The following is a 57671-nucleotide window of genomic DNA, read 5'->3' on the forward strand; positions in this document are numbered from 1 at the left end:
CGCCGACCAAGACGTAGAGGATCATCAGCACGCCGACGATACCGACGACAACTGCCTGCCACTTGAAGTCATGGATGTTCAGCAGCACGGCCACCAGCGAACCGGCGCCGGCCATCTGGGCAATGAGGTAGAACAGCGTCACGAAGAGTGTGGCGATGGACGCGGCCACGCGCACCGGCTTTTGCTTCAGGCGGAAGGACAAAACGTCCGCCATGGTAAAGCGGCCCACGTTACGCATCGGCTCAGCCACGAGCATCAGGGCTACGAGCCAAGCGACGAAGAAGCCGACGGAGTACAAGAATCCGTCGTAGCCGTTCAGCGCCACCGCACCAACGATGCCGAGGAAGGATGCCGCAGAAAGGTAGTCACCGGAAATGGCCAAGCCATTCTGGCGGCCGGAGAACGAGCCACCGCCGGTATAGAAGTCAGACGCCTTCTTCGTAGTCTTGCCGGCGCGCAACACGACGGCCATGGTAACCACGAGGAAGATGCCGAAGATGGAGATATTCAGAATCGGGTTACCGGCAGAAGTTTCTTGTGCAAGGTAAGTGGTAGTCATTTACTTGGCCTCCAACTTCTCGCGAATAGCAACCGATTTAGGCTGAATATTCTTATTGGCGTATTTCACGTAAATCCAGGTAATGATGAACGTGGTCAGGAACTGGGCCAGGCCGAAGACGAGGCCGACGTTCCAGCCGCCATCGCCAAGCTCAATGGCCATAAAATCAGGCGCAAACACGGCGGTGAGCACGTAGACGATGTACCACACGAAAAACGCGACGGTCATGGGAAAGGTGAAGCTACGATAAGCGCTGCGCAGCTCGCCAAACTCTTCGCTATCGCGCATTTCTATGTAGTCGGCTGCCGTAAGCTCACGGCGCTCGACTGGAGCAGTTGTATCACTCATAGAAGGGTTGTCTCCTTGGGTGAGAGAGGTTCTGTACAAACGAGGCGCAATGTGTTGTCCATCACTACCCGCGTTGCTATGTAAGATACAGAACAATCTTTGCAAAGCAGTAAATATTGCCAATATGCCTCACAAAAACTCCCCCCTTTTAGCCCGATAGGTTCCGGTGAACTGGGCTAATATTCTTTGCAAATCACCCCCTCCACCCCAGAGTTAACGTGTTCGCAAATTTTGTTAACCAGACATTAACTAATGAGTAAAGGCGGCGCGAAAGGAACCACCTATCAGCGAGGTGAGTGCCTTAACCAGCACGTACTTCCCACTCAGCCATCCTGCACAGCAAAAGCCACCGACGACGCCGTCGCCGGTGGCCCCTTAACCCGAGGTGTGTTCTTAGCCCTCCGCGCCCGGGAATTCGCGGGGGTCATTAAACATGCGGCCAAAGCCTTCTTGACCTTCCAAGGAGTCAATCGCTGCGATTTCATCCTTGCCCAGCTCCAGCTCCGCGGCGGCCAGGTTCTCCTTGAGCCGCTCGCTGCGGGCAGACTTCGGAATAACGGAAATGCCCTTGGCCATCAGGTACGCCAGCACCACCTGGCCCTCGGTAGCCTCGTGCGCGGCGGCAATCTTTTCAATCTCCGGGTTATTGAGCACCACGCCGCGCGCCAGCGGCGACCACGCCTCGGTCACGATGCCGTGCTTGTGGTGGAATTCGCGCAGCTCCGGCTGGGCGAACCCAGGGTGCAGCTCCACTTGGTTGAGCACCGGGGTAATACCGGTCTTGTCAATGAGATCCTCGAGGACCTCCTCGTAGAAGTTAGCAACACCAATGGAAGCGATCTGGCCCATCCCCTGCAGGCGGGCAATGGATTCAAAGGTCTCCACGTACAGCCCGCCCTGTGGCCACGGCCAGTGGATGAGGTACAGGTCCAAGTAATCCAGCTTCAGCTTCTCCATGGATTCCTGGAAGGCTTGTTCCGCCTTCTGCGCGCCGTGGTGGGAGTGCCAGACCTTGGAGGTGATAAACAGGTCCTCGCGGCTGACATCGCCCGCGTCAATGGCCTGGTGGAGCGCAGTACCCAAGGCCTCTTCGTTCTTGTACAGCGTCGCCGTATCAAAGTGGCGGTAGCCCAGGTCAATGGCTTCGCGGACTACGTGAATGCATTCATCATCATTGAGCTTGTAGGTGCCCAGACCGAGCTGGGGCATCTCGCGGTCATCATTGAAAGAAATAGTTGGCACAGTCATAGTTCCCATTGTGCCCCAGTTTCCCGTCTTATGCGGGCACTTGAAAGAACTAAGGCCCCAGTACAACGAAAAACCGGCTCCCCTTTTTCGGGAGCCGGTTCAACGTTTTTAGCGCAGTTTAGTCGGCGCGGATCAGGTCAATGATAAAGACCAGGGTGCGGCCGGACAGCGGGTGCGCACCGCCGGCGGGGCCGTAGGCCTTTTCCGGCGGGATGATGAGTTGACGGCGACCGCCCACCTTCATTCCCGGGATGCCCTCTTGCCAGCCGGCAATGAGACCGGTCAGAGGGAACTCGATGGACTGGCCACGGTCCCACGAGGAATCGAATTCTTGGTTGGTCTCATATTCGGCACCAACGTAGTGGACCTCCACTACGCCACCAGGCTGGGCTTCAGCGCCATCGCCTACGACGATGTCCTCGATGACGAGGTCGGTCGGCGCCGGGCCAGACTGGGCTTCAATAACAGGTTTATCCATGGGGATTATTCTCCTTGGGAAATCTAGTTTGTTCGTGCGGTCGCAATAAAACCGAACCGAGCTGCACCAATTATAGTGCTCAAGCCCGATTCGGCTGAATTGGGGCGACCAAAAGCGCTATTTAGCGCTCACTGCGAGGGGTAACCTTGCGCAGGGTTTCACCGGTGTAAATCTGGCGAGGACGGTTGATCTTGGTGTTCATCTCCAGCTGCTCGCGGTACTGAGCGATCCAGCCCGGCAGGCGGCCGATGGCGAAGAGGACAGTGAAGAAGTCCGTCGGGAAGCCCATGGCGCGGTAAATGAGGCCGGTGTAGAAGTCCACGTTCGGGTAGAGCTTGCGGGAGACGAAGTAATCGTCATTCAACGCGATCTCTTCCAGCTTCATGGCCAGGTCCAGCATTGGGTCGCCGCCCAGGTGATCGATGATCTCGTGTGCGGTTTCCTTGACGATGGCCGCGCGTGGGTCGTAGTTCTTGTACACGCGGTGGCCGAAGCCCATCAGGCGAACGCCCTTTTCCTTGTTCTTCACGCGGTTCATGAAGTCGGTAGCGTCGCCGCCGTTGTTCTTCTCGATGTCCTCGAGCATCTCCAGCACGGCCTGGTTAGCACCACCGTGCAGCGGGCCGGACAGGGCGTTGATGCCGCCGGCGATGGAGACGAACATGTTGGCCTGTGCGGAACCAATCATGCGGACGGTGGAGGTGGAGCAGTTCTGCTCGTGGTCAGCGTGCAGGATGAGCAGCTTGTCCAGCGCCTTGGAGACAACCGGGTCAACCTCGTACTCCTCGGTGGGGTAACCGAACATCATGCGCAGGAAGTTCTCGCGCGCGTTCAGGTTGTTATCCGGGTACATATATGGCTTGCCCTGGGATGCGCGGTAAGCGTAAGCGGCCAGCATCGGCACCTTAGCCAGCAGGCGAACGGTGGCCTTGTCCAGCTGCTCCTCATCCAGTGGGTCCAGCTGGTCTTGGTAGTAGCTGGAGAGAATGTTCACGGAGGAAGCAAGCACGGCCATCGGGTGGGCATCGCGCGGGAAGATGTTGAACTGCGCCTTAAAGTCCTCGTCCAAGAGGGTGTGGTGGCGGATGGCGCTATTGAACTGCGACAGTTCCTGCTCATCCGGCAGGTGGCCCTTAATCAGCAGGTAGGAAACCTCATTGAAGGTGGCGTTATTTGCCAATTCAGCAATATCGTAGCCACGGTAGCGAAGGATGCCCTCCTCACCGTTAATAAAGGTAATCTTGGACTCGGTGGAGCCGGTGGAGGTGTAGCCGGGGTCGAAGGTAACAAGCCCGGTTTCCTTGCGGAGCTTGGAGATATCGAAGCCGGAATCACCCTCAGTGGACTGCTTGATATCCATCTCGTACTCGTTGCCAGCGTGCTTGAGTACTACCTTGTTTTCTTCAGTAGACACGGAATTTCCTTTCCCTGTTAAAGAGTTCTTTAAGGCACTAACTTAGACAAGTCAGCCTTATACCTATTCACACTCTAGCAAACTTTGTGATTCTGCCAACAAGTTTACAGGCATCAAAATACCTGCCGTACAACCGGAACTGTTCTACACTGGCGGCATGAGTACTCCAGAAATCACCCTGCCAGCAGATCTCTTGCCTTCCGATGGCCGCTTTGGCTGCGGCCCCTCCAAGGTGCGCCCCGCCCAGATCGAGGCCATAGACCCCGCTATCGTGGGCACCTCGCACCGCCAGCCGGCGGTGAAAAACCTCGTGGGATCCGTACGCGAGGGCTTAAGCGATCTGTTCTCGCTTCCTGAAGGCTACGAGATCGTCCTGTCTTTGGGCGGCGCCACCGCTTTTTGGGACGCGGCTACCTTCGGCCTTATCGAGCGCCAGTCGGCCCACCTCACCTTTGGCGAGTTCTCCACCAAGTTTGCCAAGGCAGCCTCCAAGGCCCCGTGGCTCGATGCCCCGGCTCTTACCGAATCCCCCGCCGGCACCGCCCCGGATCCGCGCGAGCTTGCGGCCGATGCCGATGTCGCCGCCTGGGCCCACAATGAAACCTCGACCGGCGCGATGACGGAGGTCGTTCGCCCCCACCCCCACAACGACCAGCAGCTCGTGCTTGTCGATGCCACCTCTGGCGCCGGCGGCCTTCCCCTCAATATTGCAGAGACCGACGTGTACTACTTTTCGCCGCAGAAGTGCTTTGCTTCCGACGGCGGACTCTGGCTCGCCGCGATGTCCCCGGCGGCCTTAGAGCGCATCGAAAAGATCAACAACTCTGACCGCTTCATTCCGGAGTTTTTGAACCTGCAGACCGCGGTGAATAACTCCCGCAAGAACCAGACCTATAACACCCCGGCGATAGCCACCCTGCTCATGCTGGATAACCAGATTCAGTGGATGAATGACAACGGCGGGCTCGACGGCATGGTCAAGCGCACCACCGAGTCCTCCTCCACGCTGTACAACTGGGCCGAATCCCGCCCGGAGGCCACCCCGTTCGTCAGCGACCCGGCGGCGCGCTCGCTGGTCGTGGGCACCATCGATTTCGACGAATCCGTGGATGCCGCACAACTTGCCGCCACCCTGCGCGCCAACGGCATTCTCGATGTCGAGCCGTACCGCAAGCTGGGCCGCAACCAGCTGCGCGTGGGCATGTTCCCGGCGATTGAAACCGAGGACATCGCCAAGCTCACGCAGTGCATCGACTACGTGCTGGATGCCAACTAAGTCATCAACATGCCCCGCCGCCTCGCCTGGCGCGGGGCCTTTTCGCGTTATAGTTGACTGCATCACAGATCCGTCCTTCCGTCGATAGGCAAAGGAGCGCCACACTATGCGCGAGCTGTTTCTCGTTGACAGCGAATCGAGCGAAGACTCATTGGTGCTACGCACCGAAGAAGGCGAAGAGTTTTCCCTTCCCATCACCGATGAGCTGCGTTCCGCCCTCACGCCCGCCGCTAGCAAGCCGGAGCCGCCGAAGCTAGCGCCGATGCCCAAGCCCTCCCACGAAGAGGAAGAAAAGCAGATCCGGCCGGCGGAGATCCAAAACCGCATCCGTGCCGGTGCTTCCACGGCAGAGCTCGCGGAAGAAATGCATGTCGATGAATCGCGCATCGAGCCTTTTGCCTACCCGGTCATGCTGGAGCGCAACCGCATTTCTGAGGTGGCCAAGCAGGCCCACCCGGTGCGCGAAGACGGCCCCGCCAAGCTCACCCTGTGGGAAGTACTGGCGAGCTCCTTTGCCGCCCGCGGCCATTCCCTTTCAGAATCCACGTGGGATGCCTACCGCCATCAGGGCGAGCCGTGGGCGGTGCGCGTGACCTGGAAGGCTGGCCTTTCTGAGAACGAGGCGGAATGGACCTTCAAGCAGTCCATGTCCTCCCCCGCTACGGTCGAGGCCCGCAACTCGGTCGCGGCAGACCTTACGGACCCGGACTTCGTGCAGCCGGTGCGATCGCTGACCTCCCTGGGAAGCGGCCGCTACGACGAAGCCATTGACGGCAACCAGCCCGCCAATGTCACCGATATTTCCGGCTCCAGCGAGGAGGCGGAGGAAGAGGAATTCCTGCAGAATCCTTCCTCCGAGCCCAAGCCCTCGAAGCGCCGCCGCAAGGCCGTGACCCCACACTGGGAGGACGTGCTCTTGGGCGTTCGCTCCAATACCAAGCGCCCGAGGGACTAAACAGTGGACATCTCTCATGCCGTTCTCACGCTGTGGTACATCTCCAAGCCCGGAGCTGAAGAAGTTCTCAAGACCGAGCCCAAGGCGGACCGCGGTTTCGGCCGCAAGTTCCTAGCCCAGCTCAACCCGAAATTCCCGGTCACCCCGATTGGGCAATTCCCCCTGAACCGCTCCGCGCAGACGGATCCGAATGAGTACTACATCGGCGGCTATCCAGGCATTACCGTGGTGCAAACGGTCTGCGAGGGCGATTCCGTCCTGCTCTCCCAACTGCCGCAAGACCTCTTAAACGCGGTCCCCGCCCAGCGGGTCATCGCGCTGGTCAGCAACGCGGACGAGGACTATGCGGGCTTCGCACTGTGGGAAGGCGGCGAGCTCAAGCGCTGCCTGTGCGCCACGCGCGACCGCCTCTACGAGGACACCGGCTTGCCCGAGCCCTTCGAGGCGCCGTTTTGGGCCGGCGAAAAGGACGAATCCCTCGGCGGCATTTCGCTGCCGTTTAGGCCCCACAGCATCATGGAGGCCGCCCAGGAACACTGGTTGGGCATCACCGTGGGGCGGGAAGGCCCAGACCTGGACGTCGTGGGTTATGCCGTGGACGGGCGCCCAGAGCCCAAGATCGATCCGCCGAAGCCAAAGCAACCGGTCAGCGAGTTCGCCGCGCAATCTGCGAACCGGCTGGGTCTAAATGATTATGACGACTACGAGGATCACGATGCCGAGCCGGATTCCACCGGCGATGAGATCCTTTCCACCGCCAAGCACCTCGGCTCGTTGATTAGCAACTGGCTGCGTCAGACGTTCAAGTCACTCAAGGAACGCTGGCGCTCATAAAAGGAAATGGCGGCCGCGGTCGCAACATTAAGGGAATCGGTACCAGGGGCCATCGGTATCCGCGCGCGGATATCAGTGGCCTTCATCGCGTGCTCGGTAAGCCCGGGGCCCTCCGCGCCTACCAGCATGGCCACCTTGTCCTGCCCGTGCATGGCCTCTGCTAGGTGCACCGCCTGGGGGTTGGGGGTTAAGGAAATGAGGGTAAAGGAGGCATCGGCAAGCGCCTGCAAGGAACGCTGCCACGTGGTGAAACCGCCCTCCAAATGGGCAAAGGGCACGCGAAGCACGTGGCCCATGGATACGCGCACCGAGCGGCGATAGAGCGGATCCGCAGCACCCGAGCCGAGCAAGACCGCATCCACGTTCATGCCGGCCGCGTGGCGGAAAATGGCGCCGATATTTTCATGATCCCCCACGCCCTCCAGCACGGCGATGGTGCGGGCCTGCTCCAGGATCTCGCCCACCTCCGGCTCTGGGGCGCGGTCCGCTGCGGCAACCAAACCGCGGTGCATATCGAAGCCCGCGACCTCCGCCAGGGTCTCGCGCGAGACCTCGTAGACGGGGCACTCGGGCTCGCCGTACTCGGCAAAGAAGGCCTCCAGCTTCTGGGGAAAGCCCACCAAGCAACGCATGGGAAACCGCGATTCCATCAGGCGGGCGGCCACCAAGGGGCCTTCTGCAATGACCAAACCCTCGCCGGATTTATCGGATTTATTGAGGTTCCGAATATCATCCAGACGAGGGTCACGGGGATCAGAAATGTGCATGCCTTCCAGGCTAGCCGATGGCCTCCGAAATCGGATCGATGCCAAAGTAAATGACGAACAAGCCAGCAAGCAGCCACATGATCCAGTGCACCTGCTTGGCCTTACCAGCAAAGGTGGACATGAGCGCGAAGGTAATAAAGCCCACGCCAATGCCGTTAGCAATGGAATAGGTAAACGGCATGACCACGATGGTTAAAAAGGCCGGGATGGCCACTTCCATGCGGGTCCACGGGATATCCGTGAGCTGCGCGGCCATCATCACGCCGACGATGACCAGGACGGGCGCGGCGGCCTCGATGGGCACGATCTCATAGAGCGGGGTGAAAACATCGCGGCGATAAACAGCAAGCCGGTCATGATATTGGCCAGGCCGGTGCGCGCGCCATCGGCAATGCCGGCAGAGGAATCCGCAAAAACGGTATTCGAGGATGCCGAGCCCAAGCCACCGGCCACCGCGCCGGCGCCTTCCACGACCAGCGCCTTCTTCATACCCGGCAGGTTGCCGTTGTCATCCACGAGCTTGGCCTGCTTGCCCAGCCCGGTCATGGTGCCCATGGCATCAAAGAAGTTGGTCAGCAGCAGGGTGAAGATGAGCAGGACCGTGGAAATCACGCCAATATTGGCAAAGGCGCCAACCAGGTTCACATCGCCCACGATGGAAAGATCCGGCAGGCCTCCCAGCGCCTCCGGGCTCTCCGGGGCGGCCATGCCCCAGTCCTCGGAGTCCGTGAGCGCCTGAACAATAAAAGCAATCACGGTGTTGAGGATGATGGCAATAAAAAGCCCGCCCGGCACATTGCGGATGACCATAAAGGCACAAACAATAAGGCCGATGACGAAGACCACCGCCGGCCAGGTGGCAATCGAGCCATTAATGCCCAGCCCCACCGGCACGGTGGTCTGTGCGGCATCGGGCACGCGGGTGACGAACCCGCCATCCACGAAACCGATCATGGCGATGAACATGCCAATGCCCACGCCCATCGCGGCCTTCATCGGCTGCGGGATGGCGTCAAATACCGCGGTGCGGAATCCGGACACGGCGAGCAGGACGATGATAAGGCCCTCGATTACCACGAGGCCCATTGCTTCTTGCCAGGTCAGCCCGCTGGTGGCGACCATGCTGACGGCAACGAAGGTATTCATGCCCAGGCCCGCGGCCATGGCGAAGGGGTACTTCGCAATCGCACCGAAGGCAATGGACATCACGCCGGCGACCAGCGCCGTGGCGGCCGCAACCTGCGGCACGCCTAAGGTATAGCCCTCCGCGTCCGGGCTCGTGCCCAGGATCAGCGGGTTGAGCAAAATAATGTATGCCATGGCGAAGAACGAGACCGTTCCCGCGCGTAGCTCGGTTCCGATGGTGGAACCGCGTTCAGAAATGTGGAAATAGCGATCGAGAGTGGCTTTCACGCCGTGCCCTTTCACGTAGAGCGGTATTTTTACGCCCTAAGTGTGCTGCCTTAATCCTCAAAATCAAAATCTTGGTAAATGGGCTTTTCATCATCGAAGGCCGCGGCCGGCGCCTTCTCCTCGCTCACCCGCGTCTGCGAATGCGCACCGCAACCGTAGCGCGCATGTACAACGCGACCATCGGCGGAATACTCGTTGGCGCATACCCCAAAGTTATCCATGAATTGCATATAAAAAGCGCACGTGCGGCACTGCAGGTGCGCCTTGGCCGCCATCTCCGAGGTTGGGCCATATTCTTCTTGCCAGCGATGCTTGGCATCCGCCAGCCCCTTGGCGGAAAGCTCATCTCCATTCAGGCGCTCATCATCGATGGCCGGCGGCATGAGGTCTCCCGGGCCCAAATCCCCCGGCAGCACGCGATCCTCATACGGCACCCACTCCGGGGCCTGCAGCGCCTCCCCGCCCGGCACCAGCGCCACCTCGTTGACGGTGACGTAGCGCGAGCCATCCGCGCACGCGAGCACGGCCTGCCATTCCCATCCTGGGTAGCCCGGCATATCCGCCGCAAAGCGATGGGTGACAACGTTGCGGCCCATTCCGGCGACGCCCCTATGCTTGCCGATGCCCCCTTCCCCCACCTCTTCCAATGCCTCACGCGCAATGCGTACGGCGCGGGAATCGATCAACGGATTTGCTTTTCGCTTACTCACGCCCCTCATTATTCATGATGGCCCGCCAACAGTGGTACATATGGTGCATGTCGTTTCTCCGCCGCGCCGCGCTCATTGCCGTGCCCTGCTGCGCCTTAACAGCCTGCTCTTCTGATGCTTCTGAATCTTCCTCCCCCGAGCACCTATCAGTGGAAGTCCTCGATACCGCGCCGCTGCCAGAGAACTCCTTTACGCAAGGCCTAGAAGAAGACGGAGAGGGCAACCTCCTGCTCGGCACCGGGCAATGGGGCGAATCCAAGCTCATCCGCTTCTCCCCTGAAACCGGCGAGGTCCTCCAAGCCCATGCCCTGGATGACTCGCTTTTTGGGGAAGGCATTACCCAATACGGCGATTCCATCTGGCAATTGACCTGGAAGCGCGGGCAGGCCCTGCGCTATGACGGCGACTTCCAGCGCACTGGGACCGCCACCTATACCGGCGAAGGCTGGGGGCTTTGTGCCAACCAGGACGAGCTCATCATGTCCGATGGCACCTCTACCCTGCGGCACATGGATCCGGAAACCTTTGCGGAGCGCTCCACCACCGAGGTCACCCTCGAGGGCTCGCCCGTAGAGGATCTCAACGAGCTGGAATGCGTGGACGGTGATGTCTATGCCAACGTGTGGCAGACCAACGATATCTACCGCATCGATCCCTCCTCTGGGGAGGTCACCGCGGTGATTTCTACCGATGCCATCGATAAATCGAAATACACCGATCCCGATGATGTCTTAAATGGCATCGCCCATATCAAGGGCACCGATGAATTCTGGCTTACCGGCAAGCGGTGGGATGAGCTCTACCGCGTTCGAGTAAAGTAATGGGCCATGGCAACCCGTAAGGAAGCAAGGAAAAAGTCGCTGCTGCAAATCCTCGCGCTCATCGTGGTCGTGGCGGTCATCGTCGCCTCCGCGGTGATCTTCCAGAGCTGGCGCAATTCGCGGCCAGGCCCTGAGCCGAGCGAGATTGCGATTACCGCCTCCGTGGGGGATAACACCAAGGAGGTCACGCCCTACCTCGTATGCGAGCCGGGAACCGATTGCCCTGAAGGCGATGTCCCCCAGCTAACCGTGGGCGAGGATGACACCTTGCATCTTGAAATCCCCGAGGAGATTTCTAATCACGAATGGAAGGTGCTGTCCATTTATGATGACCCCGCCGCCAATGATGAGACCTCTCACGGTGCGAATGAAACGACCGAGGTAGATATCCCCGGTTCGGTAGATCCCATCGAGGCATCGACTGGCGAGCGCCCCCGGCTCATGGTGGTGGAGGTCTCCTCCCTCATGATTGGCACCGACGACGATGGCGAAGAAACCCCCCTCGCCACCGTGTGGTCCCTATCCACCATGGATAATTAACTATCTAAATCCTTCGCAATCGCGCGGAGGATTTCTGCTACTTGGCGCCCGGTCTTGCGCTCGGGGTAGCGCCCCGAGTTCAGCACCGGCTGCACCTGGGATTCCAGCAGGGTCATGACATCAGAGACCATGCTGCCGAGCTCTTCCGGCTTGCGCGACGGCGTGCGGCGGCGCGGCTTATCCAGCACGCGCACCCGCAGCGCCTGCGGCCCGCGGCGCCCCGCCGCGAAATCGAATTCGATGCGCTGGCCCGGAAAGATTTCTTCTACTCCCTTGGGCAGGACATTCCGGCCGACGTAGACGTCTTCATCGCCCGGGTTGCTAACGAAACCGAAACCTTTCTCGGCGTCATACCACTTCACTTTGCCAATGGGCATAGGTATCCACCTCTTCTCTTGGGTAAAGTCTTAAGTTTAGCTGGAAGTTATACAGAACAGAAGTTCCACGTGTCGTGTGATATAGTTCACAACACCGCAATTACCTGCGGAAATATTACAGACGGAACCACAATAGTCTCAATTCTTTCCCATTTAGTGCCCAGAACGTGACTATTTCGTTATAAACCGCTACGCTGGCCCCCAGTGTCGCCGCAAAGAAGGTTTCCCCGCCCATCCTTTCTTCTAGGCGCAAATCATTTCCACGAAAACGGGCACCACGGAAAGGACTACTTTTATGGGACGCCACTCCGCTAAGACTAACCACTTTGCCGCTAAGTTCACCGCGGGCACCGTTGCCTTGGGCGCAGCCGCCGCCATCATGGCACCGAACGCCGCCGCTGCCCCTGACTCCGACTGGGACCGCCTCGCACAGTGCGAGTCCGGCGGCGACTGGCACATCAACACCGGCAATGGCTACCACGGCGGCCTGCAGTTCAACGCGCAGACCTGGCAGGCATACGGCGGCGGTGAATTCGCCCCTACCGCTAACCAGGCAACCCGCGAGCAGCAGATTGTCATCGCTGAGCGCACCCTGGCTAACCAGGGCTGGGGCGCATGGCCCGCATGCTCGGCCTCCCTCGGCCTGAACTCCGCGCCGACCGAGCGCACCGCTCCTTCCGCACCCGCTGAGGCACCGCAGCCAGTGCAACAGGCAGTAGAAAACAAGTCCGATGAGCTCGCCGTAGACGCCGTCTACAACCTCGTTAAGGACACCGCTAACGCTTATGGCCTGCAGCTGCCGGCGCAGTTCACCGACTTCTACCACGCCAACCGCCACGACTTTGATGCGTTCTACTCCGCAAACCGCAACGTCATCGACCCGGTTGCGCAGCTGGTTGAGAACTTCAGCCGCTAAATAAGCACATAAAAATTCCCCTCGCCGTCCGCGGCAAGGGGAATTTTTTTAGCGGTTGATGCGGGTATAAGGGTGAACGTAGTTCAACTTCTCTGCCGGCATCGGCAGCACCAGATCGTCGCCGTAGGGGCTGGAAGCACCAGCAAAAGGCGCAGAAATTTCCGTAATTGCATGCTCGCGGTGTTCATTGTCCGGCCACGCCGGGGAAACAAAGCCATTCTTTTCATTCGACATAGCTTTATTATTTCAAACCTCGGGCAAAAACGTAACTCAATCGGGCGCTAAAATTGTGATTTATCATGACTCAGTCCTCCCACCTCCCGCATTTTCGCACCTGGCTTAATTCCCTTTCAGAAGAAGAACTGGCCACCATCCTTCGCCACCGCCCCGATGTTTTAGCCCCGCTGCCGCCCTCCATCGCGGCACTGGCCACGCGGCTCCTCTTGCGCACCTCTATCGCCCGAGCGCTAGCGGAGTGTAACGCACAGCAGTTGGCGGTACTGGAGGACATCGCCAAGCGCGGCGGCGAACTTGCAGAGGTAGAAGACCACAACCCCGCCATCACCCGCGAGCTCAAGGAACGCGGCCTCGCCTTCGGCGCGGTGCAAATCCCGCCGGAGGTCATGCCTGCGCTGCCCACCGGCTGGTCGCTGCTTAATCAGCTCGAGGTATCGCCAACAACAATCGATGCCCTTGCTGAAGACGAACGCCACGTCCTTGCCACCTTGGCGCGCTCCAATGGCATCGGTACCACCCGCGAGACCAATCCGTCCCACCCGGTGCCGCGTTTGATTGCCAAGCAGCTCTTACAGCGCGTCGACTCCCAGACCGTTCGCCTGCCGCGCGAGGTGCACCGCGCGATGAAGGGGCACACCGTCCCGCATATTCCCACCGAGCCCTCCGCGCGGCGCGGCGAGCCCACCGCTGACCGCAAGGCCGATGACGCCGGCACCGCCGCGGGCCTGTCCGTGGTGCGCGGCATGCAACAGCTCATTTCTGCCCTGGGTGCCCGGCCGATCGAGCTGCTCAAGGATAAGACCGTCGGCGTGCGCCCCCTTGCCCAGCTCAGCAAGCAGCTGGACATCGCGGAACCAGAACTGCGCCGCCTGATTACGCTTGGCCTATCTGCGCGTCTTATCAACCGCGGCGAACCGTCTGGGTACGAGGGAAACTTCCTCGCGCCGACCGATTCCGCCCAAGAGTGGCTCGATGCAGGATTAGCCGCGCAGTGGCGCGTGCTCCTCGTGGCCTGGGAGCATTCCCCTTGGACCCCGTGGGAATCTGGCCGGGTACTCGCAGCCAGCACCGACCGCCTGCCCAAGTTTCGCCGGCATATCCTCGATGTGTATCTCCACTCCGCGCAGCCGCTATCCGCGGCCGAGTTTCAAGAGGATCTGCATTTTTCCTTTCCCCTTTTTGCAACGCACACCTCCCCAGAGACCATCGAGGAGCTGCACCGCGAGGCCGAATGGATAGGCGCCATCGCGCTCGGGCGAGCTACCAGCGTGCTCATCGATGGCTTCGCTGCGGCCGATGCCTTAACCCCAGACACCATCGATTATTTCCTGATTCAAGCGGATATGACCGTGCTCGTGCCAGGGCCCCTCGAGCCTGCGGCCCACCACACCCTGGAGTCCCTCGCGGACCTAGAATCGCCCGGTTTAGCCAGCGTCTACCGCATCAGCGATGCCTCCATTCGCCGCGGCCTCGACCGCGGGATGACGGGCACAGAGATCCGCGACTTCTTCGCCGCGCATGGCGATGTCCCGCATACGCTGGCGTTCCACATCGAGGACATCGCCAAGCGCCACGGCACCTTGCGCTCTGGGCCTGCCCTGTCCTACCTGCGCAGCGAGGACCCAGCCCTCTTGCAGATCGCCGCGAAGGCCGCCCCGCTGCGCCTGCTAGCCCCCACGGTCGCGATTTCCCAGCTGCGCGTCAGCGAGCTGTTGGAGCGCCTGCGCGAAAACGGCCTCTCCCCCGCTGCCGAGGACGAAAACGGCGCTAGCCTGTCCATCGCGCCCGAGCCCGCGACGCTTCCCACACCCAGCCCCCGCGCCCAAGCCGCTCCGCCGGATATCGCCCGTGCACTGCGCAACCTCACCACTGGGGAGGCTCCAAGCCTGCCCAACCTGGATCTGGTCCACGCCGCCGCACGTACCGCACGCCCCATCACCATTGGCTATGCCGATAAAAATGGCAATACCAAGACCCGCACCGTCACCCCACTGACCGTCGCCGGTGGCCAAATCGATGCCCGCGCCGCCGATGGCTCCACCATCCGGTTTCCCTTGCACCGCATCACCTCCGTTACCCTAGACGCATGAACGGACCACTGATTGTGCAGTCAGACAAGACCGTCTTGCTGGAAGTCGATCATCCAGATTCCGCCGCTGCGCGCACCGCCCTCGCACCGTTCGCGGAGCTGGAACGCGCCCCCGAACACGTACATACCTACCGCATTACTTCCCTGGCGCTATGGAATGCCCGCGCCGCCGGACACGACGCCGAGCAGGTCGTCGATGTCCTCGAAACCTACTCCCGGTTCCCGGTCCCGCAATCGCTGCTTGTCGATGTCGCCGAAACCATGTCGCGCTACGGCCGCGTCCGCCTCCACGCCCACCCCGCCCACGGGCTCATCCTCGAGTCGGAAGAGCCCGCCATCCTTACCGAGCTCTCCCGGGGCAAAGTAGGAAAACTGCTTGGTGCGCGCATCGATGACAACACCATCGCCGTCGCGCCCTCCGAGCGCGGCCGCCTCAAGCAGGAACTCCTCAAAGCCGGCTGGCCCGCCGAAGACCTCGCCGGCTACATCGACGGTGAATCCCACCCCATCGCGCTGAACGAGGATGGCTGGCACCTGCGCAATTACCAGGAATACGCCACCGACGCCTTCTGGTCCGGCGGTTCGGGCGTAGTGGTCTTGCCTTGCGGTGCCGGAAAAACCATCATTGGTGCCGCCGCCATGGCAAAGGCGCAATCTACCACCCTCATCTTGGTCACCAATACCGTTGCCGGCCGCCAATGGCGCGACGAGCTCTTGCGCCGCACGACGCTTTCCGCCAACGACATCGGCGAGTACTCCGGTGAAAAGAAAGAAATCAAGCCGATCACCATCGCCACCTATCAAGTGGTCACCCGAAAAACCAAGGGTGAGTACCGCGCCCTTGAACTCTTCGATTCCCGCGACTGGGGCCTTATTATCTACGACGAGGTCCACCTGCTGCCCGCACCCGTATTCCGCATGACCTCAGACTTGCAATCGCGGCGCCGGCTAGGGCTTACCGCCACCCTCGTGCGCGAGGATGGCCGTGAAGGCGATGTGTTCTCCCTCATCGGCCCGAAGCGTTACGACGCGCCGTGGAAAGAGCTGGAAATGGCCGGCTATATCGCCACCGCGGAGTGCATCGAAGTCCGCGTGGATATGGATCCGGAAGAACGCATGCTCTATGCCACCGCGCAGCCGCGCGACCGCTACCGCATCGCGGCCCAAGCCTCCGCGAAGCTCCGCGCCGTGGACAAGATCCTCGCCTCCCACGATCAGCAGGCGCTAATCATCGGTGGCTACGTGGACCAGCTCCGAGAACTCGGCACGCACCTCGACTGCCCCGTCATCGATGGCTCCACGTCCACTTCCAAGCGCGAAAAACTCTTCCAGCAGTTCCGCGAGGGAAGCTTGCCCACGCTCGTCGTCTCTAAAGTCGCGAACTTTTCCATCGACCTTCCCGAGGCCGCATTGGCTATCCAAGTATCTGGAACCTTTGGGTCCCGCCAAGAAGAAGCGCAACGCTTAGGCCGCCTGCTTCGCCCGAAAGAAACCGAGGCCCTGTTTTATACGCTCGTAACCCGCGATAGCCTCGATGCCGACTATGCCATGCACCGCCAACGCTTCCTCGCCGAGCAAGGATATGCCTACCGGCTGATGGACGCAGTAGACTTGGGTTAATGAAAATCTTTAAGTTCGACGTTGACGAGTCCTTTGCTAAGTCCAATAATGAGCTACTTCGTGATTCCAACCGCCTGCGCGTGTCCGGGCTTATCTTCGGGCTGATTCTCGTAATCGCCGGTGCCGCCGTGTGGTGGAGGTTTTCTTGGGGTATTACCTTGGGATTAGGGCTTATCCTGTTCGGCATTGTCGTGGCGATTGTCGGCGTTGCCGCCGCCAGCAAGGTGGGAACGGCGCAATCTCTCTATGACTCCTATCCGCTGGCTCCCGCCGTCATCGCGGAGGTCAACGAGCGTGACATGGTCCTCATGGCTTTGGTCAATACCAACGTGGATCCTTCCCTGCCCCCGCGTTGGGGCGCGTGCCTGCGCACGGTATCTGCCATCCCCGGCGTTCAGCGCACCGTGGGCACCAAGGTTCCCGTCGCCGCCGTTTCCGGCCAACGTTCTTCATCCGATAAGGAGCATTGGCAGCAGATCTCTCCCATGCCTATTGCATGGGGAACCCCCGATGCTGAAACCGTCACCATCGCCCGCAAGTCCATCCCACAGGACCAATGGCAGCGCCTAGATCGCGCCCGCAAGCGGCTTTCCGATGTCAAAGCAACCCGCTATGACCTGCTCGTCCTCTAGTCAGGACTCTCAAGCACCAGATTGTTTCTGGTGCTTTTTCTTTTTGTGGTCTAAGAATTGCTTCCAGGTGTAGTGCCAGTGTGTGTTGTGGGTGGCCAGTGGTCCTTTCGGGTGGTCTACTTGGTAGGTACGGTGCCAGTGCCTAGGTCCATGTTGTAGTTGACGCGTCGGTCGGTTTTGATGTTGTGGTGGTGTTGGTAAAATTTCACTGGATTACTAATCCATGAAATGCTCTAACTCTTATGGGGCATCCTGTTGTAATGATGACCTTTCAGCCACCGTAGCAATCACGCGGGCAAGTAGCAGAGTTACCTCAAGCCGCTCCTATATAGAGCGATATTGCGGTAGAAGAGCTTACTCTGACGGACCTGACCCCCGACGTGTCCACTGTCCGGGGGTCAGGCCCCTGCTTCGACCATTCCTGTTGAGAAAGGGTACCTAAGTTGGAAGACGATAAAAACGTAGAGAACTTTGTGGACTGCCGTGAAATCCGCACGGTTTTCAAACCAACTTGGGTGAGCTGGTGGTTCCACAAGATTTTTACGTTCCCGCGCGTTGAGTGCGATGGGATCGTAAGCAATTGTCACTGGGGAAGAGACAAAGCGTTAGTGAGGGATGGTGGGACGGTTACGGTTGGATTTAGTTATCGTATTTTCCATGATACGAAAATTAGATGTAAGAGCTCCCCTATCGAGGTTTCCCCTTCACATGCTGAGTTAGAAGCCAAGACAGCCATAATTAACAACTCCCCGATGACTGCCGTGCTCTACTAGCATTCGTCTCGAGCCTATCGATGGTTCGGGCTTTCTCATGCACAGCTTTAATGCGCGCACGGACCTGACCCCCCATAAAAATGAAAACCACACCATCACAATTTTCATTGTGAGCGGATGTGGTGTGTGTACGTATAAGTACACAGATTTGCAACTGGACGGCAAATGGATACATGCAAATCACGTCAAAGACTAAAATGCTGATAGCAATCAGCTTAGATAGCCCTGTTTAGAATATTTAATCTACGAGAGTGTCGCAAATAGTTTTCAATAATTCTAGTCGAATAAGCCAAGCGTGATGGGCAACATGATCACCTTGTAGTCAGAATCCCCTACGGAAGGCCGTTCTTGATACCGCGAAGCGCGTTAGCAAAGCGAAGGACCAAAATCGTCTAAATCAGTCGGAGCTGACCCCCGTTTGGTCCGACCTAACGGAACGACTTAACCGCACGTGGGGTGAACTCAATCGACCAAGCCACACTCGTCCTCTAACTCCTGCAACGAGATTGTGTCCAATTCTCCGCATCGGGCTGCTTCGGCTTCGGCTTCGAGCGCATACACATACTCAAGTTCATCTAGGTAGGAATCTAGGGCCTTGCGAAGATAGAAGGCCCCTGTCCGTCCAGTCCGCGAAGCAAGCGCATCTAGGCGCTCCTTTTGCTTCGCGTTAACGCGCAAACTGATCACTGACTCGCTCATGTAAACACGCTTACAACAAGTTAACGGATTTGTACACCCGTGAGCAGTGTCCGTACATTGCTGTCCCTACCTGGTGCCGTTGACTTCATGGTTGCCTATAGGAACTACCTGGGCGTTTTAGCGGTAGTCGAATTAAGAAATAAGAAAAACCTCGTCCAGTCGCCTTAAAATGACATGCCGTTCGGCGTAGCGACGGCGCAGGCCTGTCAAGAATGCATTGAAGTCCGCTTCCCAGGGCTCCCCTAGCTCCGCCGACTTTTCCCTCATGGTCTGCAGCAGCTCGATGCCCATATCGCGACCAACCCGAGTCGAATCTAAATACGTTGCGACATCGTCGGTCAAGTCCGTTTGAGTGGTGTTTCTACCTTTCGATAGAGCATGCAGTGTGATGGTGTCAGGGGCCAGCACGTGCTCGGTGCTTTAACTGGTTCATGCGACCTCCTTGGTGGTGTCAGCGTCTATGACGTTGGCGGTAATCAATGCTTTGGTCTGTTCCAGGCTGGTTAGTGACATGTAGCGGTTTTGCTGGATCCAGTCATCGTGTTGTTCTGCTAGGACAGCACCAACAAGGCGCACGACAGCGTCACGATTGGGGAAGATGCCTACAACATCCGTACGCCTGCGGATTTCACGATTGAGCCGTTCAGTAGGGTTATTCGACCAGACTTTCTTCCAGACGGATTTCGGGGCGTTGGTAAAAGCTAAGAGCTCGTCGAGGGCTTCTTCCAGGTAGCTGGCAACGTGGGGGAATTTATCTTCACAAAACGCTACGACCTCACGTGCTTGGGACCACACCGATTCCGAGTCTGGTTGCTGGAATATCGTATGAAACATCGCCGATAGGGTTGGCCACTGGGTCTTGGCAACCATCGAAGACAGGTTTTTAGAAAAGTGCGTTCGACACCGCTGCCAGGACGCATTCGGCAACACGTCACTAATCGCATGCTGGATTCCTAGATGCGCGTCACTGGTGACAAGATAGACCTCATTAAGTCCGCGAGCTTTAAGATCCCTAAAGAACCCAGTCCACGACGCCACAGACTCAGATGTAGCAACCTGCATGCCCAATAGCTCACGATAGCCTTCGGCATTAACCCCGGTAGCCACGAGGACGGAAGCTTTGACCACGCGTCCTCCTTCGCGGACTTTCATGGTCAATGCATCACAGGCAACATACAGGTATGGACCGGTATCGAGTGGTCGGGTACGGAAGTCTTCGACCATCTCGTCCAGGTCTTTAGCCATGTCAGATACCTGCGACTTTGAAAGATTATTAATTCCCAAACTGGCGACGAGATCGTTCATCCTGCGTGTGGACACGCCTTTTAAATAGCAGGTAGCTATTACGGTTGTTAGTGCTCGTTCTGCCCGAGTGCGTCGTTGCAATAACCAGTCCGGGAAAAATGACCCGGTACGTAGTTTGGGTACAGCGACATCAATGGTGCCAACGCGAGTATCAAGATCGCGGTGGCGGTAGCCATTGCGGACATTGGTTCGAGACTTAGACGTGGTGGCGTAGTCGGCGCCGCAGATCTGGTCTGCTTGAGTCGATAGGATTTGGTTGATGAATCCTTGAAGCATCTCGCGCATGAGATCTGGGGATGCTTGGGCAAGCAATTCGTCTAAGTAGGTAGTCGGGTCTATAGAATATGGGCTAGCGGCCATCGTGGTTATCCCTTTCGAGGAAGTGTGGTTACGGAATCGAAAGGTACTACGGTGGTCGCCGGCCTCATTCATAAGGGGCCCACCGTCAGTTACAGATACACCACACGCTACTGGACGCAACCACATCGTCGCGAACGAAGGGAAGAGCCTGCTCCGGGAGGCCATCAAGGAACCGTTGCGCCATTGACTGTTCCATTCCCGCCTTTGCGACGGTTCTCCAGGCAAGTCCAGGGTCTTCAAGGCACAAGTGCTGGAACATCGCTAAGTCCCACGGCTTCGCCGCCAACGTGGCTTGTATATGCGTCGCAGAATTCGCCTTGTCGGTGCCCGCAGCATAGAGTTGCTGAGCGGACGACAGTTCTGGATTTGTGTCGAATACACTGCGAGCCACGCGCTCCGAGTGTTCGGGAAAATGCTCCTTAGCAAGTACGGCCCAACGCGAAGCGATATTTCGGACTTCCGCTGGGGCGCACTCACCAACTGCCTTCGCGGACCAATCGAAGGCAAGATCGTAGCGGCCGATATTACAAAGGCCGGCAATAATCTCCTCATAGCGCGACGCCGCACTTCCCTTGAGACCATGGGTACGAAGGACGGCCTCACTAGTTCCTTCTAGTACCGCTAGCCGACGCCCCACGTATCCACTACCTGTTATGTCCATGAGGTTTTTGGACTTGGAGTCCAGCTACTTTGTGGACTCGGAGTCTAGGGACTTTGTGGACGCGGAGTCTCCCCGCTTTTTGGACGGGGAGTCCACGGAGTTTTTGTACTGGTGCTAGCTTGGCTTCTTCCGGCGGCTTGGCCGTGGCCCAGAGAGGTTGGGTTTTAGCTCTGGGGGTTGTCGGTGCCACATGCCGACAACGTGGTTTATGTTGATTTGACCGCCGGGTGGACGCTGATTCAGTTGGATCGGTAGCGGAAATGAAAACAGTTTCTCACCGTCGTGATCAGTAAAAAATTCCACATAGTCATCGGCTACGCTGCTGTAGATGGCTCGATTTTTGAAGCGCAGCCCGACGTAGAGGCCGTGCCCCATAACGCGTACCACCCCGCTTTTGTTGATCCACAGCTTGTCCGGGATAGGCCAGAATGCATTTACACCGGTAGAGCTTGGCATTACGGTTGAGGAATCGGCATGGGGTGTATCTTGCTGGATCGCCTGAGTGTCGTTACTTGGTGCCCTGTCTGAAGCTGCAACTTCAGGCAGGGCATTATCTGTCGCGACCACTGTGTCGGCTGCTAAAGCATCTGCCTGGTTGTCGGGGTGAATCCGGTGATATTGTTTCGCGATTTTTGTCCATAAAACATCTGGGTCAATCGGCTGCGTCGGTGGCTGGGCATGCGAGATAATCTCCCAGGCTTGGGCTGGGGTGATGTGCATCTTGCCCCTGAGAAGTCCTTGGTGGCGACGGCGTGTGTTGTAGAAGTTGCGGTAGTCGACAATCAGCTGTTGGACCTGCGCCAGCGTCGTCGGGGTACGAGCATCCAAAAACCTGGTCATGGTTTGGTGCGATCGCTCGTCTTTGCCTTGCGTCGTGGGAGCAAAGCCCGCACTTGATTGAACTCCCAGGCTGGCGAGCCAGCGTTCGGTTTGCGACAGCCGGCCGCGATGGTAGGTGGCAAAGGCATCACCGTTGTCAGAGAGGACTTCTTGGAAAAGTCCGTAAGCATCAATGGCTCCACTTAGCGTGATGCGGGCATCGGTGCCGTTTTCTGGAGTTCCAAAAGCTTGGGAGCCGACGTCGAAGCGGCTGGCATCGTCGACGACTTGGTAGATAGTCACTTGCGTGTGAGGCACATCGAAGAGTCTGTAGGCAAACGCATCGATCTGCCACAGTTCATTGACTTCGCCCCTGGCAAAGTGCCTGTAGGACTTACGCGGTCGTTTACGTGCATTGATGTCAGCGACGCCAGCCTCGTGCAACCATTGTGCGATTAAAGCTCGTGACGGTGGTTGGTCGTAGCCGAGTTCGTCGAGGAAGAAGTAGAAGATTGACCATGGGCCGCAGTCTTGGCCGCGGGCTCTTAACGTACCGCGAGCTTGCAGGACCTGTTGTCGAATCTTGTCATCGTAGACCCGTCGCGGGTTCAGCGGTGCCGTGCTGTCGGGCACGATGCCAGCCCGCCCGCGTTCGGCGATACGTGCTTTGATGTTGTAGTACGTCTGCTTCGATACGCCGATGTTCTTGCAGAACTGCTGGACCGTGATGCCCTCACGGATGGGGTCGAAATCCGCTATCTTCTTGCGGAGAGTAATGGGAATTGCCATCCCCACATTGTCAAGAAGCCAGAGTCCAAAAAGTAGTTAGACATCCTGTCCATAAACCTCCTGGACTCCGCGTCAAAAAACTAACTGGACTCCGAGTCCAAAAAGTCAATGGACTCCGAGTCCAAAAAGTCACTAGACATCACACACGTATCCACTACCTTGCTCCGCCGTATTCCACGAACGGATGCGAGCCACCCCCTCTTCACCAAAGGCAGGTGCCAAATAGACTGGGTCGAGGTCGATTTCTTCCGCTGGGAGAATCTCATTCATTCGTATAAACCAGCCAGCCAAAGCGCAACCAGAATAACTAGCTTGCTGTGCCGCGGAAGGAACTACCCGCGCCAAGACTTCGCCGGCATCCCTTACGGCATGGGCATAATCATTCACCCTAGGGATAGTCTTGAGAATCTCTTCTACAGCGTCTAGAGAAACAAGCACAATATCGGGCGGACTCGGCGGCACAATCCCGAGAAGTTGTGCAGAATTCTCCACTGCTTGTTCTAATAGCTCAGCAGCTTCAAATATGCGGTCGCTGTAATACACCCCGCGTTCACCCTTGTACAGATCAGGGTCATTGGTCCGAACGAGATCGGTTACCGCCTGTGCAAGAGTCCTCATAGGCTACATTATAGAAAACTATGGGACCACGAAAAAGAGGGGCAAGGTCACCGATGAAATCGGTGTCCTTGCCCCTCTCGGTACAAACATTAGTATAAACACTATTTTGTTGTTTTGTTGTTTGGTGTCGGCGGTGACTTACTCTCCCACAACCTCCCGGTTGCAGTACCATCAGCGCGTACAGGCTTAGCTTCCGGGTTCGGAATGGGACCGGGCGTTTCCCTGTAGCTATGAACCACCGACAAACCTATCAGAACACTACCCACCACATGTGCGTGTGGTGTTGTGTCAGATACTGCATAGTGGACGCGACACACACGATAATGTGTTTTCTTGTTTGTTTACTCGCTAGAACAAGTCCACCCAACATAACCAAACAGTGTTTGGGTTGTTGTGGTGTGTTTGTTTTGGTCAATTAGTACCAGTAGCCTTCACACCTTACAGTGCTTCCAAGTCTGGCCTATCTACCCCATAGTCTTTAGGGGACCTCAAAAGAAACCTCATCTTAAAACAGGCTTCCCGCTTAGATGCTTTCAGCGGTTATCCCTTCCGTACGTAGCCAACCAGCGATACCCCTGGCGGGATAACTGGCACACTAGAGGTACGTCCGTCCCGGTCCTCTCGTACTAGGGACAGCCTTCTTCAAGTTTCAACGCGCGCGGCGGATAGAGACCGAACTGTCTCACGACGTTCTGAACCCAGCTCGCGTGCCGCTTTAATGGGCGAACAGCCCAACCCTTGGGACCTACTCCAGCCCCAGGATGCGACGAGCCGACATCGAGGTGCCAAACCATCCCGTCGATATGGACTCTTGGGGAAGATCAGCCTGTTATCCCCGGGGTACCTTTTATCCGTTGAGCGACACCACATCCACAAGTAGGTGCCGGATCACTAGTCCCGACTTTCGTCCCTGCTCGACATGTCTGTCTCACAGTCAAGCTCCCTTGTGCACTTACACTCACCACCTGATTGCCAACCAGGCTGAGGGAACCTTTGGGCGCCTCCGTTACATTTTGGGAGGCAACCGCCCCAGTTAAACTACCCACCAGGCACTGTCCCCAACCCAGATCATGGGCCAAGGTTAGATGCTCAATCCGATCAGAGTGGTATTTCAACAACGACTCCACCACCACTAGCGTGACGGTTTCACAGTCTCCCACCTATCCTACACAAACCGAACCAAACACCAATACCAAGCTATAGTGAAGGTCCCGGGGTCTTTTCGTCCTGCCGCGCGTAACGAGCATCTTTACTCGTAATGCAATTTCACCGGGCCTGTGGTCGAGACAGCAGAGAAGTCGTTACGCCATTCGTGCAGGTCGGAACTTACCCGACAAGGAATTTCGCTACCTTAGGATGGTTATAGTTACCACCGCCGTTTACTGGGGCTTAAATTCTCAGCTTCGCTAACAAACGTTAACTAACCGGTCCTCTTAACCTTCCAGCACCGGGCAGGCGTCAGTCCATATACATCAACTTAACGTCTTCGCATGGACCTGTGTTTTTGATAAACAGTCGCTTCCCTCTATTCTCTGCGACCCCACAACACTCCAACCGCACAGGGTCTTCACGTCACAGGGCCCCCCTTCTCCCGAAGTTACGGGGGCATTTTGCCGAATTCCTTAACCACAGTTCACCCGAACGCCTTAGTATCTTCAACCTGACCACCTGTGTCGGTTTAGGGTACGGGCCATACACACACTCGCTAGAGGCTTTTCTCGACAGTACAGGATCACCACCATCAACCCTTTTGGGTCTACGCATCACGCCTCAACCACAATGTGTGGCGGATTTACCTACCACACGGCCTACACGCTTACACCACCAATCCACTAAGTGGCGCGGCTACCTCACTGCGTCACCCCATCACTTGAACCACACATCAGGCCCCACGACATCAACACCACCAACACTCAAAGAGTGCAAAGGTAGCGTATCCGCAGTGGTTAGTATCCGTGCTTTATCATGGGCGCACATGTACGGGTACCAGAATATCAACTGGTTATCCATCGACTACGCCTGTCGGCCTCGCCTTAGGTCCCGACTCACCCTGGGAAGACGAACTTGACCCAGGAACCCTTAGTCATCCGGCGGTAAGGATTCTCACCTTACAATTCGTTACTCATGCCTGCATTCTCACTCGCACACAGTCCACGCCTCCTCACGGTAACGCTTCCACCCATGCACGACGCTCCCCTACCCAAACAACAAAAAATTGTTGCTTGCCGCGGCTTCGGCGGTGTACTTGAGCCCCACTACATTGTCGGCGCAGAACCACTCGACCAGTGAGCTATTACGCACTCTTTCAAGGATGGCTGCTTCTAAGCCAACCTCCTGGCTGTCTTCGCGATCCCACATCCTTTTCCACTTAGTACACCCTTAGGGGCCTTAACCGGCGATCTGGGCTGTTTCCCTCTCGACTATGAAGCTTATCCCCCACAGTCTCACTGCCGCACAACACAATTGATGGCATTCGGAGTTTGGCTGACATTGCTAAGATTGTAGTCCCGCTCAACCAACCAGTCGCTCTACCTCCACCAAGCTAAATGCGACGCTGCACCTAAATGCATTTCGGGGAGAACCAGCTATCACGGAGTTTGATTGGCCTTTCACCCCTACCCACAGCTCATCCCCGCAGTTTTCAACCTACGTGGGTTCGCGCCTCCACAACCTCTTACAGCTGCTTCACACTGGCCATGGGTAGATCACCCCGCTTCGGGTCCAGGACATGCCACTAAACACCCCATTAGGATTCGGTTTCCCTACGGCTACCCCACACGGGTTAACCTCGCGACATGCCGCTGACTCGCAGGCTCATTCTTCAAAAGGCACGCCATCACACACAAACAGGTGCTCTGACGGATTGTAAGCACATGGTTTCAGGAACTATTTCACTCCCCTCCCGGGGTACTTTTCACCATTCCCTCACGGTACTATCCACTATCGGTCACACTGAGTATTTAGGCTTACCGGGTGGTCCCGGCAGATTCACAACAGATTCCACGAGCCCGTTGCTACTCGGGCACCCAACAACCCCCACATCATCATCTTCAGCTACAGGACTCTCACCTACTCCGGCAGATCATTCCAAACCACTTCACCTAACAACAATGCAAAAAGGGCGTGCCACTGGTAGATGACACAAAATCAGGCCCCACAACACCGCACACACAACCCCTACCAGGTATCACATGCACACGGTTTAGCCTCATCCACGTTCGTTCGCCACTACTAGCAGAATCATTATTATTTTCTCCTCCTACGGGTACTGAGATGTTTCACTTCCCCGCGTAACCCCCACAACAGCTATGAATTCACTGAAGGGTAACCCCACATAACCAGGGCCAGGTTTCCCCATTCGGACATCCTCGGATCAACGCTTTATTGACAACTCCCCGAGGCTTAACGCAGCCTTACACGTCCTTCATCGGCTCAGCATGCCAAGGCATCCACCATGCGCCCTAAATAACGAACACACCAACCACCACACACAAACCACACAACACAAAGGTCACACAATCCGTATGCAGTGGCAACAAGTGAACTTGACAAAATAAACAAAAAGAAAAATCACATCACACACACAACACCACCCACATAAGCAGGCGGCATCATGTGAGATGCTCGCGTCCACTATACAGTTCTCACACAACACCCCAACCAGCAACAAACACCACCACAACAAACGATGCTCATCAACCAGTCAGGCACACAAAAAAGGGGATAATGCCCCAGACACCCAACAATGCACCAACGACTTACCAATCAACTTTACTTCCTGTATGCATGGACACTTTTACGCATGTCACAAAGCACTGTCTCAACACTTAGACCCTGCTGATTAAGGTGTGTCTCCTACCCGGATTCAACAATGGTGGCAGCAGAACACTCGCCTACTCAACCACCAACCCACCATCAAACAACAGTGGGCAACCCACAACTGTGGGTCATGGCTGCAACTGCAGCCTAATAAAAGCTCCTTAGAAAGGAGGTGATCCACCCGCACCTTCCGGTACGGGTACCTTGTTACGACTTCGTCCCAATCGCCGATCCCACCTTCGACGGCTCCCTAACACGTTTAGGCCACCGGCTTCGGGTGTTACCAACTTTCATGACGTGACGGGCGGTGTGTACAAGGCCCGGGAACGTATTCACCGCAGCATTGCTGATCTGCGATTACTAGCGACTCCGACTTCATGGGGTCGAGTTGCAGACCCCAATCCGAACTAAGGCCGGCTTTCAGCGATTCGCTCCACCTCACAGTGTCGCAGCGCGTTGTACCGACCATTGTAGCATGTGTGAAGCCCTGGACATAAGGGGCATGATGATTTGACGTCATCCCCACCTTCCTCCGAGTTAACCCCGGCAGTCTCTCATGAGTCCCCAACCAAATGCTGGCAACATAAGACAAGGGTTGCGCTCGTTGCGGGACTTAACCCAACATCTCACGACACGAGCTGACGACAACCATGCACCACCTGTACACCAACCACAAAGGGAAACTACATCTCTGCAGCGATCTGATGTATGTCAAGCCCAGGTAAGGTTCTTCGCGTTGCATCGAATTAATCCACATGCTCCGCCGCTTGTGCGGGCCCCCGTCAATTCCTTTGAGTTTTAGCCTTGCGGCCGTACTCCCCAGGCGGGGCGCTTAATGCGTTAGCTACGGCACGAAAGTCGTAGAAAGACCCTCACACCTAGCGCCCACCGTTTACGGCATGGACTACCAGGGTATCTAATCCTGTTCGCTACCCATGCTTTCGCTCCTCAGCGTCAGTAACTGCCCAGTAACCTGCCTTCGCCATCGGTGTTCCTCCTGATATCTGCGCATTTCACCGCTACACCAGGAATTCCAGTTACCCCTACAGCACTCAAGTTATGCCCGTATCGCCTGCACGCCCGGAGTTAAGCCCCAGAATTTCACAGACGACGCGACAAACCACCTACGAGCCCTTTACGCCCAGTAATTCCGGACAACGCTCGCACCCTACGTATTACCGCGGCTGCTGGCACGTAGTTAGCCGGTGCTTCTTATCTAGGTACCGTCACAAAAAGCTTCGTCCCTAGCGAAAGGAGTTTACAACCCGAAGGCCTTCATCCCCCACGCGGCGTCGCTGCATCAGGCTTGCGCCCATTGTGCAATATTCCCCACTGCTGCCTCCCGTAGGAGTCTGGGCCGTATCTCAGTCCCAATGTGGCCGTACACCCTCTCAGGCCGGCTACCCGTCGCCGCCTTGGTAGGCCATTACCCCACCAACAAGCTGATAGGCCGCGAGCTCATCCTACACCGAAAAAACTTTCCAACCACCACACTAAAGATGGTTCCTATCCGGTATTAGACCCAGTTTCCCAAGCTTATCCCGAAGTGCAGGGCAGATCACCCACGTGTTACTCACCCGTTCGCCACTCGAGTACCCTGCAAGCAGGGCCTTTCCGTTCGACTTGCATGTGTTAAGCACGCCGCCAGCGTTCGTCCTGAGCCAGGATCAAACTCTCCACAAAAAGAAATTTCAGAACAACAAAATCCTGAAAAGGCCGTGAAAAGCCCAAACCTAACCAAAAGAACAAACCACCACAAACCCACAAAAGCAGGCCCATGCTGGCGTCCAAAAATTACTACAAAGAAAAATAAACTGCCTCCCCAACCCGACGGGGCACAAAAAGGGAGACAAAAAAGTTGAACACAATCACATGCCAACCAATCCATCAATGCAGCCGAAACACTAAACAGTATTCAAAAAGATGCGTATTCCAACACCTTACCGGCACACACCAACCAACAAGCACACTAGGCTTGCCGGCCAACAGACCAATCAACACACAACCATGCACACAAAAATAAAAAATAAGTACATTGGCACACTATTGAGTTCTCAAACAACATCCACACACCACAAGAAAATTAACCAAACGTTAACCTCTCAGCGGCGGCTCGTACCAACTTACCCAACAACCTGAACCAAGTCAAATCATCGAACCAAGCCAGTACACAAAGTCACAAACAAGCAACCAACCGGCTACCTCTCGGCGACTCGCTAAAATTTATACTACGCCACTACACAACGCAAACCCGCAGGCCAACGTTGGTTTTTAGTGATAGCACGCGATCTTTCCATCGGGCCCATCGATAACGCGCACCGGAGTATTGAAGATGGGCGTCAGGATATCGTCGCGCATAATCTCCTCGGCCGGGCCGAATTCGACGATCTGCCCGTCCTTGCAAGCACAGATATAGTCCGCGTAACGCGCGGCAAAGTTGATGTCATGCAGAACCACGATGACCGTGCGCCCCAATTCCTGGGCAGCCTCGCGCAGGTGGCGCATCATGTCCACCGAGTGCGAAATGTCCAGGTTATTCAGCGGCTCATCCAGCAACACGTAATCGGTTTCTTGGCACAGCACCATGGCTACGTACGCGCGCTGGCGCTGACCACCAGACAGCTGGTCAAGGTAGCGGTGCTGCAATTCTTCCAAGTGTAGGAAGTGAATGTACTTAGAAATGACTTCTTCATCGTGTTTGTTGAGCCGCCCCTTGGTATAGGGAAAGCGGCCAAAGCCCACGAGCTGGCGCACAGTTAGTTTCGTGACGAAGTGATTTTCCTGCCGCAAGATAGACACAATCTTCGCCAGGTCGGCGGACTTGCTGGATTGAATGTCATAGCCGGCGATTTCGATGCTGCCTTCATCCATGTCGAGCAGGCGCCCGATCATGGTGAGCATCGTCGACTTACCCGCACCATTCGGCCCCACCAGCGCGGTGATGCCTCCTTGCGGGATGGTCAGGTTGAGCGGACCAATAGCGGTCTCGGCGGAATAGGTTTTAGAAACGTTCTTTAATTCGATCACAGTCGGCCCTTTCGCATAATGACAAACAGGAACACGGAGCCACCTACCAGCTCAATGATGATGGACACCACGCCTTGGGCGGAAAATACGTGCTGCATGAGGAAGTAGGCCGCAATGAGCACGAGGAATGCTAAGCCCACCGCCATCGGAAAGATGTAGCGGTGATCGTAGGTATCGGCGAATTGATAAGCCAGCGTAGCCACCAAAAAGCCCAGGAAGGTCATGGGACCTACCAGCGCGGTGGTCGTCGCCATCAGCAGCGAGACCAACACCAGCGTGTAAATTGCGTGCGCTTTATGGTTCACGCCCAGGTTGGTGCTGACATCGGCGCCCAAGGAAATCACGTTGAGCTTGCGCGCATTGAGCACCAAGAGCGTAGTGGCGATGGCTACGATGGGAATGGCGATGGGATAGTACTCGGATTCGGCGTTATTGACGGAGCCAAACAGGCGCGCGGTCAGGATGTCGAACTCGCTGGGGGTAAGCATGCGTTGCATAAAGGTCGATAGCGAGCCCAAGCCACCGCCGATGACCACGCCGACCAGCAGCATGGCATGCATATTCTGTTTCCTATTGGTCAGCAGCCACGAATAAAGCACCAAGGAAAGGCCCACCATGACACCCATTTGCATGAGGAAGGTGGGCACAGTGCGGGCATCGTTAAGCCCGCTAGCGCCCAGGAAGAAAATGGTCGCGGTATTGATGGCAACGTAGAGGGACTCAAAGCCCATGATGGATGGCGTCAAGATGCGGTTATTCGTCACGGTATGAAAAGACACCGTGGCCATGGCTTGGCACACAGCGACGATCGCCATGGCGATGAGGGCATCGGCGCGGCGCTGGGCGATGAGCCAAAACTTGCGGGTGCCAAAGTCCATCGGGTTGCCATAGGCCAGGTAGGCAAAAGCCAAAGCCGCAGCTAAGCCCCATACGCAGACCAGCGTGATCCAGTACTTCTTGGGTGGGGCGGACATCTTAGTTCGCACGGGTCGACCTCACAATCATGATGATGAAGACGATGGCGCCAATGACGCCAAGAATGACCGAAACCGGCATCTCGAATGGGGCGATGATGACGCGCCCCACCAGGTCACACACCGTGACGATGCCGATGCCCAGCAGGCAGACCCAGGGAACGTTGGAGCGCAGGTCATCGCCGCGCACCATGGAGACGATATTCGGCACGATAAGCCCAAGGAATGGCAGAGATCCTACGACAACGGTGACCACGCCCGTAGCAATGGCAATGAGCCCTGTTCCAAGCAACAACATGCGGTTATAGTTCAGCCCAACGTTGGTGGCCACGTCCTCGCCCAAGCCAACGACGGTGAGGCGGTCGGCGTAGATATACACTGCCACCAGCACCAAGAGCACGATCCACAAAACCTCGTATTGACCCTTGTACACCGCGGTAAATGAGCCCATGAACCAGATTCCCAATTGCTGGAGCATATCCGTCATCAAGGCGAAAAACGTCGAGACCGCAGACACCACGGCACCCAGCATGATGCCGATGATCGGCACGATGAGCGAGGAGCGCAGGGTCACTCGACGTAAGAAGAGGAAGAATACGACGGTACCCAGGAAGGAAAAGACCACCGCACCTATCATCTTGGTCAGGATCGAGGCAGTGGGTGCGACGACCATGACGAAGAGCAGGCCCAGCCCGGCCCACTCCGTGGTGCCGGTGGTAGATGGTTCAACGAAGCGGTTTTGGGTAAGCAGCTGCATGACCAGGCCGCTAACGGCCATGGCCGCGCCGGCGAGCACCAAGGCAATGGTGCGCGGTAAGCGGGTAATGCCGAACATGGCGGCGCCATCATCAGCGCCAAAAACGTCGTACTGCCCGGTCAACAAAGAGGTAACGAGCAACGCGGCGACGATGAGTATGCCAAGGCCCAGCTTCCAGTCCCAGACCTTTGTGCGGGTGGTGGTTTCCATAACTATCCTTTACGCACCTGAAAACCGGAGGGCACAAAATCCCTCCGGTTTCCGGTTTTAGTGGTGGCTAGTTCTTTTCAAACGCGTCTGCCATCGCGTTGAGCGTCTCCGTGAAGGTAATGATGTTTTCATTGGTGTAGGTATCCTGCGGAGCGGCAACGATGTTGCCTTCCTTAACGGCAGTCACGTTCTTGAGTGCCGCGGAATCCTCTACCAGCTTCTTACCTGGGGTGTAGCCTGCTTCATCCTTGGCAATAGCACCGTCGCGGTCCATGATGAGGATGTAGTCAGGGTTGGAATCAGCGATTGCCTCGACGGAGATGTCATCGCCCTCGTGGTCATCGCTAGCGTTTTTCACCTCGAGGGAAGGCTTCATGCCCAGCAGGTCAAAGAATGGCCCGAAGAAGCGGCCCTTACCTGGGGCGATGTAGTTGATGTCGCCACCGGTGGTGTTGACCGCCATGACGGTTTTCTCAGGATCGTAGGCGTCCTTGGCACGGTCCAGCGCCTTATTGAAGTCATCCACGAGCTTCTTTGCTTCGTCTTCGTGGTCGAAGATCTTGCCCAGTGCTTCGGTCTGGCGGATGAGTTCTTCCGCCATGTCCTTATCGTCGCGCGGGGAGAAGTCGAGGACCGGGGTATCTTCCATCAGTGCCTCGATATCAGCCTGGTGCTGGGTGAAGCGCTGACCGTTGATGACGATGTCCGGCTCTGCGGCAACCAGTGCTTCCAGGTCAGGTTCGCGGTGCATACCCAGGTTGGCCTCGATCGAGTCTTCATTGATCTTGTCCGAGAGGGTATCTGGGACAATGCCGAGCGGGGCAGCCACGATATTGAGGTCCCAGTCCGCGAGGATTTCGAAGGCGCGGTTATCCGTTACCGCGACGCGCTCGAACGGTACGTCCAGCTCGTGGGTGCCGTTATTATCTTCGATCTGCAGTGCGCTTTCCGATGTCCCCTTATTCGAACCCTGGTCCTCTTCTTCCGCAGTGCTACATGCGGTAAGTGCCAAGGAGGCGACAGCTACGACAGACAAAAGAGCGCGATGAATTTTCTTCATTGTGCTTTCCTTATAGACGAGAAACAAATGCCTCATTAACTTATCTTAAGTCACCCTAACCAATCAAGGTTAAGGGTAACCTTTCCTAAAGCGCATCGTCCCGACCGTAGAAACGCGCTGCATTTGCAAAGAAAACGGCATCGGCATGCACCCCCGCGGCCTCCCCAATGAGCTGGAAATCGTCTACCGAAAACACCCGGCTCGCCCGCTGTGAGGGCAGATCGGTACCCGCCATGAGCGCGGTTGGATCGACGTCAACAATGCGGCGCACCACCTCCCCCGGGTCGAGGTCCACGCGCCCGAATCCGGTGGCCTTGACCTTTACCCCGGCATCGACAAGCTCCAAGAGGTCATCTACTCCCTGCTCGCTCAGGCCCAGGTGGTCGATGCTCACGGCCGGCAGCTTCTTCAGCACCGGCGCCATATCGCCCAGCGCGGCCGCGTCGACATACAGCTCCACGTGCCAGCCGGCTAGGTCATAGATCCGCCAGGCGAATTCCTCGAGGTCCTCCCGCGCTGCGCTGCCACCGCGCCGGAAGTTAAAGCGCACCGCCCGCACGCCCAGGCCATCGAGGCGGCGGATTTCGGCATCGGAGACATCGGCAGGCAGCTGCGTGACCCCGACGAAGTTATCCAACTCCCCCAGAGCTTCTGCCAGATACCCCTGGTCAAAGCCCTGAAAGGATCCGGAAACTACCGCGCCAGCGGTGATATCAAAACCCTCACTCCGCAGCTTTTCGCGCCATATGTCATAGGCCGGAACCAAAAACTCCGGCGGCGTATAACCCTGATTCTCCTGAATGGGGTGGGAAAAATCGATGATGTGGAGGTGGGAATCAAATACTCGCTGCATGGCCACTACCCTAGCCGCGCGCGGGGACTCTCATAAGAAAACCCCAGCTAGAGCTGAATCCAGCTGGGGCTCTCGGTGGAGTTGCCGGGAACTGAACCCGTCTAAGCCATGGACGTTACTGGCCGAACTGCACTTACCTGGACACCAGGGCGGCGAGAGTTGAGCCTAGTACTGAAGTGTCCCAGATTTTGTTCCGTGTGGATAGATGGGAAAATCTGGGACATTTCACTAACGTAAAGGTCGCTTAGTATCCAATTGGGTACAAGCCGTCGACTATGGCACTAGCCTAAAAGTCAACTATTCCCCCCCTTCCCCGTCCTAGAAGCAATCGCCGAAGCAATGGAGCCAGCACTACTCGCTAAGAAAGCTGCCTAACCTCGACGTTGAGCTTGATTTAATCTTTCAGGGGGTTAGTCCCTCCAAGCTTCATTTCGAATCGCTTATAGTCTTCGAGTGAAGCGAAATGCCGAGAGTACAAGTCAATGTCCTTTTCCACAGTCCCATACAAGGCAGGGGCAATATCTACGATGTGACGAACCTTTACTGAGCCATGTTCGGCGTCTCCTTCGTCTTCTTGTGCATGCGCCAACGCCTGTACACGCTCCGAGGCAGCTTCGTCCGTATCTGCATAGACGATATAAAAATCTTCACGGAAATAGCTCTTTTGTGTCCCGACACGAGACAGCTCGAATACCACTATTCCTACGTAAGGTTCCATGCTTCACCTTCTGTCAGTCGAGGCCGTGCAACCTATCTCTAGCTGGCACAACGTGAAAGTATTCACGTTGGTCAGTTTAACAAGTTTTCCATCCGGCATCCCGATCAACTAGATCCAAGTTAGTCACAATCACCGATGAGCTCACCGATGCGGAATATAAAGAGCCCCTCACCTGCAAATGCAGGTGAGGGGCTCTCGGTGGAGCTGCCGGGACTTGAACCCGGGTCCTTCGTCACCTTGCCAGGGCTTCTCCGTGCGCAGTTCGCACATGATCTCTGCTCGGCCCTCCGGTTCGGGCGAACTCGTACCGGATGATGGGCCCAGTCACCAGTAAGAGTCCCATCTGGTCCTGATGACACAGCCAGACGGCAAGTTCCTTAGTCGATGCCAGGTTCTAGGTCAGGAACGAAACCTAGGCTGACAGACACGCGTCGCTGTAATTAGGCAGCGAGGGCGTAGTCACGCTGAGAGTTCTTCTCTGCGTTTATTTGTTTACTACGACGCTTAAACGGTGGTCGATAGCCTTCACCGGCACGCTTCCCCTGGCGCAGTGTACGAAGTCGAAACCAAATCAACCCCATAGCACTGTAGGGACGGGATAGTGCATCATTCCCTACGGTTATTCCAACACTACCGCAGACGCTTTTATTTCTCCAAGTGCTCTTCCAGCCAGTCTTTTAAGACCACCGCGTGGTTAATCTCGCGGTCGGCAGCACCAAAGAGCAGGGTGAGGTCCCCCTCCTTTGCCAAGGAGAGCAACCGGGTGAGTTCCTCGGACTCGCGGTCATCGAGCTCGGCGCGGTAGCGGCGCGAAAACTCCTGGAAGGAATCATCGTCATGGCCCCACCACTTGCGCAGCTCGGGGCTGGGCGCCACGTCCTTAAACCATTCGTCATAGTCCAGGTCCGCCTTGGCGATGCCCCGCGGCCACAGGCGGTCTACCAATACGCCGGTTCCGGAAATGGAGTCCTCGCCCTTGACTGCATCGTGAACCTTTACCGTTTTAAGCATTAATCCCCTTCACGCGGCGGCCGAGCTCGCGGGTGATTTCGCGGTTCTGGTCGCGCCGCTTGATGTCTTCGCGCTTGTCATAATCCTGCTTACCCTGCGCGAGCGCCAGCGACAACTTCGCGTACCCATTTTTGAGGTACACCTTGAGCGGCACCAAGGTTTTATTGCCGTTGCGCACCTGCCCGTAGAGCTTGTCGATCTCCCGGCGGTGCAGCAAGAGCTTGCGGGTGCGCCGCGGGCTGTGGTTGGTCCAGGACCCCATCGAATACTCCGGAATGTGTAGATTCCGCAAGTACACCTCGCCATTATCAATGGTGGCGAAGGCATCATTAAGCGAGATCTTGCCTTCCCGGAGGGATTTGATCTCCGTGCCGAGCAAGACGATGCCGCACTCGAATTCTTCCAGGATCTTATAGTCGTGCCGGGCCCGGCGGTTGGTCGCAAGCGTGGCGTCCCCGGAAGCCGCCTTCTTATTCTTCTTGCCCTTTTTAGCCATAATTGCCTCAGTGTACTGCTCGTTTACCGCACCCGGCAAACGGCTTAGCGGCGGACATAGGAACGCAGGGTAATCTGCGCGGTGGCAGCGGTAACCGCCAAGGCGAGCAGCCCCACCAGCGGCAGTGCTATCCACAGATCGCTTAACTTCATCGGTGCCAGCAACTGCGATTCATACAGGCCCTGCAGCGCAGGATCGATCACTTGGGACTTCGCCACGAGCAGCCCGGCACCGCCCAGGACCACACCGATAAGGGAGGCGAGCACCGCTTCTACCACGAACGGCGCTTGCGTCATCCAGCGCGAGGCGCCCACCATGCGCATAATTTCGGTCTCCCGGGTGCGGTGGAAGGCGGCGATTTGCACCATATTGGCCACCAAGAAGATGGCTGCAATGGACATCACGATGGCCACGATGAAGGTGGCGGTGCGGATGGAATCAAGGTTGCTTGCCGCCTCACGCACCTCTTCCTGCTGGTCCACGACCTCTTCTACCGCCGGGTTATCCCGCACGGCATCGATGGCGGAGGCCTCCTCCGGGTCCACGAGGCGCACGTGCAGTGCTGCAGGCAGCGCATCCGGCGAGGTTTGTTCCACCATCACCGGATCCGTGTCCTGGAATAGCTCACGGAAGCGCTCGTAGGAGGCCTCGCGGTTGCGAAATTCCACGGATTCTACGGAACTATCGGATTCCAGCTGGTCCTTTAAGTCCGCGCATGCGGGAGTGGAGCAGTTTGGATCCGTGGCGGAAATATCCTCGTTGAGCTGCACCATGACCTCGACGCGGTCCAAGTAGATATCCTTCGTATCCTTGGTGAGGTTGGTGACCATGATGCCGGCAACCACGGCGCCGACAGAAATGGCTGTGGTAATGAGCATCGCGATGGTCATCGTCAGGTTGCGGCCCAAGCCCTTGGTGGCCTCGCGGAAGATGAATCCTAGGTTCATGCCTGCTCCTCCTGCGCCGAATAGGCGGCGTTGTGTTCATCGCGAACGAGCGTGCCATCGCGCAATTCCAGCACGCGCCTCTTCGCCTTATCCACGGCGCGGGAATTGTGCGTGGACATCACTACGGTGGTGCCACGCTTGTTGATGCGCAACAGCAAGTCCATGATCCCGTCGGCGGTGGCGGGATCGAGGTTGCCCGTGGGTTCATCGGCAAGCAGCAGCTTCGGGCGATTGACCAGGGCGCGGGCGATAGCAACGCGCTGCTGCTCACCGCCGGAAAGCTCGTGCGGCATCGCATGGTGGCGGTTTTCCAGCCCCACCATCTCCAGTACCTGCGGCACCGCGGTGGAGATGCGGTGCTTGCTCTTGCCGATGACCTCCAGGGCAAACGCCACATTCTGGTACACGTTGAGCTTGGGTAGCAGCCGAAAATCCTGGAATACGTAGCCAATGGATTGGCGTAGGGCGTTAATATCCTTGCCCTTCAACTCATTGACGTGGAAGTCACCGAAGTAAATATCGCCCGAGGTCACATTGCTATAGCGCACCATGAGCTCAAGAAAAGTGGACTTTCCGGACCCCGAAGGGCCGATGAGGAACGCAAACTCACCGTCCGCAATTTCAAAAGACACCCCATCGAGCGCGGGGCGGGACTGGGCGGAATACACCTTAGTCACGTTATTGAAAGTAATCACCCCGCCACTGTAGCAACCAAAGTTGACAGTGACCTGTGAACGCTATTTAGTAGTGTAGTCTAGAACACAAAATCTGGTACGCAATGATGCCCGACCCGATCGACAGAAAGTGCCGATACTATGGCCGAGACTAAAACCAAAGAAAAACCGGAGAAAGCAAGCGGCTTTTTAGGCACCGTAGAAAAGATTGGCAATAAACTCCCCGATCCTTTCTGGCTCTTCGTCATCCTCGCGATCATCGTCGCCATTACCTCATGGATTGGCCACTTAATTGGCATGAGCGCCGAGGATCCTAAATCCGGCGATACCATCGAGGTTGAATCCCTCCTGACCACCGAGAATATCTCGCGCATGGTCACGGACGCGGTGGAGAACTTCACGAGCTTCCCGCCACTGGGCGTCATCCTCGCCGTGATGCTGGGTGTGGCCGTGGCCGAACAGTCCGGGCTCTTGTCCGCGCTCGTGCGCACCATGGTGACCAAGGTCAGCCCGAAGTTCCTTACCTTCATCGTCGCGCTGGCCGGCGTGACCGGTTCCGTGGCTTCGGATGCCATTTATGTCATCCTCATCCCGCTGGGCGCGATGGCCTTCCACTCGGTGGGCCGCTCCCCCATCGTGGGTGCCATGGTGGCCTTTGCGGCATCCTCGGCGGGCTTCAACGCCTCGCTAATCCTCAACATCACTGACCTCCTGCTGGCCGGTATTTCCACTCCTGCCGCACAGTTTGTGGATGAGGCTTATGAGGTCAGCCCGCTGGCCAATATCTTCTTCGTCATCCCATCCGCCATCGTGCTGTCTCTTATCATCACCGCCGTCACGGAATGGTTCATGGTGAAAAAGGCCCGCGACCTGGTCAACCACGACAAGATCAATTACGAGGAAGTCTCCTTCTCCCAGGCCGCCGGCGCCGCTGATAACGAGGCGGACGAGGAAGAAAGCGACGTTGATTTCGAGGAAGAAGAAGACGAGCTGCGGGTAAAGCCGGAGGAGCAAAAGGGCTTGACCGCTTCTGGCATCGCGCTACTCATCTTCCTCGCCGGATTCTTCGCCCTACTCTTCATCCCAGGCTCCCCGCTCGCTAGCCAAGAAGATAGCTTCATGGAATCGCCGCTGATTAGCGCGATTGCGGTTCCCATTGCCCTGGCGTTCTTGGTCTGCGGCATCGTCTACGGCATCTACGCCGGCACGCTGAAGTCTGCCTCCGACGTGCCAGATTTTATGGCCAAGGGCATTAAAACCTTGGTTCCCATGCTGGTGCTCTTTTTCGCCGTGGCCCAGTTCCTGGCGTGGTTCCAGTGGTCAAACCTCGGTGTTTGGACCGCGATTAAGGGCTCTGAACTGCTGCAAGCATGGTCGCTGCCGCCTATTTTGATGTTCGCCGCGCTCGTGGCCATGGTGGCAATCCTCAACCTGTTCATTACCTCAGGTTCCGCGCAGTGGGCCCTGATGGCGCCGGTGATCGTCCCGATGATGATGTATGTGGGCATTTCTCCTGAGGTCTCCCAGATGCTCTTCCGTATCGGTGACTCGCCGACAAATATCATCACCCCGATGTCGCCGTACTTCGCTCTCGCGCTGACCTTCCTGCAGCGGTACTACAAGCCGGCGGGTGTCGGCACGCTGATGTCGCTGGCGCTGCCGTATTCCATCGCCATGATCGTCGGCTGGTTCCTCTTCTTTATCGTGTGGTACCTGCTGGGCATCCCGCTCGGACCGGGCGCACCAATGCACTACCCAGCTTAAGTCTGCAGAGCGCGGTTGAGGTTAATCCTCGCCGCGCTCTTGTTGCATGCGCCACCGGATTCCGGCTTCCAAGAATCCGTCGATATCCCCATCGAGCACCTTGGAGGGATCGCCCATTTCAAAATTGGTACGCAGGTCTTTGACCATTTGGTACGGGTGCAAAACATAAGAGCGCATCTGGTTGCCCCAAGAGGCATTGCCGCCGGCGCCGAGCGCATCGAGCTCCGCCCGCTCTTCTTGGCGCTTGCGCTCCAACAGCTTTGCCTGCAAAACCCGCATGGCAGAAGCCTTATTTTGAATCTGCGACTTCTCGTTCTGGCAGGTGACCACGATGCCGGTGGGGATATGGGTCAGGCGCACCGCGGAATCGGTGGTGTTAACGGACTGTCCACCGGGGCCAGAGGAACGGTACACGTCCACGCGCACCTCATTATCTGGCACGTCAATGTGGTCCGTTTGCTCCACTACAGGAAGGACCTCGACCTCTGCAAAGGAGGTTTGTCGCCGGCCCTGGTTGTCAAAGGGCGAAAGGCGCACGAGGCGGTGCGCGCCCTGTTCCACGGAAAGCTGGCCGTACATGTATTCCCCATGCACCACGAAGGTGGCGGATTTAATTCCTGCTTCCTCGGCATAGGAAATATCGTAAATATCCACCTTGTGGTCGTGCTTTCCGGCCCAGCGGGTGTACATGCGCATGAGCATCTCCGCCCAATCGGCCGCGTCTACCCCGCCAGCACCCGACCGGATATTGATCACGGCCTCGCGCGGGTCGTATTCCCCGGAGAGCATGGTGGTTACCTCGAGGGATTCGATGGCGCTTTCCAGCTCAGCAAGATCTTCATCGGCAACGGAAACGGTGCCTTCTTCCTCCGCGAGCTCGTACATCACCGGCATATCATCTAAACGCCCGCGCAAAGACTCCAGTTTGCGGACTTTTGCTTGCGCGCTTGATAGCTCAGAGGTGACCTTCTGTGCGTGCTCGGGGTCATCCCACAGCGAGGGATCCCCAGCTTGGGCTTCCAACTCCCGAATGCGCGCAGCCAAGGCTTCCGGATCCATGACCTTTTCAATGGTGGTCAGGGTGGTGTCCAATTGCTTGAGCCGTGTAATTACTTCGGGACGCATAGGCCCCAATCTTACCCACCTCCCCCACAGAATTAGCCATTGGTTGGATTTAGGGCGACAATGGTGTGCATGGATAAAAAGCCAAGCTTGCAGGAGATGATCGATGCGGTCATCAAAACGTTTATTGTCGCGCATGCAGACGATGGGGATGCCCATTTGGCGCAGGCGCTTGTGTATAACGCCGGACGCTTGGCTTGGCGCTTGCGCGAGATGGGCGTCTCGGTTGAGCAGAAAACCTCTATTTCTGACGTGGTCACGGATGCGGACCGCGCCGCCGAGCGCTTCGTCGCTGGCGTGCTAGAGGCCGTGCGCCCCGAGGACGGCTTGGTGGGCGAGGAAGGCACCGCCCGCGAGTCCCAGTCTGGGCGCAATTGGGTCATCGATCCGGTGGATGGCACCTACAATTTCACCTCTGGCTCGGATTATTGGTGCTCGGCGCTCGCGCTTACCGATGCCTCCGGGGTCGCCCTCGGCGCCGTCCACCGCCCCGCCATGGGCTATACCTGGTTTGGCGGGCGCGACTACCCCACCTCGCTCGATGGCAAGGACGTTGCCAAGCTGCAGGATAAGCCGGCAGAAGAAATCTCTCTCTCGTCCTACCTACACCCAACGTCGCTGGCGGATCCAGAAATTCGTGCCGCGTGGCAGCGGGTGGCCGAAAACTTTGCTACAGTCCGTATGCTTGGTGCCGGTTCGGTGGACTTGGCCTCCGTGGCAGAAGGCACGTGGGGCGCATGGATGCAGCATTCGGTAGCGGATTGGGATTGGTTCCCCGGCAAGGCTCTCATTGAAGCCGCCGGTGGTGCCGCCCGCAAGGTAGAAGCCGGTGGCGTCGAGTGGTGCTTGGCCGGAAATAAACAGGTAGTTCAACAAATGGAGGAATGGCTCCGTGGGTAAATTCAAAGAAGACTTAGGTCTCGCTCTCGAGTTAGCCGGTCACGCCGATGTGGTCACGATGCATCGCTTTGAGGCCACCGACCTTTCCGTCAAGGAAAAGCCGGACCTGACCCCGGTTTCGGATGCGGATCTGAACTGCGAGAAGCACATCCGCGATTCGCTGAAGCGCTCCCGCCCGCGCGATGAGGTTTTGGGCGAAGAATTCGGCGGCCAGGCCTGCTACGAGGGCCGCCAGTGGGTTATCGATCCCATCGATGGTACGAAGAACTTCGTGCGCGGCGTGCCCGTGTGGGCAACGCTTATTTCCCTGCTCGAGGACGGCGAACCGGTCGTCTCCGTGGTCTCCGCGCCTGCCCTGCGCCGTCGCTGGTACGCGGCGAAAGGCGCCGGTGCCTACCGCGTTTTTGGCGGCGAGCCGAAGCGCCTGCACGTCTCTCAGATCGAAAAGCTTGGGCATGCCTCCCTGGCCATGAGCTCGCTGACAGGCTGGTCCGAGCGCGGGTTGCGCGATAAGTTCCTCAACCTCACGGATAAGACGTGGCGCCTGCGCGGCTACGGCGATTTCTGGTCCTATTGCCTCGTGGCAGAAGGCGCCGTCGATATCGCCACCGAGCCTGAGGTCTCCCTCTGGGACCTCGCCGCCCCATCCCTGCTCGTGACCGAGGCGGGCGGCACGTTTACGGATCTGTCCGGCAATCCCGGGCCGCACGGCGGATCGGCCATTGCCTCCAATGGCCGCCTGCACAAGGCCGCGCTGCAGATGCTGCAGGATTAAGGGTGGGCCGAAAGCTTCAATAAGACCGGTTCACGGCGCCCGCCTTCGGCGCCAGAGCAGCCATCACTGTGCGAGCAGCTTCCGCAGCCGCCCGTGGGGCACGAGGACAGCGATTCGCGCACGAGCTGTGCGCTGTGTTCCAAGTGGGCGAGGATGACCTCCACGGTCCCCTGCCCCAGTCCGGTCGCGCGGGCGATGTCCGCGGGGGTGGAGTGACCGCCGCGGATCGCTTCTTTTACCTTGTCTGTAGGGCTCATAGGAATAACCTCAGCACTTGGAAGACGCCAAGAGCCAAAACCCATGCCGTGACGAGCTGCAGCACAAAGCCGATGAGCGTCCACTTCCAGCCAATTTCGCGCCGCTGCGCGGCCACCGTGGCTACGCACGGCGTATAGGCCAAGAGGAAGACCATGTACGCCCACACCGCGGCCAGCCCGTGCCCACCTGAAGCGGCATCGAAATCGCTGCGGATGTGATCGGCCAGCGAAGACTCGGCTTGTTCTTCAGGATCGGCATCCGTGACGTCATCGACGGCGTAGGTCTGCGCCCAGGTGGAAATCAGCGTTTCCTTCGCCACAAAACCTGTTACCAGCGGGCCGGTGAGCGACCACGAATCGAAGCCAGCCGGCGCAAACGCCGGGGATATCGCCTTGGATACCGCGCCATAGGCCGAGTCCTCCGGCGGGACGGCCTCCTCGTCAAAGGAATGTCCACCGGTAACCGGGATGGACATGAGCAGCCAAATGACCACCACCGTGACCACGATGATGCCGCCTGCAGTGTGCAGGAATCCCTTCAGGCGCACCCACATGACCGAGAGCGATAGCTTGAACGTGGGCAGCTGATACGACGGCAGGTCAATAACGAGCGCCTCGGACGGCATGGCGCGCCAGACCGTTTTGCGCAGCGCCAGGCCCACGGCAACCACCAGGGCGATGGATAAGACGTACATGCCAAAGACCGCCGATCCGGCGTGATCGGGGAAGAAGACCTGCGCCAGCATCATAAAGACGATAAGCCGCGCCGAGCACGAGGTAAACGGAATAAGCAGGCAGGTAAGGATGCGGTGGCGGACATCGCCAAGCACGCGCGTGGCCGAAATCGCTGGCACGTTGCAGCCATAGCCCACCACGATGGGGATGAAGGCCTTGCCAGGCAGACCAATCGAACGCATCACCCTATCGGTGACCACCGCGGCGCGCGCCATGTAGCCGGAATCCTCCAGCACCGCGAGGCACAAGAACATCAGCGCCAGCAGCGGGGCGAAGGTCAGGACCATGCCGACGCCGCCAATAAGGCCATCGACAAGCAAGCCCGTAATCAGCCAATGGTCGAGGCCAATGGCTTCCAGCCCGGCGCGGGCCGCATCTGAAACCGGACCGGTAATAAGGTCCTCGAGGCCGTCCTGCATGGGCCCTGCCACCGTGGTGGTGATGAAGAAGACCGCCCACATCACCGCGAGGAAGAGCAGCGGGCCCACCACCGGGTGCAGCACCATGCGGTCGACGCGCTGGGTGAGGGTCTCGCCCACCTCCACGCGGTGGACCGCGGCCTTTTCGGCGGCATCGAGATCCGCGAAGCGCTGATCCAGGCCAGAATCCTCGCGAATGATGGTCGGCTCGGCGCGCATGGCCTGCGCCACGGCGCTTTCCAACCCGTCGAGGTTGCGCCGGCGCCGACCATTGACGCTGACCACTGGCATGCCGGTAGCGCGGGAGAGCGCATCAGTATCGATGCTAATGCCCTGCTGCTCGGCCATATCCTCCTTGGTGACGCCGAGGACCACGCGGTATGGCTCGGCGGCGATTTGCAGCGCCAAGTTGAGCCCGCGGGCCGGGGCCGTCGCGTCCACGAGGACCACGACGACATCGGGGCGCTCGTCTGCGGGGCGGTCAATGAGCATCTGCTTAGTAAAGGCCTCATCGGGGCTCATGGGGTCTAGGGAATAGGCGCCGGGCAGGTCGATGATGTCGAAGGCCTCTGGCTGCGCATTCCAGAGCCCGCGGCTGACCTCGACCGAGGTGCCCGGCCAATTGCCGGTCTGGACCTTCGCGCCGGTCAATGCGTTAAAGAGTGTGGATTTTCCGGAATTCGGCGCGCCCACCAGCGCAAGCACCGGCGTGCCTTCCGCCGCTATCCGCATACTAGAGGTACTGTGGCAGCTTGCTGGGGCCGTGGAGTTATGTGCCATGGCTTATGCCTCCACTGGAATGACTTCGAGTTGGCGCAGCGTGTGCGCATCCACCGCATAGCGGGCCGTGCCCACGCTCACCACGCGCGCGCCACCTGCGACGGTGCGGCCGATCTGCACGCGGGTGCCGGGCCGAAAGCCCAGCTCGCGCAGCCGCACGGCCAGCGCCGGTTGGGTCTCGATCGCGTTGTGCAGGCACTCAGCGGACAGTTCCACCACGGCGTCGGTGGGTGCTTGGTCCGCGCGCATGGGACCGGTTTCTGGTGGGGTGGGATAGGTTTGGTGCATGGGGAAACCTCGGTTCAAACTTAGCTGCGGACGGGGCATCCACAGCAGATATTGACTAACCCTAAGTGGCCAATAGGTAAGTCTCAGTTTAGTTTAGGCCGCTGTCCGCGAACAAGGATAGCCTTCGCTTTCCCCCGCTTTGGCGGGGCGGATGCGCGTTATATGACTATAGAAATAGCACACGAAAAAGCGCCCCATGCGGCTCTCAAAGCCAAACGGGGCGCTATCTTCTTCGCGCTTAAGCCTCAGGCAAGGTGAACCCTGCGCCAACGCCACCGCGGCGGTTCATATCCGCCAACACGGTATCCATATTGGTAGCGGCGGTGGGGTTGTGAACCGCGCCCTGCAGCGGGGTGCGGCACGGGAAGTTCACCGGCAGGAAGCCGCCGGAGATGGAACCGATGAGGCGGTCACCGGCAAGCAGCGGTGCGCCGGAATCGCCCATCATGGCGCAGACCTGGTTGACCTGGACGCTTTGCGCCTGCTGATAGGTCATGCCGCAGGTTTTGCCGGTGGCAACGCCTTGCTTGCACACGGTCTCACCCGGGTTGACGGTCCCGCCTAGGGAGTTAACGGTAACCCCGTTGTAGGTGCGGGTGACCTCAGCGTTGGAGCCGAATTCGATCACCGAGTAATCCAACGCAGCGTTCTTGGACACGATGGTGCCCGTCGGGCCAATGTGATCAGAATCGGCCGAGGTAATCGCATCGCCCTCGTTGCCGCAGTGTCCTGCGGTTAGCCCCACCTTGCGGCCGGCGGCGTCATTGCCGGCAACGCTCAAGGTGCACATCGTCTCACCATTGACATAGATAGGGGTGCCGGGGCCATAGAGGGACTTGCCCTGGTTCATGGCGGCATCGGATTCCTCGGGGATGCGCGGGGCATCGAACAAGGAGCCCGGCACGCGGTGCAAAACAAAGTCCGCGTCAGGCTTGCCCGCAGCTACCTTGGAAAAACCATCATTTTTCCACTGGTAGTTGGGGTTATTACCCAGTGGCTTTTGCTCTACCTGGGTGGCTTGTTCCAGCAGCCCGAAGGGATTCGGGTTGGTGGCCGGCTCCGCATACTGAGCCCCCTGCTGGGCGCGATCCGCCACCGTGTCGTGCGCGTTATGCAGCGCGGAATCCACGGTATCGGTGACCTGCTTATCCACCTCTGGGGTCTCAACACCAAAGCCCGCGAGGCCCTCGCGCACGTGGTTGATAAACCCTGCCGAGTCAATATCCGGTTGGGGCAATTCTTGGGCTCCTGCTGCCGGGGAACCCAAGAAAAACGCACCAGCGAAAGCCGAGCCCACCAGGACTTTCTTTAGGTGCGGAATGCGAAGCATCAAACTACCTTCTTTCAGTTGTCAAGATCGTGCTAGCTAAATCCTGACATGGATCGCGTGTGAAAGCAGCTAAGTCCTGTGACTGTTTCCAAGCCGTTACCGTTCTTTCAGGTTTCGGGGGTGATCCCGCGATCAATCCGTCCCCAAAACTTTTCGATGCCCTATTCTTTACCCCCATGAGCTCCCCACAGATAAACGCTGGCGCTTGAGATGCCAGAGCCACTTTCTTATTCCGATACCGCCGGATTCCCGCAGCTGCACATGAGCCGGGTCATCGACGCCGATTTCGATACCGCAGCCCACCGGCTCTTTCGCTGGGGCATCCAGCGCAGCGGCCTCTTCCGCGTGCGACCTACCCACCCGGTCGTCCAAGAAGGCGCCGAAATCACCATGGGCCTTGGCCCATTTGATTTCCGCTGCCGCGTGGTCGAGACCTTCGCCGGCGATGGCCGCTGCGGCTTTACCTACGGCACCTTGCCCGGACACCTCGAGCGCGGCGAGGAAACCTTCACCTTAGAGCGCCTGCGCGATGGGCGGACGCTGCTGCTTATCGATGCCGCCTCCGAGCCCTTCCTGCCCTTCTTGCGCCCGCTTGTCGATATCCCCCGCCGCCTGCTCATCCGCCGGTTCTACCTGCACGCGCTGGACTAGCGTGGCAGCACAAAGGCCGCTGCCTCTCCCCCTACGGGAAAAGCAGCGGCCTACGCGTAGTTAACTACTTGCGCTTCTCATCGAGATTATCGCGAGCCTCGCGCACAACGTCTTTCACGCGGTCAAAGAAACCGCCCTTCTTACCGGAACCCTCCTGGTACTCCTGGGCCTTGTCTTCTACAAAGTCCTTCGCACGGTTGATGGCCTCTTCAACGACATTGCCGGCCTCGGTGACCTTATCCTTCAGGTCATCGAAGTCATCGCGCTCATCATCTGCCGCATTCTCTTCCGGCTGCTCCGGCGCGGTACCGATGTGCTCTTCTTCGGCCTCGCCCACCACATGCTGTGAGGGCTCATAGTCCGCGTTACCCTCATCCAGCTGTTCCTGCAGATCGGGCTGCTCCGCCGCAGTGCCGACGTGCTCTTCCTCAGCGCCGGTAACGACGTGATTCTTCGGCTCGTAATCACTCTGCGCCGCAGCATCATTTTGCTCATCTGCGCTTGCCGTTGCGGCGGCGCTGGCAGCAGCAGCCCCGCCAGCCGCGGCTCCGGCTACACCGGCTCCCGCAGCCTTGCCGGATTCAATCTTGTTGCCCTCGGCATCAGTGGATGCTAGGTAAGTAAATTTCTCGCGATCCACGTCTACTTCGTGGCCAAGGGCGCGTGCAGTTTCTTTAGCCATTGCTTTGTACTCCTTAACTAGATCTATTTTCTCCTATCCTAGCGTTCCAGAAAGTTAAGGTGCGTGCACAGGAAACCGGAATTGGAAAATCGGAGGGCTCTTTTGTGATTTCAGTGCCCCTCCCTTCAGTGAGAGATACGGCTGAGCCTCGGGTTGTCCAAAACAACCGCATTTCGCCAAAGATCGAGCCGAAAAGTGGACAAACGCGGTTGTTTTGGATATTCCACCGCCGCGCCAACACAACGTCGCGGTCGAAAAGGCCCCCACCCACGGGGTCGGCTGGACAACGTTCGCTTACTTCACCGTGTTCACCACGCTTATGGCAGCCACGGCCACCCGGCTCCCGCGCGGAACCGTGGTCCGCAAATGAAAGGTTAAGCTTGGGGATTTTGGCCTACCGAGGTTCCTCTTTAGGAATTCGCTTCTGCTTCCAGGACGAAGAGGTGTTTGCCCCAGCCAACAGCCGTGGCAGAAGAAATAAGAGCGCGGCTATCAGCGGTAGCAGCGCTGACATCGTCCTGGGTCGGCACCTTGGTGCCGAACATGGAAAGCCTTACCAAGTCCTCTTCATAGGAATGCTCATCGCCGCCGGCTTCCTCGAGGACCTCGGTAAGGATATAAGCCCGGCGGGACTTATCCCCACCAACCGCGCGGCCTAATTCGGCGGCCACCGCCTCGCTACCAAAGACGCTCCAGGGATCGATGAAAATAACGTCAGTTGCCCACGCATAGTCTGCTTCGGTGGGATTAAAGCCGCTTTCGCCGCCACTCGTTTCGCATCGTTCACGAGAGGCTCCTGCGATTTCCCGTAGCACCGCTTCCGAGGACGCATCGGTGATAATCCGGCACTCAGCATGTTCGCATCGGCGGAGAATTTCATCCGCATATACTGCACCTCCCTGGCCAATGATGAGAACGCGAGCGGTGTCATCCAGGTACTGCTGCAGTTCCTTTGCCGCGGAAGGAGCAGTCCACCCAGCACTCACATTCTTTTGCTCAAAGCGTTCGGCTGCCAGGTGCGGGTCTTGGCCAAGATATTCTGACCACGGCAATCCCCTTTCGCCTTGCGGCGCCGACTCTCCGGTACGAAGGCTGTGTTCAAGGCGCATCAGCGCCATCGCCTCAAGATGCGCAGGCCCGCTTAACCAACGCACCACATTGGAATCTGGGTCCGCCAACTCAGTTCCCATTGCGGTCAACGCGAGGGTACGCTCGCGTACTTCGACGAGTTGAAGAGCCGCCAGGTAACGGATAAACCTCCGTAGCGCATCCTCGTGCAGTTCTGTCGCAGCAGCAAGAGCAGGGACCGTGTTCGCACCTGCATCGATTTCTTGGAAGAGCCCTAAACGCACGGCAGTGCGGAGCGCAAAGGCTGAATTCAGCTCAGCCAGATCATGGATATTGTGCAAAACACTATTGCTGCTGTTCGATGCGCTTTCTTTAGCGTCGCTTTGGCTGGTACGCCGCCAGTAGCCTGTGATTTCCCGATGCTCAGGGGAAATTCCGGAAGCCTTAAACAAACGCCGCAGCGGTTTCAGCCGGGAGGCCTCCCCCGCCGCCCATGCGTATGCTTCGCCACCTGGCAATGCCGACTGAGAAGTCTCCTCAAAAAGCGCACGCGACTTTTCTACGAAGTCCTCGCCTCGGTCACGTATGGCCCAGTGGATCTGTACCGAATCGGGAATGTCTAGGTCTTGAATATCAGCGCTCGTCGGAACCTCTATCACCGCAATCGCATCATGCCCAGCCGGGAGCGACTCGAGGCAGCGGCCGATTGCTGGGAGCGCCGTCTCGTCTCCTGCCAAGAAAAGCCAATCGGTATGCGTGGGTAACTGTGCACACGATTTCGGCCCTGCCACAAAAATGGGGTCACCGATGCGGACACTCTGTGACCAGTTTTCGGCCAAGCCCTCACCATGGCGCGCAAAATCAATTGCTAATCGCCCATTAACAGCGTCAAAGTAGCGAACCGTGTATGTGCGGAATAGGTTTTTAACGGCTTCTGGCCACAATAAGTTGCCATCATTTTGCGCTATTGGGTGCGGCCGCTCCCCCGTTTCCGGATCCGGGAAGATGAGCCGAACGTCGTCGTCAAAACCATGGCTTATCAGCGAAGGAACGGAAATACCATCGCGATCGTGGTCTCGGAGTTGCTCCCCGCTGAGCGTAATTCGCCGCATGGCTGGCGATATATCTTCGATATTTTCCACATACAATTCCCGGTAAGAAATTGGATAAATTTCCCTGCTCCGGCTGTTCCTTGGCATTTTTGAGACCATTCCCCTCTCGGTTTTGATGGCTTTTATTTCACTTTATTCGATGGCCTAAATTGTCTTATTAAGTTGTGCTGACGCCTTGAACGCCTCTCCCAGCGCCAAGCATTTTCCGGCTCACCTACACACCTTTTAATACAGTCATCGTGCTGTGCCGATGAGCGAATATGCGGGAAGCGTGAGGCCAGGTTTTCGGTTTTCGAAGGGCAAGAACGGACGCACCACTGCCTTGGGTACAGTCCATTGAAGAGAACGCCTCCCGATAAATCGGAAGGCGTTCATGACTACCTGCTGCAACGGAGCGAGCCTCTTCTAGCAGGTATCAGGGTTATGCGGACCTTGACTACTTTCCAACCTTTTCCAGCGTCGGCATCGTCTTATCCAGCACCCAAGCTCGGCTCAAGCTCGTTGGGTTGTTGAGTCCGGCGACGACAGCTTCATCGCCAGCGAGAGTCGCATCGGATTTCACCTGCGGCAGATCTTTGTAACCCGGAATATTTTCAACCTCTTCGATTGAGCCGGTGCGGTTATAAATAACCATAAAGTCGGCCGCCAGGTAGGACACGTTTTCCGGAGAAAGCGTGACGCGACCCTTATCAACAGGCACGGATCCGTCCGTCAGCTTGTCTGGGAACTTCATGCCCAGATCGTAGATGAAGGATGCACCCGGATCCTCAGGGTCAGCAACGGCACCAAAGGAGCCCTGGGCAAATTGGGAAACAATGCCGGTCTTACCGGAGAGGTTAGGCAGTTTCTCCTTCACGTCGGAGAAACGCTTCTGGTCCTCTTCAATGGCTTTCTTCGCTTCGGATTCCTTATTGAAGATCTTGCCCAAAGCTTCTAGCTGAGATTCCCAGCCAATTCCCTCACCCTTATCGGAGATTCCGCCGAGAGTCGGTGCGATTGCAGACAATTCCTTGTAATTAGCCTCAGAAATTGTCCAGTAATCACCAACGATGAAGTCGGGTTCGATTGCCGCAATCTGTTCCTGGGGCAGAGTCTTGAAGTCTGTCTGGTCGATCACCTTGACGCCATCAAGCTTGCCCTCGCGCCAGGGCGAGTTCTTGTCTTTTGCATTCTGCACGACGGCTGCCGGTTTAATTCCAAGTTCCAGCAGGTTATCAACGGCCGGCCCCACGGCAACCACGTTCTGCGGGTTGACCGGATACGTATCCGTGCCGCGTGCGTGCTCAATGGTCACGTCCTCTGCGACTTCGGAGGTTGTTGCCGCTTCATCGGTTGAATCGTTCGACGAGCAACCTGACAGAACCAATCCGGCACAGATAGCGGCAGCGATAAATGAACGCGCGCCCCTTTTTACTGACATCCCTTTTCCTTAAAGTCGGTTTCCTGAGGTTGCCTTTCAGCTCTTTTCATCGGATTTTCCGGTAGACCCGAAGGCAACTTTTAAGTTAGGTTAGCGTTACCTGGTTCACGTTGCAATAGATTTGTTAAACTATTTTCCTATAGATATTTCCTATTTACAGGACCCCTAAGCCCACACCTGCACAAGACCCATTCCCCTAGCTATAAAAGTGCGGGGGCCAAAGAAAATGCTGCTTGACGATGCACTTCCAGGCAGCGGATCGGCGGTGCGACCGGCTTCCCACACAGCGAAAACCGCCCCCTCACATTCATGCGGGAGCGGTTCAGCGATTGACTCCTATTACTTCGTGGCGTCCGCCAACGGCTGCTCGATCTTATCCAACAGGTAGTCCAAGCTCAGCACGGTCTGCCATCCGAAGGCCTTTTCTAGGTCACCTTCCAAGTAGACACTGTGCCCGTCCTTAACGGCGGGTAGCTTGCTCACGATTGGATCCTCGGTAACAGATGCCTTGTCCTGCGTCGGAGCGTAGGACAACTGGTCCCACACCAGTACGTCGGAATCAACCTGGTCAGCGTTTTCCTTGGAGACCTCGCCGTAGAATTTATCCTTGGTGATTGCCGCGTAGGCGGGGTTGATCTTGAACCCCAGCTCGGTAAAGAAGCGGCTGCGCGGATCTTCTTCAGCAAAGACGGCCAGGCTGTCGGCAGAGACGGTGGCCACACCGAGTTCCTTCTCGGCCCACTCTGGGTGACGGCCCTTTAGGTCTGCAAACTTCGCTTTAACCTGCTCCACCTGACGTTTTGCTTCTTTAGGCTTTCCTACGGCTTGCCCAATCTCTTCCGTAGTCACGTCCCACGGTTGCTGCAGCTCTTTATATTCACCCTTTTGCACGACGACAGGGGCGATATCGGAGAGTTTCTTGTATGTATTTTCATCAATATCCGAGTACACGGCCACGATGAGATCTGGTTTGTCTTTAGCAATGGCTTCCGCATTGACCTCTGTGTCTTTATCGATTCGAGGGGTATCCCCCTCGATCTTGTCGTTAGACCAGTTGCCCGCAGCCTGCCCATCCGGGGTCATGCTATCCCAATACTTCACGGAAACCGGCGTGATTCCGAGCGCCAGCAGCGCGTCCTGATCCGTATAGCCTAGGGAGACCACGCGCTGCGGGGCTTCCTTGATTTCGGTGGAACCATAGCGATGCTCGATGGTCGTGGGGAATGCGCCTTGCTCGGCGTTGACCGCCTGGGAGTCTGCAGAGTTTTCGGACTGGTCATCAGTCGAACACGCCGTCACCGCGGTGCCCAGAGCCAGCACAGTAGCAGTACCGACAAGAATTTTCTTGAATGTCATTTTTCTCCGTTATTACTGGTGACGGATCTCAGCGCAAGGCCTAGTCCGTTCACGAATGGGGAAAGGTCAGAATTTTTGGTCGGTTATACCCAAATGGGGGGGTAACCAAGTTCCCCAATCGACAGCCATGATGACGCATTCTTGCACGTTAAAAAGATAACTTAGTCTTGCCTAAATAATCAATGTTACGCTGGTCACTAAAAGATTTCCAGCTACCGCCTATGCGATGCACATGCAGCACACTCAACTTTGAGACAGGCACTACAAAAGGTGCCGCATAGAGTTTCACCTAAATAGTGGGCGCCTAGGGCCAGTTGCGATGACTTGCAACCCTTCACTTTTACAGTCTTTTAATTAAATGAAGGCTTACCTTACATGAAAACGGTAATATGCTTGTCCATGATTGACAATCACACCCAGCAACAGCCTGAGCCACGCCTCGGGCGCAGCTCCCCTCCCCGCCCAGCGGGAGTAGCTAGGTACCTTTCTCCACCCCGCGACTTAGGGAATCCCATCGCAACCTGTGAGCCAGTACTTTCCGTGGCGTCACTCCGCAGCACCGGTGCTCGCTGGGCACTATTGGCTGGGCGTGGGGGCATCGGCAAGCGGAAGCAGCGATTGGAGGCCACGCCATGAGTGTGCGCACTACCCGCCTCCTGGGTCTAGGGGCGCTGCTCCTGCTGGTCCTCGTTGGCACTATCTGCAGTTTGCTGTATGGCGCCCGTTCCATTCCTGCGGAGGACGTGTGGACTGCGCTGCGGGAACTCCCGGCCGCACGCGGTGGCCAGGAGGAAGTTTCCACCAACCAACGCGTGGTAGCTGAGCTGCGGCTGCCGCGCACCATCCTGGCCATCATCGTGGGGGCAGCACTCGGAGTCGCCGGTGCTCTCATCCAAGGCCACACCCGCAATCCCCTGGCGGATCCGGGAATCCTGGGTGTCAGTTCCGGCGCGGCGCTCAGCGTTGTGGTCAGCTTCGCTTTATTTGGCATCAGCGCCCCGTGGGCCACCGTCGTGGTAGCGTTCCTCGGCGCGATTGCGGCCACCGCACTCGTCTTTGGCCTGGCCTCCGCGGGCAAGGCAGCGGTCGATCCTTTGACCTTAGTGCTAGGCGGTGCCGCGCTGTCGGCGGTTTTAAGCGCTATTACCAGCGCATTCGTTCTCACCAATGAGAATAACCTGGACCGGATGCGCTTTTGGACCGTTGGCTCCCTGGCCGGCAGGGATATGAACATTGCGCTCGGCATCTTGCCGTTCGTGGTGCTGGGGCTGGTCCTGGCGTTCGCCACCGGCCCGCAGCTGAATATCTTGAACTTAGGCGACGACGTCGCCGCAGGGCTCGGCATCAACACCGCAGCCGCAAGGCTGGGCGGCATGGGCATCATCGCGCTGCTGGCCGGCGCGGCCACGGCTGCCGCGGGCCCGCTGGGCTTCATTGGCCTGGTAGTGCCCCATATCGTCCGGGCACTTACCGGCCCAGATTATAAGTGGATTTTGCCGTACTCAGCACTTGCCGGCGCGGCGCTATTGCTGTGTGCAGACGTGGTAGGCCGCCTCATCGCCCGCCCCGGCGAGCTCCAAGTGGGCATCGTTTTGGCCTTCGTTGGTGCACCGTTCTTCATCGCCTTGATTTACCGGAAGAAGGTGATGACGCTGTGATGCGACGCAACAAAGCTGCACAAGCTGTACAGGATAAACAAAATACGCCGTGGCAAATGCCCGGCGGGATACCATTCCGGGCTGGGCCCATCTCCTTCCTCTGGCGCCCGAGGGTGGTGCTGGTATGCGTTATCGCCGCAGCGCTCATTGTCTTTTTGGGTGCCCTTTCCATTGGGCTGGGCGATTACCCCATCTCCGTTCCCCGGGTACTTGAGGTGATCTTCCAAGGGGAAGGAAGCCGCGTGGAAAGGCTCGTGGTCCTGGAGTGGCGCATGCCCCGCGTGGCCACCGCCATCGCGGTCGGCTGCGCGCTGGGGCTGTCCGGCGCGCTCACCCAAACAGTCACCCGCAACGCGCTGGCCAGCCCCGATATCCTCGGCATCACCACGGGAGCCTCGGCCATGGCCGTCACGGTCATCGTCCTCGGCAGTGGCGGTGGGTTCGCCGGTTGGCTCGCCGGAATCGGCATTCCTCTGGCCGCGTTGCTGGGCGCGATCCTGAGCGCCACGGTGATTTGGGCGCTGGCTTGGCGACGCCAAGCCGATTCCTACCGTCTCGTCCTCGTGGGCATCATTATTACCGCGCTGCTGAGTTCCTACATCAATTTCCTCATGGTCCGCGCGGAGCTGCGGGATGCAAGCCAGGCACAGTTCTGGCTCACCGGTTCCCTAGCGAGGTCGGAGTGGAGTACCACCATCCCCATCGCCGTCCTTGTGATCGTCTGCGCCCCGTTGCTGGCCTGGATCGCCTACCAAGCACTGGCCACCACTCTGGGCCCCGACCTCGCCAGAGCGCTGGGCCAGCGAGTCAACGCCGTGCAGGTAGCGATGCTGGCATTGGCCGTAGCCCTAGCTGCGGTAGCGGTCTCCGCTGCCGGGCCCATCGGCTTCATCGCCTTCGTAGCGCCCCAGGTGGCCCTTCGGTTGTGTGGCGTACCCAGTCCCCCGCTTGCGGCGTCGGCGCTTACCGGCGCAGTACTGCTGCTCGGCGCGGACATCGTCACCCAAGCGGTTCTGCCGGTGGAACTTCCGGTGGGTATTGTCACCTCCGCACTGGGCGGCATCTTCCTCATCTACCTACTCGTTCAACGCACTAGGAGCACAGACGCATGACCTCCCCCATTCCCCAGCCAAACGCAGACCGACCAAATACCGCCGGTGGCGTCGTCGCTTCCTCGGTCACGGTGGGCTACGGACAGCGCACCATTATCCGCGATCTCAGCGCCACGTTCCCGGCCGGAAAGATCACCACCATCGTGGGGCCCAACGGATGCGGTAAATCAACCTTGCTGCGCGCCATGTCAGGACTGCTCAACCTTGATACCGGGACCGTGAGTGTGGATGGCCAGAATATCTCGGACATGAAGCGCAAGGACGTCGCCCGCATACTGGGCATGCTGCCCCAATCCCCCGTGGCCCCTGAAGGCCTGTTGGTCTCCGATCTGGTGGCCCGCGGGCGGCACCCACATCAGGCCTGGTTCCGCCAGTGGTCCTCCACAGACGAAGACGCGGTCTTCGAGGCCCTAAAGCAAAGCGGTTCTGCGGATCTTGCCAGCCGTACGTTGGATGAGCTTTCCGGCGGCCAGCGCCAGCGCGTGTGGATCTCCATGGTGCTGGCGCAAAACACCGACATCCTTTTCCTAGATGAGCCAACGACATACCTTGACCTCGCGACCTCCGTGGACATCCTCGAGCTAGTCGATAGCCTGCGCCAGGAGCTTGGCAGAACGGTGGTAATGGTGCTGCACGATCTGAACCTGGCAGTGCGCTACTCCGATTATCTCGTGGTTATGAAGGAGGGGCAGGTCATAGCTTCCGGCGCACCTGCAGAAATCATCACCGCAGAGCTGCTGCAGGACGCTTTTGATCTGCGGGCGCGGGTCATCGAGGATCCAGAGACTGGAGACCCGCTCATCGTCCCGCTCAGGAAACCGGCTTAAGCCCAAGGACTAAGCCCACCCACTGGGGTGGCACATAAGTAAATGAAGTGCCCCAGGTTTTGTTCCGTTTGAGTAGATGGGAAAATCTTCGAACATGCCGAAGAAGTTTGATCAGGATGCGAAGGACCGTGTGGTCCGCCTTGTTGAGGATCGCATTCTGGCGGAGAATATTTCGACACAGGAAGCGTGCAAGATGGTGGCGCCGAAACTGGGCGTGTCGTGGCACACAGCCCGGCAGTGGACGCAGGCCGCTCGTCGTGAAGGAGGCGTTGTCGAACGCTTGCCTGAGGATCTGGCTGCGGAGAATGCGCGGTTACGCCGTGAGAATCAACAACTGCGGGATACCAACGAGCTATTGAAGGCTGCCTCAGCTTTTTTCGCGTCGGAACTCGACCCAAAACGTCGGAAATGATCCGGTTCATCGATGAGCATCGGAATCGTTTCTCAGTCGAGTTCATCTGCCAGACGTTAAACATCCACCGTGAAGGCGGTTTTATCACGTCGCGTGGTTACCGCCAATCCAAGGCGCGTGGGCTGAGTGCCCGTAGTCTTCGCGACGCCGCCCTCATTGAGTACATCAGCGAAATTCATGCTGACAATTACGGCGTCTACGGAATCCGCAAGATGTGGCACGCGCTGCGCCGCCAGGGCATTGACATTGGCCGCGAGCAAACAGCCCGGCTGATGCGCAGCGCTGGCCTGTCCGGCAAGGGCAAAGGTAGGGCACCAATCACAACGCGCAAACCCAAGGGCCCGGATCTTCGCCCTGACTTGGTAAATCGTGAATTCAAGGCCCCTGGTCCCAATCGGCTGTGGGTGGCGGACATTACGTATGTGCGCACCAGGAAAGGCTTCGTGTACACCGCGTTCGTGACCGATGTGTACTCCCGGAGGATCGTCGGATGGACGCTGTCGGATTCGATGCGCACCGAAGCCTTGCCGCTGCAGGCGCTGAACCAGGCGATCGTGTGTGCCAAGGAAACAACGGGTTTGATTCACCATTCGGATCACGGGTCGCAGTATGTCAGCGTGGTCTACAACGAGCGACTTGCCCAGCACGGGATTGCCGCTTCCACCGAGACGGTTGGCGACTCCTACGACAATGCTTTAGCTGAGAATGTCAACGGCTCCTACAAGAACGAGTTGATCCATACCCGCACTTGGAACGATGTCGTCGACGTGGAAAACGCCACGTTCGAGTGGGTCAACTGGTGGAACGAATCACGGCTCCATCAGAGCTTGGGCTACCGCACGCCGGCTGAAGTAGAAGCCGAGTTTTGGGAACATCACCCCAGTCGAGAAATAATGGAAATCAAGGCAAATGCCTAGGAACAAAACCCGGGGCACTTCAGCACATCCGTGTGAGCCGAGTATTCGGTTCAGTGGTCATAGACAAACTGGAAGCGGATCACCAGTGAGTTGCTTTAAGCAAAATATTTCGCGGCCTTGCGCAGGATATCGCGTTCTTCGCGCAACTTTGCGTTTTCTTTTGTCTCACTGGCGGATCCGTCTCACGAATCATTTGCTGCTTGGGCTTTATCATGCACAGCTTTAATGCGCGCACGCTTTCCGGTGCCGTACTTGGTGACCCAAGAATGCAGCGAGGCACGG

51 protein-coding genes, 3 rRNA genes, 1 other RNA gene and 2 pseudogenes (2 of these 57 cut by a window edge) are annotated in these 57671 nt (G+C 57.8%); 18 read left to right on the forward strand and 39 right to left on the reverse strand.

Translation table 11 applies throughout. The annotated features are described in order from the left end of the window. From ACP8KU_RS08020 to ACP8KU_RS08040, 5 genes are all read right to left on the reverse strand, one after another. Positions 1-559 carry the 5' portion of a solute symporter family protein gene (locus ACP8KU_RS08020; protein WP_484483574.1) on the reverse strand. 1085 nt of this gene lie to the left of the window's left edge, so the window shows 559 of its 1644 coding nt (coding positions 1-559); its start codon is at positions 557-559; its stop codon lies off the left edge, out of view. After that, positions 560-907, reverse strand: coding sequence for a DUF485 domain-containing protein (locus tag ACP8KU_RS08025; protein ID WP_005279845.1), 348 nt, complete (start codon positions 905-907; stop codon positions 560-562). Between the two features lie 393 nt (positions 908-1300). Next, positions 1301-2164, reverse strand: a complete 864-nt coding sequence (locus ACP8KU_RS08030) for an aldo/keto reductase (RefSeq protein WP_484483575.1) — start codon at positions 2162-2164, stop codon at positions 1301-1303. Positions 2165-2273: 109 nt separating this feature from the next. After that, positions 2274-2633: an FKBP-type peptidyl-prolyl cis-trans isomerase gene (locus ACP8KU_RS08035; RefSeq protein ID WP_005279843.1), complete on the reverse strand. Its 360-nt coding sequence runs from the start codon at positions 2631-2633 to the stop codon at positions 2274-2276. Positions 2634-2754: 121 nt separating this feature from the next. Then, the gene (locus tag ACP8KU_RS08040; protein ID WP_005279842.1) at positions 2755-4047 is read right to left on the reverse strand and encodes a citrate synthase; all 1293 of its coding nucleotides are present in this window, start codon (positions 4045-4047) and stop codon (positions 2755-2757) included. 157 nt (positions 4048-4204) lie between these two features. On the opposite strand from ACP8KU_RS08040, the gene serC reads away from it, so the two are divergent. The 3 genes from serC to ACP8KU_RS08055 all read left to right on the forward strand — a co-directional run bounded on the left by serC (position 4205) and on the right by ACP8KU_RS08055 (position 7112). Continuing rightward, positions 4205-5323, forward strand: coding sequence for a phosphoserine transaminase (serC, locus tag ACP8KU_RS08045; RefSeq protein WP_484483576.1), 1119 nt, complete (start codon positions 4205-4207; stop codon positions 5321-5323). Positions 5324-5429: 106 nt separating this feature from the next. Beyond that, the gene (sepH, locus tag ACP8KU_RS08050) at positions 5430-6278 is read left to right on the forward strand and encodes a septation protein SepH (protein WP_484483577.1); all 849 of its coding nucleotides are present in this window, start codon (positions 5430-5432) and stop codon (positions 6276-6278) included. Between the two features lie 3 nt (positions 6279-6281). Beyond that, positions 6282-7112, forward strand: coding sequence for a DUF6928 family protein (locus ACP8KU_RS08055; protein ID WP_023028488.1), 831 nt, complete (start codon positions 6282-6284; stop codon positions 7110-7112). On the opposite strand, the gene ACP8KU_RS08060 is transcribed toward ACP8KU_RS08055, so the two are convergent. The 3 genes and pseudogenes from ACP8KU_RS08060 to ACP8KU_RS08070 all read right to left on the reverse strand — a co-directional run bounded on the left by ACP8KU_RS08060 (position 7073) and on the right by ACP8KU_RS08070 (position 10011). Next, the gene (locus ACP8KU_RS08060) at positions 7073-7879 is read right to left on the reverse strand and encodes a TrmH family RNA methyltransferase (protein ID WP_005279837.1); all 807 of its coding nucleotides are present in this window, start codon (positions 7877-7879) and stop codon (positions 7073-7075) included. The two genes, ACP8KU_RS08055 and ACP8KU_RS08060, sit on opposite strands and share 40 nt — an antisense overlap. Before the next feature lie 10 nt (positions 7880-7889). After that, positions 7890-9292, reverse strand: a pseudogene (locus ACP8KU_RS08065) (NCS2 family permease). 50 nt (positions 9293-9342) lie between these two features. Next, the gene (locus ACP8KU_RS08070; RefSeq protein ID WP_023030809.1) at positions 9343-10011 is read right to left on the reverse strand and encodes a DUF3027 domain-containing protein; all 669 of its coding nucleotides are present in this window, start codon (positions 10009-10011) and stop codon (positions 9343-9345) included. A 5-nt stretch (positions 10012-10016) separates the two neighbouring features. On the opposite strand from ACP8KU_RS08070, the gene ACP8KU_RS08075 reads away from it, so the two are divergent. Both ACP8KU_RS08075 and ACP8KU_RS08080 read left to right on the forward strand, forming a co-directional pair. Next, positions 10017-10823 (forward strand): glutaminyl-peptide cyclotransferase, encoded by an 807-nt coding sequence (locus ACP8KU_RS08075; RefSeq protein WP_237800470.1) that lies wholly within the window; start codon positions 10017-10019, stop codon positions 10821-10823. Positions 10824-10829: 6 nt separating this feature from the next. Beyond that, complete coding sequence (locus ACP8KU_RS08080) at positions 10830-11363, forward strand: DUF2771 domain-containing protein (RefSeq protein WP_005279829.1); 534 nt, start codon at positions 10830-10832, stop codon at positions 11361-11363. Here the strand turns inward: ACP8KU_RS08080 and ACP8KU_RS08085 are convergent. Further along, positions 11360-11740: a cold-shock protein gene (locus tag ACP8KU_RS08085; RefSeq protein ID WP_005279828.1), complete on the reverse strand. Its 381-nt coding sequence runs from the start codon at positions 11738-11740 to the stop codon at positions 11360-11362. The genes ACP8KU_RS08080 and ACP8KU_RS08085 overlap by 4 nt on opposite strands. Positions 11741-12035: 295 nt before the next feature. Here ACP8KU_RS08085 and ACP8KU_RS08090 point away from each other — a divergent pair, with 295 nt between their 5' ends. Next, positions 12036-12656 carry a resuscitation-promoting factor Rpf1 domain-containing protein gene (locus ACP8KU_RS08090; RefSeq protein WP_023028483.1) on the forward strand — a complete coding sequence of 207 codons (621 nt, stop codon included), beginning with the start codon at positions 12036-12038 and terminating at the stop codon, positions 12654-12656. Positions 12657-12704: 48 nt separating this feature from the next. Here the strand turns inward: ACP8KU_RS08090 and ACP8KU_RS08095 are convergent, their stop codons facing one another. Continuing rightward, the gene (locus ACP8KU_RS08095; RefSeq protein ID WP_005279826.1) at positions 12705-12890 is read right to left on the reverse strand and encodes a hypothetical protein; all 186 of its coding nucleotides are present in this window, start codon (positions 12888-12890) and stop codon (positions 12705-12707) included. A gap of 65 nt (positions 12891-12955) precedes the next feature. On the opposite strand from ACP8KU_RS08095, the gene ACP8KU_RS08100 reads away from it, so the two are divergent. Genes ACP8KU_RS08100 through ACP8KU_RS08110 form a run of 3 tightly spaced genes read left to right on the forward strand, consistent with a single transcriptional unit; the run spans position 12956 to position 17234 of the window. Further along, complete coding sequence (locus tag ACP8KU_RS08100; RefSeq protein WP_237800471.1) at positions 12956-14983, forward strand: helicase-associated domain-containing protein; 2028 nt, start codon at positions 12956-12958, stop codon at positions 14981-14983. Continuing rightward, positions 14980-16602 carry a DNA repair helicase XPB gene (locus ACP8KU_RS08105; protein WP_484483578.1) on the forward strand — a complete coding sequence of 541 codons (1623 nt, stop codon included), beginning with the start codon at positions 14980-14982 and terminating at the stop codon, positions 16600-16602. Before ACP8KU_RS08100 ends, ACP8KU_RS08105 begins: the two co-directional genes overlap by 4 nt. Then, positions 16602-17234, forward strand: a complete 633-nt coding sequence (locus ACP8KU_RS08110) for a DUF3239 domain-containing protein (protein ID WP_284644461.1) — start codon at positions 16602-16604, stop codon at positions 17232-17234. Before ACP8KU_RS08105 ends, ACP8KU_RS08110 begins: the two co-directional genes overlap by 1 nt. 1235 nt (positions 17235-18469) lie before the next feature. On the opposite strand, the gene relB is transcribed toward ACP8KU_RS08110, so the two are convergent. From relB to ACP8KU_RS08125, 3 genes are all read right to left on the reverse strand, one after another. Further along, positions 18470-18706 (reverse strand): type II toxin-antitoxin system RelB family antitoxin, encoded by a 237-nt coding sequence (gene relB / locus ACP8KU_RS08115; protein WP_023025830.1) that lies wholly within the window; start codon positions 18704-18706, stop codon positions 18470-18472. A 132-nt stretch (positions 18707-18838) separates the two neighbouring features. After that, a complete protein-coding gene (locus ACP8KU_RS08120; RefSeq protein WP_484483579.1) occupies positions 18839-19048 on the reverse strand; it encodes a hypothetical protein in 210 nt (69 codons plus the stop codon). Between the two features lie 87 nt (positions 19049-19135). After that, positions 19136-20371, reverse strand: coding sequence for an IS256 family transposase (locus tag ACP8KU_RS08125; RefSeq protein ID WP_023016495.1), 1236 nt, complete (start codon positions 20369-20371; stop codon positions 19136-19138). A 412-nt stretch (positions 20372-20783) separates the two neighbouring features. Here ACP8KU_RS08125 and ACP8KU_RS08130 point away from each other — a divergent pair, with 412 nt between their 5' ends. Further along, positions 20784-20987, forward strand: a complete 204-nt coding sequence (locus ACP8KU_RS08130; protein WP_284632134.1) for a hypothetical protein — start codon at positions 20784-20786, stop codon at positions 20985-20987. Positions 20988-21146: 159 nt separating this feature from the next. On the opposite strand, the gene ACP8KU_RS08135 is transcribed toward ACP8KU_RS08130, so the two are convergent. From ACP8KU_RS08135 to ftsE, 16 genes are all read right to left on the reverse strand, one after another. Beyond that, complete coding sequence (locus ACP8KU_RS08135) at positions 21147-22640, reverse strand: integrase core domain-containing protein (protein WP_023028832.1); 1494 nt, start codon at positions 22638-22640, stop codon at positions 21147-21149. Between the two features lie 132 nt (positions 22641-22772). Next, positions 22773-23258 (reverse strand): hypothetical protein, encoded by a 486-nt coding sequence (locus tag ACP8KU_RS08140; RefSeq protein ID WP_284644612.1) that lies wholly within the window; start codon positions 23256-23258, stop codon positions 22773-22775. A gap of 125 nt (positions 23259-23383) precedes the next feature. Beyond that, a 5S ribosomal RNA gene (gene rrf, locus ACP8KU_RS08145) occupies positions 23384-23501 on the reverse strand. A 153-nt stretch (positions 23502-23654) separates the two neighbouring features. Further along, positions 23655-26734, reverse strand: a 23S ribosomal RNA gene (locus tag ACP8KU_RS08150). Positions 26735-27242: 508 nt separating this feature from the next. Next, positions 27243-28760 (reverse strand): 16S ribosomal RNA (locus ACP8KU_RS08155). The 16S, 23S and 5S rRNA genes sit together here, the layout of an rRNA operon. Before the next feature lie 588 nt (positions 28761-29348). Then, positions 29349-30104: an iron ABC transporter ATP-binding protein gene (locus ACP8KU_RS08160; protein ID WP_023025818.1), complete on the reverse strand. Its 756-nt coding sequence runs from the start codon at positions 30102-30104 to the stop codon at positions 29349-29351. Further along, positions 30101-31078: an iron chelate uptake ABC transporter family permease subunit gene (locus ACP8KU_RS08165; RefSeq protein WP_484484165.1), complete on the reverse strand. Its 978-nt coding sequence runs from the start codon at positions 31076-31078 to the stop codon at positions 30101-30103. Before ACP8KU_RS08165 ends, ACP8KU_RS08160 begins: the two co-directional genes overlap by 4 nt. Before the next feature lies 1 nt (position 31079). Then, positions 31080-32045 (reverse strand): ABC transporter permease, encoded by a 966-nt coding sequence (locus ACP8KU_RS08170; RefSeq protein WP_484483580.1) that lies wholly within the window; start codon positions 32043-32045, stop codon positions 31080-31082. Positions 32046-32112: 67 nt separating this feature from the next. Beyond that, on the reverse strand, positions 32113-33105 hold the full coding sequence (locus ACP8KU_RS08175; protein WP_484483581.1) for a siderophore ABC transporter substrate-binding protein: 993 nt from the start codon (positions 33103-33105) through the stop codon (positions 32113-32115). An 85-nt stretch (positions 33106-33190) separates the two neighbouring features. After that, positions 33191-33958, reverse strand: coding sequence for an amidohydrolase family protein (locus ACP8KU_RS08180; RefSeq protein ID WP_284643401.1), 768 nt, complete (start codon positions 33956-33958; stop codon positions 33191-33193). Positions 33959-34352: 394 nt separating this feature from the next. Then, positions 34353-34676: a DUF4288 domain-containing protein gene (locus tag ACP8KU_RS08185; RefSeq protein ID WP_023025804.1), complete on the reverse strand. Its 324-nt coding sequence runs from the start codon at positions 34674-34676 to the stop codon at positions 34353-34355. A 196-nt stretch (positions 34677-34872) separates the two neighbouring features. Further along, positions 34873-35255: a transfer-messenger RNA gene (gene ssrA / locus ACP8KU_RS08190) on the reverse strand. A gap of 66 nt (positions 35256-35321) precedes the next feature. Continuing rightward, entirely contained in the window at positions 35322-35687 is a 366-nt protein-coding gene (locus ACP8KU_RS08195; RefSeq protein WP_005277610.1) for a DUF488 domain-containing protein, read from the reverse strand. Continuing rightward, a complete protein-coding gene (gene smpB, locus ACP8KU_RS08200; protein WP_023016945.1) occupies positions 35680-36183 on the reverse strand; it encodes an SsrA-binding protein SmpB in 504 nt (167 codons plus the stop codon). The genes ACP8KU_RS08195 and smpB overlap by 8 nt, the downstream gene beginning before the upstream one ends. 44 nt (positions 36184-36227) lie before the next feature. After that, positions 36228-37130 (reverse strand): permease-like cell division protein FtsX, encoded by a 903-nt coding sequence (gene ftsX, locus ACP8KU_RS08205; protein ID WP_005277606.1) that lies wholly within the window; start codon positions 37128-37130, stop codon positions 36228-36230. Next, complete coding sequence (gene ftsE / locus ACP8KU_RS08210) at positions 37127-37825, reverse strand: cell division ATP-binding protein FtsE (protein ID WP_023016944.1); 699 nt, start codon at positions 37823-37825, stop codon at positions 37127-37129. The genes ftsX and ftsE overlap by 4 nt, the downstream gene beginning before the upstream one ends. A gap of 120 nt (positions 37826-37945) precedes the next feature. On the opposite strand from ftsE, the gene ACP8KU_RS08215 reads away from it, so the two are divergent. After that, on the forward strand, positions 37946-39568 hold the full coding sequence (locus tag ACP8KU_RS08215) for an AbgT family transporter (protein WP_484483582.1): 1623 nt from the start codon (positions 37946-37948) through the stop codon (positions 39566-39568). A 21-nt stretch (positions 39569-39589) separates the two neighbouring features. On the opposite strand, the gene prfB is transcribed toward ACP8KU_RS08215, so the two are convergent. Next, positions 39590-40693 carry a peptide chain release factor 2 gene (gene prfB / locus ACP8KU_RS08220; protein ID WP_005277601.1) on the reverse strand — a complete coding sequence of 368 codons (1104 nt, stop codon included), beginning with the start codon at positions 40691-40693 and terminating at the stop codon, positions 39590-39592. Positions 40694-40753: 60 nt separating this feature from the next. On the opposite strand from prfB, the gene ACP8KU_RS08225 reads away from it, so the two are divergent. After that, entirely contained in the window at positions 40754-41590 is an 837-nt protein-coding gene (locus ACP8KU_RS08225) for an inositol monophosphatase family protein (protein ID WP_284636392.1), read from the forward strand. Continuing rightward, the gene (hisN, locus tag ACP8KU_RS08230; RefSeq protein WP_023016942.1) at positions 41583-42365 is read left to right on the forward strand and encodes a histidinol-phosphatase; all 783 of its coding nucleotides are present in this window, start codon (positions 41583-41585) and stop codon (positions 42363-42365) included. Before ACP8KU_RS08225 ends, hisN begins: the two co-directional genes overlap by 8 nt. Here hisN and ACP8KU_RS08235 read toward each other — a convergent pair. From ACP8KU_RS08235 to ACP8KU_RS08250, 4 genes are all read right to left on the reverse strand, one after another. Further along, the gene (locus tag ACP8KU_RS08235) at positions 42362-42622 is read right to left on the reverse strand and encodes a hypothetical protein (protein WP_005277598.1); all 261 of its coding nucleotides are present in this window, start codon (positions 42620-42622) and stop codon (positions 42362-42364) included. The genes hisN and ACP8KU_RS08235 overlap by 4 nt on opposite strands. Next, positions 42619-44556, reverse strand: coding sequence for a ferrous iron transport protein B (gene feoB / locus ACP8KU_RS08240; RefSeq protein WP_484483583.1), 1938 nt, complete (start codon positions 44554-44556; stop codon positions 42619-42621). Before feoB ends, ACP8KU_RS08235 begins: the two co-directional genes overlap by 4 nt. A gap of 3 nt (positions 44557-44559) precedes the next feature. Further along, positions 44560-44844 (reverse strand): FeoA family protein, encoded by a 285-nt coding sequence (locus ACP8KU_RS08245; RefSeq protein WP_484483584.1) that lies wholly within the window; start codon positions 44842-44844, stop codon positions 44560-44562. A 238-nt stretch (positions 44845-45082) separates the two neighbouring features. Beyond that, positions 45083-46174: a S1 family peptidase gene (locus ACP8KU_RS08250; RefSeq protein ID WP_484483585.1), complete on the reverse strand. Its 1092-nt coding sequence runs from the start codon at positions 46172-46174 to the stop codon at positions 45083-45085. A 210-nt stretch (positions 46175-46384) separates the two neighbouring features. Here ACP8KU_RS08250 and ACP8KU_RS08255 point away from each other — a divergent pair, with 210 nt between their 5' ends. Beyond that, positions 46385-46825, forward strand: a complete 441-nt coding sequence (locus ACP8KU_RS08255) for a DUF1990 family protein (RefSeq protein ID WP_005277593.1) — start codon at positions 46385-46387, stop codon at positions 46823-46825. Between the two features lie 64 nt (positions 46826-46889). Here the strand turns inward: ACP8KU_RS08255 and ACP8KU_RS08260 are convergent, their stop codons facing one another. The 4 genes from ACP8KU_RS08260 to ACP8KU_RS08275 all read right to left on the reverse strand — a co-directional run bounded on the left by ACP8KU_RS08260 (position 46890) and on the right by ACP8KU_RS08275 (position 52463). After that, positions 46890-47507, reverse strand: a complete 618-nt coding sequence (locus tag ACP8KU_RS08260) for a hypothetical protein (RefSeq protein ID WP_005281832.1) — start codon at positions 47505-47507, stop codon at positions 46890-46892. Between the two features lie 410 nt (positions 47508-47917). Then, entirely contained in the window at positions 47918-49774 is a 1857-nt protein-coding gene (locus ACP8KU_RS08265) for a siderophore-interacting protein (protein WP_484483586.1), read from the reverse strand. 349 nt (positions 49775-50123) lie between these two features. Beyond that, positions 50124-51107, reverse strand: a complete 984-nt coding sequence (locus tag ACP8KU_RS08270; RefSeq protein WP_005277584.1) for an ABC transporter substrate-binding protein — start codon at positions 51105-51107, stop codon at positions 50124-50126. 339 nt (positions 51108-51446) lie between these two features. Continuing rightward, a complete protein-coding gene (locus ACP8KU_RS08275; RefSeq protein ID WP_023028456.1) occupies positions 51447-52463 on the reverse strand; it encodes an iron-siderophore ABC transporter substrate-binding protein in 1017 nt (338 codons plus the stop codon). Between the two features lie 632 nt (positions 52464-53095). Between ACP8KU_RS08275 and ACP8KU_RS08280 the strand changes: the two genes are divergently transcribed. From ACP8KU_RS08280 to ACP8KU_RS08295, 4 genes are all read left to right on the forward strand, one after another. Further along, on the forward strand, positions 53096-54121 hold the full coding sequence (locus tag ACP8KU_RS08280; RefSeq protein WP_005277580.1) for a FecCD family ABC transporter permease: 1026 nt from the start codon (positions 53096-53098) through the stop codon (positions 54119-54121). Further along, the gene (locus ACP8KU_RS08285) at positions 54121-55233 is read left to right on the forward strand and encodes a FecCD family ABC transporter permease (RefSeq protein ID WP_005281828.1); all 1113 of its coding nucleotides are present in this window, start codon (positions 54121-54123) and stop codon (positions 55231-55233) included. The genes ACP8KU_RS08280 and ACP8KU_RS08285 overlap by 1 nt, the downstream gene beginning before the upstream one ends. Further along, positions 55230-56060, forward strand: a complete 831-nt coding sequence (locus ACP8KU_RS08290) for an ABC transporter ATP-binding protein (RefSeq protein WP_484483587.1) — start codon at positions 55230-55232, stop codon at positions 56058-56060. The genes ACP8KU_RS08285 and ACP8KU_RS08290 overlap by 4 nt, the downstream gene beginning before the upstream one ends. 94 nt (positions 56061-56154) lie before the next feature. Beyond that, positions 56155-57389 (forward strand): IS3 family transposase gene (locus ACP8KU_RS08295; protein WP_484483588.1). Its coding sequence is split into 2 segments (ribosomal slippage): positions 56155-56443 and positions 56443-57389, totalling 1236 coding nucleotides; the frame shifts between segments, so codons are not numbered across the junction. Positions 57390-57624: 235 nt separating this feature from the next. Here the strand turns inward: ACP8KU_RS08295 and ACP8KU_RS08300 are convergent. Beyond that, positions 57625-57671 (reverse strand): annotated as a pseudogene (locus ACP8KU_RS08300) (transposase) (its annotated part continues 101 nt past the right edge of the window); the annotation flags it as partial.

It is taken from the genome of Corynebacterium sp. LaCa_282, from assembly GCF_057198125.1.

Coding starts and splice junctions, on each gene's coding strand:
- ACP8KU_RS08180 (WP_284643401.1), bottom strand. CDS start 33,958: ATGCAGCGAGTATTTGATTCCCACCTCCACATCATCGATTTTTCCCAC.
- ACP8KU_RS08265 (WP_484483586.1), bottom strand. CDS start 49,774: ATGCCAAGGAACAGCCGGAGCAGGGAAATTTATCCAATTTCTTACCGG.
- sepH (WP_484483577.1), top strand. CDS start 5,430: ATGCGCGAGCTGTTTCTCGTTGACAGCGAATCGAGCGAAGACTCATTG.
- ACP8KU_RS08285 (WP_005281828.1), top strand. CDS start 54,121: ATGCGACGCAACAAAGCTGCACAAGCTGTACAGGATAAACAAAATACG.
- ACP8KU_RS08080 (WP_005279829.1), top strand. CDS start 10,830: ATGGCAACCCGTAAGGAAGCAAGGAAAAAGTCGCTGCTGCAAATCCTC.
- ftsX (WP_005277606.1), bottom strand. CDS start 37,130: ATGAACCTAGGATTCATCTTCCGCGAGGCCACCAAGGGCTTGGGCCGC.
- relB (WP_023025830.1), bottom strand. CDS start 18,706: ATGAGCGAGTCAGTGATCAGTTTGCGCGTTAACGCGAAGCAAAAGGAG.
- ACP8KU_RS08170 (WP_484483580.1), bottom strand. CDS start 32,045: ATGGAAACCACCACCCGCACAAAGGTCTGGGACTGGAAGCTGGGCCTT.
- ACP8KU_RS08025 (WP_005279845.1), bottom strand. CDS start 907: ATGAGTGATACAACTGCTCCAGTCGAGCGCCGTGAGCTTACGGCAGCC.
- ACP8KU_RS08105 (WP_484483578.1), top strand. CDS start 14,980: ATGAACGGACCACTGATTGTGCAGTCAGACAAGACCGTCTTGCTGGAA.
- ACP8KU_RS08280 (WP_005277580.1), top strand. CDS start 53,096: ATGAGTGTGCGCACTACCCGCCTCCTGGGTCTAGGGGCGCTGCTCCTG.
- ACP8KU_RS08110 (WP_284644461.1), top strand. CDS start 16,602: ATGAAAATCTTTAAGTTCGACGTTGACGAGTCCTTTGCTAAGTCCAAT.
- ACP8KU_RS08070 (WP_023030809.1), bottom strand. CDS start 10,011: ATGAGGGGCGTGAGTAAGCGAAAAGCAAATCCGTTGATCGATTCCCGC.
- serC (WP_484483576.1), top strand. CDS start 4,205: ATGAGTACTCCAGAAATCACCCTGCCAGCAGATCTCTTGCCTTCCGAT.
- feoB (WP_484483583.1), bottom strand. CDS start 44,556: ATGGCACATAACTCCACGGCCCCAGCAAGCTGCCACAGTACCTCTAGT.
- ACP8KU_RS08270 (WP_005277584.1), bottom strand. CDS start 51,107: ATGTCAGTAAAAAGGGGCGCGCGTTCATTTATCGCTGCCGCTATCTGT.
- ACP8KU_RS08125 (WP_023016495.1), bottom strand. CDS start 20,371: ATGGCCGCTAGCCCATATTCTATAGACCCGACTACCTACTTAGACGAA.
- ACP8KU_RS08100 (WP_237800471.1), top strand. CDS start 12,956: ATGACTCAGTCCTCCCACCTCCCGCATTTTCGCACCTGGCTTAATTCC.
- ACP8KU_RS08165 (WP_484484165.1), bottom strand. CDS start 31,078: ATGTCCGCCCCACCCAAGAAGTACTGGATCACGCTGGTCTGCGTATGG.
- ACP8KU_RS08260 (WP_005281832.1), bottom strand. CDS start 47,507: ATGGCTAAAGAAACTGCACGCGCCCTTGGCCACGAAGTAGACGTGGAT.
- ACP8KU_RS08215 (WP_484483582.1), top strand. CDS start 37,946: ATGGCCGAGACTAAAACCAAAGAAAAACCGGAGAAAGCAAGCGGCTTT.
- ACP8KU_RS08275 (WP_023028456.1), bottom strand. CDS start 52,463: ATGACATTCAAGAAAATTCTTGTCGGTACTGCTACTGTGCTGGCTCTG.
- ACP8KU_RS08135 (WP_023028832.1), bottom strand. CDS start 22,640: ATGGCAATTCCCATTACTCTCCGCAAGAAGATAGCGGATTTCGACCCC.
- ACP8KU_RS08175 (WP_484483581.1), bottom strand. CDS start 33,105: ATGAAGAAAATTCATCGCGCTCTTTTGTCTGTCGTAGCTGTCGCCTCC.
- ACP8KU_RS08235 (WP_005277598.1), bottom strand. CDS start 42,622: ATGAGCCCTACAGACAAGGTAAAAGAAGCGATCCGCGGCGGTCACTCC.
- ACP8KU_RS08035 (WP_005279843.1), bottom strand. CDS start 2,633: ATGGATAAACCTGTTATTGAAGCCCAGTCTGGCCCGGCGCCGACCGAC.
- ACP8KU_RS08130 (WP_284632134.1), top strand. CDS start 20,784: ATGCTCCTTAGCAAGTACGGCCCAACGCGAAGCGATATTTCGGACTTC.
- ACP8KU_RS08085 (WP_005279828.1), bottom strand. CDS start 11,740: ATGCCCATTGGCAAAGTGAAGTGGTATGACGCCGAGAAAGGTTTCGGT.
- ACP8KU_RS08075 (WP_237800470.1), top strand. CDS start 10,017: ATGATGGCCCGCCAACAGTGGTACATATGGTGCATGTCGTTTCTCCGC.
- smpB (WP_023016945.1), bottom strand. CDS start 36,183: ATGGCTAAAAAGGGCAAGAAGAATAAGAAGGCGGCTTCCGGGGACGCC.
- ACP8KU_RS08030 (WP_484483575.1), bottom strand. CDS start 2,164: ATGGGAACTATGACTGTGCCAACTATTTCTTTCAATGATGACCGCGAG.
- ACP8KU_RS08185 (WP_023025804.1), bottom strand. CDS start 34,676: ATGGAACCTTACGTAGGAATAGTGGTATTCGAGCTGTCTCGTGTCGGG.
- ACP8KU_RS08245 (WP_484483584.1), bottom strand. CDS start 44,844: ATGCACCAAACCTATCCCACCCCACCAGAAACCGGTCCCATGCGCGCG.
- ACP8KU_RS08225 (WP_284636392.1), top strand. CDS start 40,754: ATGGTGTGCATGGATAAAAAGCCAAGCTTGCAGGAGATGATCGATGCG.
- ACP8KU_RS08090 (WP_023028483.1), top strand. CDS start 12,036: ATGGGACGCCACTCCGCTAAGACTAACCACTTTGCCGCTAAGTTCACC.
- ACP8KU_RS08195 (WP_005277610.1), bottom strand. CDS start 35,687: ATGCTTAAAACGGTAAAGGTTCACGATGCAGTCAAGGGCGAGGACTCC.
- prfB (WP_005277601.1), bottom strand. CDS start 40,693: ATGCGTCCCGAAGTAATTACACGGCTCAAGCAATTGGACACCACCCTG.
- ACP8KU_RS08060 (WP_005279837.1), bottom strand. CDS start 7,879: ATGCACATTTCTGATCCCCGTGACCCTCGTCTGGATGATATTCGGAAC.
- ACP8KU_RS08095 (WP_005279826.1), bottom strand. CDS start 12,890: ATGTCGAATGAAAAGAATGGCTTTGTTTCCCCGGCGTGGCCGGACAAT.
- ACP8KU_RS08290 (WP_484483587.1), top strand. CDS start 55,230: ATGACCTCCCCCATTCCCCAGCCAAACGCAGACCGACCAAATACCGCC.
- ACP8KU_RS08140 (WP_284644612.1), bottom strand. CDS start 23,258: ATGAGGACTCTTGCACAGGCGGTAACCGATCTCGTTCGGACCAATGAC.
- ACP8KU_RS08255 (WP_005277593.1), top strand. CDS start 46,385: ATGCCAGAGCCACTTTCTTATTCCGATACCGCCGGATTCCCGCAGCTG.
- ACP8KU_RS08250 (WP_484483585.1), bottom strand. CDS start 46,174: ATGCTTCGCATTCCGCACCTAAAGAAAGTCCTGGTGGGCTCGGCTTTC.